The organism is Ruegeria sp. CH6, from assembly GCF_056537005.1.
Genome location: NZ_JBQFQS010000010.1, coordinates 57,672 through 115,342, shown reverse-complemented (window position 1 = coordinate 115,342; position 57,671 = coordinate 57,672). Strand labels below are relative to the sequence as shown.

50 protein-coding genes (1 of these 50 only partly in view) are annotated in these 57,671 nt (G+C 55.3%); 23 read left to right on the top strand and 27 right to left on the bottom strand.

What is annotated here, in order from left to right:
• Positions 1-4 precede the first annotated feature (4 nt).
• The 5 genes from ACR0CW_RS17700 to ACR0CW_RS17680 all read right to left on the bottom strand — a co-directional run bounded on the left by ACR0CW_RS17700 (position 5) and on the right by ACR0CW_RS17680 (position 5,622).
• Positions 5-1,279 (bottom strand): ABC transporter permease, encoded by a 1,275-nt coding sequence (locus ACR0CW_RS17700; protein ID WP_170336088.1) that lies wholly within the window; start codon positions 1,277-1,279, stop codon positions 5-7.
• Between the two features lie 74 nt (positions 1,280-1,353).
• Positions 1,354-2,445 carry an extracellular solute-binding protein gene (locus tag ACR0CW_RS17695; RefSeq protein ID WP_155147750.1) on the bottom strand — a complete coding sequence of 364 codons (1,092 nt, stop codon included), beginning with the start codon at positions 2,443-2,445 and terminating at the stop codon, positions 1,354-1,356.
• Positions 2,446-2,533: 88 nt separating this feature from the next.
• Complete coding sequence (locus ACR0CW_RS17690) at positions 2,534-3,634, bottom strand: ABC transporter ATP-binding protein (protein WP_170336086.1); 1,101 nt, start codon at positions 3,632-3,634, stop codon at positions 2,534-2,536.
• Between the two features lie 138 nt (positions 3,635-3,772).
• Positions 3,773-4,480 carry a maleate cis-trans isomerase family protein gene (locus tag ACR0CW_RS17685; protein WP_480788797.1) on the bottom strand — a complete coding sequence of 236 codons (708 nt, stop codon included), beginning with the start codon at positions 4,478-4,480 and terminating at the stop codon, positions 3,773-3,775.
• Entirely contained in the window at positions 4,477-5,622 is a 1,146-nt protein-coding gene (locus ACR0CW_RS17680; protein WP_480788816.1) for a M24 family metallopeptidase, read from the bottom strand. The genes ACR0CW_RS17685 and ACR0CW_RS17680 overlap by 4 nt, the downstream gene beginning before the upstream one ends.
• A gap of 96 nt (positions 5,623-5,718) precedes the next feature.
• Between ACR0CW_RS17680 and ACR0CW_RS17675 the strand changes: the two genes are divergently transcribed.
• The 15 genes from ACR0CW_RS17675 (at position 5,719) to ACR0CW_RS17605 (ending at position 22,111) form a co-directional block, all read left to right on the top strand.
• Entirely contained in the window at positions 5,719-6,903 is a 1,185-nt protein-coding gene (locus ACR0CW_RS17675) for a M24 family metallopeptidase (RefSeq protein WP_480788796.1), read from the top strand.
• Positions 6,903-8,057, top strand: coding sequence for an acetylornithine deacetylase (gene argE / locus ACR0CW_RS17670; RefSeq protein ID WP_480788795.1), 1,155 nt, complete (start codon positions 6,903-6,905; stop codon positions 8,055-8,057). Before ACR0CW_RS17675 ends, argE begins: the two co-directional genes overlap by 1 nt.
• 188 nt (positions 8,058-8,245) lie before the next feature.
• Positions 8,246-9,502 carry a flavin-containing monooxygenase gene (locus tag ACR0CW_RS17665; protein ID WP_480788794.1) on the top strand — a complete coding sequence of 419 codons (1,257 nt, stop codon included), beginning with the start codon at positions 8,246-8,248 and terminating at the stop codon, positions 9,500-9,502.
• A 23-nt stretch (positions 9,503-9,525) separates the two neighbouring features.
• The gene (locus ACR0CW_RS17660; RefSeq protein WP_480788793.1) at positions 9,526-10,692 is read left to right on the top strand and encodes an aromatic ring-hydroxylating oxygenase subunit alpha; all 1,167 of its coding nucleotides are present in this window, start codon (positions 9,526-9,528) and stop codon (positions 10,690-10,692) included.
• A 1-nt stretch (position 10,693) separates the two neighbouring features.
• Positions 10,694-11,806: an aromatic ring-hydroxylating oxygenase subunit alpha gene (locus tag ACR0CW_RS17655; protein ID WP_196223502.1), complete on the top strand. Its 1,113-nt coding sequence runs from the start codon at positions 10,694-10,696 to the stop codon at positions 11,804-11,806.
• Positions 11,807-11,818: 12 nt separating this feature from the next.
• A complete protein-coding gene (locus ACR0CW_RS17650) occupies positions 11,819-12,238 on the top strand; it encodes a RidA family protein (protein ID WP_480788792.1) in 420 nt (139 codons plus the stop codon).
• The gene (locus ACR0CW_RS17645) at positions 12,235-12,909 is read left to right on the top strand and encodes a DUF1028 domain-containing protein (protein WP_480788791.1); all 675 of its coding nucleotides are present in this window, start codon (positions 12,235-12,237) and stop codon (positions 12,907-12,909) included. The genes ACR0CW_RS17650 and ACR0CW_RS17645 overlap by 4 nt, the downstream gene beginning before the upstream one ends.
• Positions 12,910-12,980: 71 nt before the next feature.
• Complete coding sequence (locus ACR0CW_RS17640) at positions 12,981-13,880, top strand: LysR family transcriptional regulator (RefSeq protein WP_170336072.1); 900 nt, start codon at positions 12,981-12,983, stop codon at positions 13,878-13,880.
• Positions 13,881-14,288: 408 nt separating this feature from the next.
• Entirely contained in the window at positions 14,289-15,641 is a 1,353-nt protein-coding gene (locus ACR0CW_RS17635) for an ABC transporter substrate-binding protein (RefSeq protein ID WP_480788790.1), read from the top strand.
• Positions 15,642-15,703: 62 nt separating this feature from the next.
• Positions 15,704-17,005 (top strand): carbohydrate ABC transporter permease, encoded by a 1,302-nt coding sequence (locus ACR0CW_RS17630; protein ID WP_480788789.1) that lies wholly within the window; start codon positions 15,704-15,706, stop codon positions 17,003-17,005.
• Between the two features lie 9 nt (positions 17,006-17,014).
• On the top strand, positions 17,015-17,842 hold the full coding sequence (locus ACR0CW_RS17625; RefSeq protein ID WP_480742652.1) for a carbohydrate ABC transporter permease: 828 nt from the start codon (positions 17,015-17,017) through the stop codon (positions 17,840-17,842).
• On the top strand, positions 17,842-18,891 hold the full coding sequence (locus ACR0CW_RS17620) for an ABC transporter ATP-binding protein (RefSeq protein WP_480788788.1): 1,050 nt from the start codon (positions 17,842-17,844) through the stop codon (positions 18,889-18,891). The genes ACR0CW_RS17625 and ACR0CW_RS17620 overlap by 1 nt, the downstream gene beginning before the upstream one ends.
• Positions 18,891-20,312: a glycerophosphodiester phosphodiesterase family protein gene (locus ACR0CW_RS17615; RefSeq protein WP_480788787.1), complete on the top strand. Its 1,422-nt coding sequence runs from the start codon at positions 18,891-18,893 to the stop codon at positions 20,310-20,312. The genes ACR0CW_RS17620 and ACR0CW_RS17615 overlap by 1 nt, the downstream gene beginning before the upstream one ends.
• Entirely contained in the window at positions 20,305-21,324 is a 1,020-nt protein-coding gene (locus tag ACR0CW_RS17610; RefSeq protein WP_480788786.1) for a LacI family DNA-binding transcriptional regulator, read from the top strand. Before ACR0CW_RS17615 ends, ACR0CW_RS17610 begins: the two co-directional genes overlap by 8 nt.
• Positions 21,317-22,111: an inositol monophosphatase family protein gene (locus ACR0CW_RS17605; protein ID WP_480788785.1), complete on the top strand. Its 795-nt coding sequence runs from the start codon at positions 21,317-21,319 to the stop codon at positions 22,109-22,111. The genes ACR0CW_RS17610 and ACR0CW_RS17605 overlap by 8 nt, the downstream gene beginning before the upstream one ends.
• 280 nt (positions 22,112-22,391) lie before the next feature.
• Here ACR0CW_RS17605 and ACR0CW_RS17600 read toward each other — a convergent pair whose 3' ends face one another.
• From ACR0CW_RS17600 to ACR0CW_RS17585, 4 genes are all read right to left on the bottom strand, one after another.
• The gene (locus ACR0CW_RS17600; protein WP_480788784.1) at positions 22,392-23,261 is read right to left on the bottom strand and encodes a hypothetical protein; all 870 of its coding nucleotides are present in this window, start codon (positions 23,259-23,261) and stop codon (positions 22,392-22,394) included.
• 152 nt (positions 23,262-23,413) lie between these two features.
• Entirely contained in the window at positions 23,414-24,709 is a 1,296-nt protein-coding gene (locus tag ACR0CW_RS17595) for a gluzincin family metallopeptidase (RefSeq protein ID WP_480788783.1), read from the bottom strand.
• 42 nt (positions 24,710-24,751) lie between these two features.
• Positions 24,752-26,092, bottom strand: coding sequence for a TfuA-like protein (locus tag ACR0CW_RS17590; protein WP_480788782.1), 1,341 nt, complete (start codon positions 26,090-26,092; stop codon positions 24,752-24,754).
• Positions 26,089-27,294 carry a YcaO-like family protein gene (locus tag ACR0CW_RS17585; RefSeq protein WP_480788781.1) on the bottom strand — a complete coding sequence of 402 codons (1,206 nt, stop codon included), beginning with the start codon at positions 27,292-27,294 and terminating at the stop codon, positions 26,089-26,091. Before ACR0CW_RS17585 ends, ACR0CW_RS17590 begins: the two co-directional genes overlap by 4 nt.
• Positions 27,295-27,713: 419 nt before the next feature.
• Here ACR0CW_RS17585 and ACR0CW_RS17580 point away from each other — a divergent pair, with 419 nt between their 5' ends.
• Genes ACR0CW_RS17580 through fdhD form a run of 3 tightly spaced genes read left to right on the top strand, consistent with a single transcriptional unit; the run spans position 27,714 to position 31,128 of the window.
• On the top strand, positions 27,714-30,008 hold the full coding sequence (locus tag ACR0CW_RS17580) for an FdhF/YdeP family oxidoreductase (RefSeq protein ID WP_480788780.1): 2,295 nt from the start codon (positions 27,714-27,716) through the stop codon (positions 30,006-30,008).
• 2 nt (positions 30,009-30,010) lie between these two features.
• Positions 30,011-30,298: a hypothetical protein gene (locus ACR0CW_RS17575; protein ID WP_170336055.1), complete on the top strand. Its 288-nt coding sequence runs from the start codon at positions 30,011-30,013 to the stop codon at positions 30,296-30,298.
• Positions 30,299-30,300: 2 nt separating this feature from the next.
• On the top strand, positions 30,301-31,128 hold the full coding sequence (gene fdhD / locus ACR0CW_RS17570; RefSeq protein ID WP_480788779.1) for a formate dehydrogenase accessory sulfurtransferase FdhD: 828 nt from the start codon (positions 30,301-30,303) through the stop codon (positions 31,126-31,128).
• Positions 31,129-31,142: 14 nt separating this feature from the next.
• Here fdhD and ACR0CW_RS17565 read toward each other — a convergent pair whose 3' ends face one another.
• The 9 genes from ACR0CW_RS17565 to napF all read right to left on the bottom strand — a co-directional run bounded on the left by ACR0CW_RS17565 (position 31,143) and on the right by napF (position 39,556).
• Positions 31,143-32,762 carry a GMC family oxidoreductase gene (locus ACR0CW_RS17565; protein WP_480788778.1) on the bottom strand — a complete coding sequence of 540 codons (1,620 nt, stop codon included), beginning with the start codon at positions 32,760-32,762 and terminating at the stop codon, positions 31,143-31,145.
• 208 nt (positions 32,763-32,970) lie between these two features.
• On the bottom strand, positions 32,971-33,228 hold the full coding sequence (locus ACR0CW_RS17560) for a hypothetical protein (protein ID WP_170336051.1): 258 nt from the start codon (positions 33,226-33,228) through the stop codon (positions 32,971-32,973).
• Between the two features lie 15 nt (positions 33,229-33,243).
• Positions 33,244-33,945 carry a NapC/NirT family cytochrome c gene (locus tag ACR0CW_RS17555; protein WP_170336049.1) on the bottom strand — a complete coding sequence of 234 codons (702 nt, stop codon included), beginning with the start codon at positions 33,943-33,945 and terminating at the stop codon, positions 33,244-33,246.
• Between the two features lie 29 nt (positions 33,946-33,974).
• Positions 33,975-34,418: a nitrate reductase cytochrome c-type subunit gene (locus ACR0CW_RS17550; protein WP_480742638.1), complete on the bottom strand. Its 444-nt coding sequence runs from the start codon at positions 34,416-34,418 to the stop codon at positions 33,975-33,977.
• A gap of 19 nt (positions 34,419-34,437) precedes the next feature.
• On the bottom strand, positions 34,438-35,361 hold the full coding sequence (gene napH, locus ACR0CW_RS17545) for a quinol dehydrogenase ferredoxin subunit NapH (protein ID WP_480788777.1): 924 nt from the start codon (positions 35,359-35,361) through the stop codon (positions 34,438-34,440).
• Positions 35,358-36,227, bottom strand: a complete 870-nt coding sequence (gene napG, locus ACR0CW_RS17540) for a ferredoxin-type protein NapG (protein ID WP_480788776.1) — start codon at positions 36,225-36,227, stop codon at positions 35,358-35,360. Before napG ends, napH begins: the two co-directional genes overlap by 4 nt.
• 29 nt (positions 36,228-36,256) lie before the next feature.
• Entirely contained in the window at positions 36,257-38,758 is a 2,502-nt protein-coding gene (gene napA, locus ACR0CW_RS17535) for a nitrate reductase catalytic subunit NapA (RefSeq protein ID WP_480788775.1), read from the bottom strand.
• Between the two features lie 16 nt (positions 38,759-38,774).
• On the bottom strand, positions 38,775-39,044 hold the full coding sequence (locus tag ACR0CW_RS17530; RefSeq protein ID WP_155147693.1) for a chaperone NapD: 270 nt from the start codon (positions 39,042-39,044) through the stop codon (positions 38,775-38,777).
• Entirely contained in the window at positions 39,038-39,556 is a 519-nt protein-coding gene (napF, locus tag ACR0CW_RS17525) for a ferredoxin-type protein NapF (protein ID WP_480788774.1), read from the bottom strand. The genes ACR0CW_RS17530 and napF overlap by 7 nt, the downstream gene beginning before the upstream one ends.
• A gap of 573 nt (positions 39,557-40,129) precedes the next feature.
• Between napF and ACR0CW_RS17520 the strand changes: the two genes are divergently transcribed.
• On the top strand, positions 40,130-41,410 hold the full coding sequence (locus ACR0CW_RS17520; RefSeq protein WP_480788773.1) for a glycosyltransferase WbsX family protein: 1,281 nt from the start codon (positions 40,130-40,132) through the stop codon (positions 41,408-41,410).
• Between the two features lie 217 nt (positions 41,411-41,627).
• Here ACR0CW_RS17520 and ACR0CW_RS17515 read toward each other — a convergent pair whose 3' ends face one another.
• The 7 genes from ACR0CW_RS17515 to ACR0CW_RS17485 all read right to left on the bottom strand — a co-directional run bounded on the left by ACR0CW_RS17515 (position 41,628) and on the right by ACR0CW_RS17485 (position 50,894).
• Entirely contained in the window at positions 41,628-42,677 is a 1,050-nt protein-coding gene (locus ACR0CW_RS17515) for an AI-2E family transporter (RefSeq protein ID WP_480788772.1), read from the bottom strand.
• Between the two features lie 119 nt (positions 42,678-42,796).
• Positions 42,797-43,582 (bottom strand): TIGR03084 family metal-binding protein, encoded by a 786-nt coding sequence (locus ACR0CW_RS17510; protein ID WP_480788771.1) that lies wholly within the window; start codon positions 43,580-43,582, stop codon positions 42,797-42,799.
• Positions 43,583-43,585: 3 nt separating this feature from the next.
• On the bottom strand, positions 43,586-44,716 hold the full coding sequence (locus ACR0CW_RS17505) for an NAD(P)H-dependent flavin oxidoreductase (protein ID WP_480788770.1): 1,131 nt from the start codon (positions 44,714-44,716) through the stop codon (positions 43,586-43,588).
• Positions 44,717-46,690, bottom strand: a complete 1,974-nt coding sequence (locus tag ACR0CW_RS17500; RefSeq protein WP_480788769.1) for an acetyl/propionyl/methylcrotonyl-CoA carboxylase subunit alpha — start codon at positions 46,688-46,690, stop codon at positions 44,717-44,719. It lies immediately after the preceding gene.
• Positions 46,691-46,693: 3 nt separating this feature from the next.
• Positions 46,694-47,488 carry an enoyl-CoA hydratase/isomerase family protein gene (locus ACR0CW_RS17495; protein WP_155147680.1) on the bottom strand — a complete coding sequence of 265 codons (795 nt, stop codon included), beginning with the start codon at positions 47,486-47,488 and terminating at the stop codon, positions 46,694-46,696.
• A 2-nt stretch (positions 47,489-47,490) separates the two neighbouring features.
• A complete protein-coding gene (locus ACR0CW_RS17490; RefSeq protein WP_480788768.1) occupies positions 47,491-49,110 on the bottom strand; it encodes an acyl-CoA carboxylase subunit beta in 1,620 nt (539 codons plus the stop codon).
• Positions 49,110-50,894, bottom strand: a complete 1,785-nt coding sequence (locus ACR0CW_RS17485; RefSeq protein ID WP_480788767.1) for an acyclic terpene utilization AtuA family protein — start codon at positions 50,892-50,894, stop codon at positions 49,110-49,112. The genes ACR0CW_RS17490 and ACR0CW_RS17485 overlap by 1 nt, the downstream gene beginning before the upstream one ends.
• A 114-nt stretch (positions 50,895-51,008) precedes the next feature.
• Between ACR0CW_RS17485 and ACR0CW_RS17480 the strand changes: the two genes are divergently transcribed.
• Both ACR0CW_RS17480 and ACR0CW_RS17475 read left to right on the top strand, forming a co-directional pair.
• Positions 51,009-51,650, top strand: a complete 642-nt coding sequence (locus tag ACR0CW_RS17480) for a TetR/AcrR family transcriptional regulator (RefSeq protein ID WP_480788766.1) — start codon at positions 51,009-51,011, stop codon at positions 51,648-51,650.
• On the top strand, positions 51,647-52,804 hold the full coding sequence (locus ACR0CW_RS17475; protein WP_480788765.1) for an acyl-CoA dehydrogenase family protein: 1,158 nt from the start codon (positions 51,647-51,649) through the stop codon (positions 52,802-52,804). The genes ACR0CW_RS17480 and ACR0CW_RS17475 overlap by 4 nt, the downstream gene beginning before the upstream one ends.
• Before the next feature lie 8 nt (positions 52,805-52,812).
• Here the strand turns inward: ACR0CW_RS17475 and ACR0CW_RS17470 are convergent, their stop codons facing one another.
• Positions 52,813-53,808, bottom strand: a complete 996-nt coding sequence (locus ACR0CW_RS17470; protein WP_480788764.1) for an AraC family transcriptional regulator — start codon at positions 53,806-53,808, stop codon at positions 52,813-52,815.
• A gap of 98 nt (positions 53,809-53,906) precedes the next feature.
• Between ACR0CW_RS17470 and ACR0CW_RS17465 the strand changes: the two genes are divergently transcribed.
• A complete protein-coding gene (locus tag ACR0CW_RS17465) occupies positions 53,907-55,115 on the top strand; it encodes an acetyl-CoA C-acetyltransferase (protein ID WP_480788763.1) in 1,209 nt (402 codons plus the stop codon).
• Positions 55,116-55,130: 15 nt separating this feature from the next.
• Positions 55,131-57,272 carry a 3-hydroxyacyl-CoA dehydrogenase NAD-binding domain-containing protein gene (locus tag ACR0CW_RS17460; RefSeq protein WP_480788762.1) on the top strand — a complete coding sequence of 714 codons (2,142 nt, stop codon included), beginning with the start codon at positions 55,131-55,133 and terminating at the stop codon, positions 57,270-57,272.
• Positions 57,273-57,385: 113 nt separating this feature from the next.
• Here ACR0CW_RS17460 and ACR0CW_RS17455 read toward each other — a convergent pair whose 3' ends face one another.
• Positions 57,386-57,671 carry the end of a LysR family transcriptional regulator gene (locus ACR0CW_RS17455; protein WP_480788761.1) on the bottom strand. The gene runs 677 nt beyond the window's last position, so the window shows 286 of its 963 coding nt (coding positions 678-963); the start codon falls outside the window, past its right edge — the gene reads right to left on this strand; it ends in the stop codon at positions 57,386-57,388.

The following is a 57,671-nucleotide window of genomic DNA, read 5'->3' as shown; positions in this document are numbered from 1 at the left end:
ATTCTTATCCCAGCTTCACGTTATCAATGCCGACGATCTTGTCGTAGACCCAATAGAGCAGCAGCACGACACCCAGCAGGATTGTTCCCAAGGCCGCGGCAAGTCCCCAGTTCAGCGAGGACGAGATGTGGTAGGCGATCCGGTTCGAGATGAAGACACCCTTGGTTCCGCCGACAATCTCGGGCGTGATGTAGTAACCAATCGCCAGAATGAACACGAGGATCGAACCCGCTCCGATACCCGGAATGGATTGCGGGAAGTAGATGCGCCAGAAGGTGGTCCAGTTCGTGGCCCCCATCGACTTGGCGGCACGGGTGTAGGATGGCGGGATCGTCTGCATCACCGAATACATCGGCAGGATCATGAATGGCAGCAGGATATGCGTCATCGCAACAATCGTACCGATCTGGTTGTTGATGATGATCAGACGTGAATCGTCCGCAACCAGCCCGAGCCAAACAAGCGTGTCGTTGATTACACCTTGTTGCTGCAGCATGACCTTCCAGGCTGAGGTTCGCACCAGAAGGGATGTCCAGAATGGCAATAATACGAGGATCATCAGCAGGTTCGAAACCCGCATAGGCAATGTCGCCAGCAGGTAGCTGATCGGATAGGCCAACAGGATACATGCACCGGTAATCACCAGTGACATGAACAGCGTACGGCCAAAAAGCTTGATCAGAATCTGCTTGTCTTCCGGTTGCGCCTGCGCCCCTTCGGGAGTGCGTCGCATATCGACAGCATTCAGGAAGTAACCATTGGTAATTGGCACCGCGTGGGTCTTGATCACACGCCATGTCTGTGGATCACCCCAGCCTTCGTGAATTTCGATCAGCTGTTCTTTGAACGGTCCGTCGGTTTCGGGATCCAGACGCTTGAGCTTCCGACCGGATTTGCGGAACATCGAAGACATGCCCGTTTCTTCGTAGTTCAGACGCGTTCCCAACCGGGTGTGTTGTTTGTTGTCGATCGCAATGACCATATCACGGACGAACGCATCATAAACGTCTTCGCCCGGTAGCTCGCCACTTGTCTCATCCCAATTATTCAGTGCCTCGACCGTTAACGGGATCGTATCCGAAACGATGCTGTTCTCGACCGAGCGGAACAGCATAGAGGCTATGGGGACAAGAAACGAAAACAGCACGAACAGGAGCAGTGGCGCGACAAGTAAAAGCGCCCGGAGTTTCTGACGCCGCAACGAACGCGCGAGCGATTGCTTGAGCGGCGTTCCGTCCGCTGCCAGCATGGGTCCGGCGGGTTGGCTTGCGTCAGTCATTCGTGCCTCTTGGTTCTGCTTGGGTCAGGCGGCGGCGCACCGCCACCTGACTAATCTTTCAACGCATTCAGCGATTATTGTGCCAGCCACGCCTGGAATTTGGCGTCGATGTCATCACGATAGTCAGCCCAGAACTCGTAGTTGTAGAGGAACGTGTTCTTTGCGTTTTCCGGATCGGTCGGCATATGTGGTGCCATGTCGATACCCAGTTCGGCGTGCTGACCAACCAGCGGTGCAGACGATGCCCGTGCAGGACCGTACGAGATGTACTTGGCCTGATCTGCCAGACGCTGAGTGTCGGTGGCGAACATGATGTAGTCCAGCGCGCGCTGCTTGCGCTCATCGCTCAGACCGGCCGGGATGATCCAGCCATCAAGGTCAAATACCTGAGCGTCCCAAAGCATTGCAACCGGCTGCTTCTGCTCTTCGATCACGCTGAACAGACGACCGTTATAGGTCGAGCCCATGACGACTTCGCCATCAGCCAAAAGCTGCGGTGTGTCAGCACCGGCGGACCACCAGACAACGCTGTCCTTGATGGTGTCGAGCTTGGCAAGAGCCTGATCCTGACCTTCGGCAGTTGCCAGAACGTCATAAACGTCTTCTTTGGCCACGCCGTCACAGAGCAGAGCCCATTCCATGTTGTTGATCGGGCGCTTTTCCAGCGAACGTTTGCCGGGATACGCTTCGAGATCGAATACCGCACAAATGTCGGTCGGAGGATTGTCGCCCACCAAATCTGTACGATAGCCAAAGGTCGTCGAATACACGATCTGCGGGATAAAGCACTCGCTGACCAACAGGTCACCAAAATCTTCCGATGCAGGTGTTCCGTCAGGTGCTGCCGCCAGTTGTGTATCCGGGTCGATTTCCATCGCCAGGCCTTCGTCACACAGACGGATCGCATCTGCAGCCACAACATCAACCACATCCCATGTGATGTTGCCCGCTTCGTTCATCGCGCGCAGTTTTGCCACCGCTTCGGCCGAGCTGTCATCGTTAAGAATTGTGACGCCGGTCTTTTCCGAATAGGGCTCGTGGTAAGCCTTTAGCTGAGATTTCGAATAGGCGCCGCCCCACGAGACGATCGTCATCTCTTCTGCGGAAACGGTGCCTGCGGCCGTCGCAATTGCGGCTGCAGAAAGCAAGATCTTTGTTGGTTTCATAAAGTATCTCCCAGTTATTCCCGTTTGTATTATTGTAGGCTGACGCACGGGTTTTCGTCAGCCTGTCCCTCTGCCTGACCCGGCTGGTCTATGCGTCCAGCGCACGACAATCCTGAGGCAGCCACCCGATCTCTATCTCTTCGCCGGGTTTCAGTTTTACAGCATCCGGGGCATTCCGTGTCTTGACGATGAACTCGTCATTCCCAGCGACCGACATGCGGAAGCGGAACACATCGCCCATATAGATGAACTCTTTCACTATCGCCTTGAGCGTGTGCGCATCGGCGTGCAGTCGGTCTTTGTTGAATTCAACACGCTCAGGCCGGATCGACACTTTGGTGCGCTCGCCCGGCTGGTGCACATTGATCGGAACCGCATCAATTTCCGAGCCATCATCCAGTTGAACAAGGCAGGTATCACCGTCGATCGATTTCACCACGCCTTCCAGCGTGTTGTTCTCACCGATGAACTGCGCAACAAAGCTGTTCTCGGGTTCTTCATAGAGCTGATCGGGCGGGGCAAGCTGCTGGATGCGGCCGTCATCGAAAACCGCCACACGATCCGACATGGTTAGGGCTTCGGTCTGGTCGTGAGTGACGTAAACGGTCGTGATTCCAAGCTCATGCGCAAGACGGGTGATTTCGAACTGCATGTGTTCACGCAGCTGCTTGTCCAGAGCGCCCAGTGGTTCGTCCATCAAAACCAGCTCGGGTTCGAAAACAAGGGCGCGTGCCAGTGCGATCCGCTGTTGCTGTCCACCTGACAACTGAGCGGGACGGCGGCTGCCAAAGGCACCCATCTGCACCATATCCAGAGCGCGCTTTACCTTTTCCTCACGTTCGGACTTGCCCATCTTGCGGACTTCCAGTGGGAACGAAAGGTTTTCGGCCACAGTCATGTGCGGGAACAGGGCGTAGTTTTGAAACACCATGCCGATGCCGCGCTTGTGGGGCGGAATATTGTTGATGGGCCGCCCATCCAACAGGATTTCACCATGGGTGGCTGTTTCAAACCCGGCAAGCATCATAAGGCAGGTGGTTTTCCCGGACCCTGATGGCCCGAGCATCGTCAGAAACTCACCCTTGGGCATAGCCAGATTTAAATCTTTAACGACGAGATTTTCGCCATCATAAGACTTTTGAACGCGTTGAAATTCGACAAACGCGGCGTCGTTACTTGTTTCGGTCACAAGACCCCCTGTCTCGTCAAATGATTATCCAACAGCGTCGGATTTCACTGATCTGTCGACTCAGTTAAGACCAAGCAGGTGCGTCATTGCAACCTTGAATGCAATTTTTGATAATTGAGATATCGTTTTGATAATTCATTAAGCTGCATTCAAGCGCTTCATATGCCAAGCGAGACTTTGATTACTTGAAAGAACCGGCTTTCCGATCCTTTTCTGGATTTCAGGGATGGCCGACAAGGTTCTGAGGTTCGTACAGCTTAGAAATACTGCTTCGACCGAAGAATCGGAGCCCAATTTTACGGCGGCGTCGACCACCGATTGGTTGGATATGCGTACCACTTTTGCCTCTTCGGCCTCGCCAAAGGTTCCGAAAACATCAGTCGACATTCCGCGCTCGGCGAACGCCCGGCGCAACGGTATGTTGACCTCTTCTATGTAGGGCGAGAGCAACGCAAACTTTGAAACCCCAAGATCTGCGGCGCAAGCCGCAGCCGCACGCAGGGGATTGGTGACCTCAGCAGTATTGCAGGTTTGCTTAACCAGTTCCGCCACACGTTCGGACCCAATGACCGAGCTGGCCGAGGTACATCCATATCCGACAACCCGATAAGGTCGCGCATTCGGCAAAAGACTGGCAGCAGCCGGCAGTGCTGTTTCCATTTCAGCCAGGCTATCCGTTGTCACCTCAATACCACTTGGAATGCGGGACACGTGGATTGGATACTTCCGATCCGAGAAATAGGCACTGAATTCTGGCTCAAGAGTTTCATCAGTCTGAAGCACAATCAGGCCCAGAGGTGACGCATTCGGATCGTCTGCATCCAAGGTGTAAGGAATATGTGTCATAGTTCGATCAACTCGGGGCCTATGCGGGGGCTGATATATCTTGGTGCACTGTCAGTGATGACGATGTTCTCTTCGTGGACAAGTATTTTGTCACCCACAGCGATGCCCGGCTCTAGCGTAAGGACCATACCCGGCTCCAGCACTGTGTGATCTGTTGGGATAAGCGACGGCCATTCAGTCAGCGACATACCCAAACCGTGACCCAGCCGCCCCGCATCCGTCCCTTCTGCATCACGGGTCAACACATCATTCATAGCGTGAAACAGATCGGCGGCAGTGGTCCCGGGCCTTGCGATTTCAAATGCAGCGTCCGAAGCTTCGATCAAGCGGGCATGTGCGGATCGGACTTCGGTGGTCGCGGGTCCTATCGACCAGTTGCGATCAAAGTCACTGAAGTACCCATCCCAGACGAGGCCTGTGTCCAGCATTAGCACGTCGCCATTGGACAATGGCACCGGTCGTGCGGGCGAGATTACATCCGAATACCCGCCACGCTCTGCTCCTCCTGCCAGATAAGGCACCCAATCAGCTCCTTCTTCGAGACAGAGGATCTGAAACCCGCGAAACACCTCATCCAGCGGCACACCGGAAGAGGCAATTTCCGGGACACGTGCAAATGCGCGACCTGCAATGTCACAGGCGGTTTCGATCTTGGCAATTTCAGCGGGGGATTTGACCATTCGAAGCTGCCGCAGGATGCCATGGTCACCTGCAATTTGCCGCTGACCAATGTTTCCACGCACACGGTCGAGGTCCGCCAGCGGTATCCGCGCGTGCGTTTCGTGGCCGTCTGGTATCCCGATTTGACCATCTGCCGGTGTCAACTCAATCAGTGTTTCAACCAGCAATGAAACGCCATCATCCTCCAGATCAGGTGCGCTCCATGTTCTGATGTCATCAACCCATGTCTGCCCCATGAGCGCTGCACCGATTGAGGGGATCACTGCTACCGGCTTGCCGCTCGCGGGCAGTACAAGAAACCAAGGGCGCGTCGGGCTTTCCCAGAACCGCGTCAGATACCCGGTAAAGTAACGCACATCCGTCTCAGTTGTCAGCAATAGTGCCGAGAGGCCCTTCTGCTCCATCACCTTTTGAGCACGCTTAGTCCGGGCCTCGAACTCGGCCTGTTCAAATCCTCTCATTTTGATGAACTCCATCCCGTCGACTGCCTGACCCATTGACGTGAGCCGATTGGTGAAGTTGTGTCAACCAAAGTTCGTTGCGAAGCGGAGATTCAGATGGCGCATACTGACCCGGCCTTTACCCAAGCGGAATATGACCGCCGCCTTGCCAAAACCCGGAACGCAATGTCTCAGGCCGGTCTGGATTGCCTCTTCATAGAAGACCCTTCAAACATTTCATGGCTCACTGGCTACGAAGGCTGGTCGTTTTATGTGCATCAGGGCGCGCTGATCTTTCTGGACTCTGATCCGGTTTGGTGGGGGCGCAGTCAGGATGCAAATGGCGCGCGCCGTACCGTTTGGATGACGGATGACCGTATCCACGGTTATGAAGACAGCTTTGTGCAATCGACAACACGCCATCCGATGCAGGATCTTGCGAAACTGATCACCGAATATGGGCATGCTAACGGTCGGATTGGTGTTGAGCTGGACAACTACTATTATTCAGCGAAGGCACATCAGACGCTGCTATCTGAATTGCCTGGTGCGTCACTGATCGATGCAACCGCACTGGTTAACTGGCAACGCGCCGTAAAGTCGGAGGAAGAGATTGCCTTGATGCGCAAGGCCGCGCGTATTTCCGAGCATATCGTTGATGGCGTGCTCGAGCGTGTAGAACCAGGCCTTCGCAAAAATGAACTTGTTGCCCAAATTTATCACGACGCGATCACGGGTGTCGGCGACGATTGGGGGGACTACGCAGCAATTGTGCCCCTGTTACCGTCGGGAACGGATGCTGCAGCACCCCATCTGACGTGGAATGGCGATGTATTCAAATCCGACGAATGTACCTTTTTCGAATTATCAGGATGTTACCGGCGCTATCACGCCCCGTTCTGCCGGTCTGTGTATTTGGGGAGTCCCCCCGATCAACTGAAACGCGCAGAAGCAGCACTGGTAGAAGGATTGGAAGCCGGTCTTGATGCCGCGAGGGCGGGAAATCGAGCAAAGGACATCGCTGCCGCGCTGGCCGCGCCGCTGGAGCGCGCGGGAATAGAACGCGGGGCGCGTTGCGGATATCCGATTGGATTGAGTTATCCGCCCGATTGGGGGGAGCGCACAATCTCGCTGCGCGGCGAAGATGAGACCATCCTCGAACCCGGCATGACCTTTCACTTCATGCCCGGCCTCTGGATGGATGACTGGGGGCTAGAGATCACAGAGTCGATCCTGATTACCGAAAATGGACCTGCTGAGTGCTTTTGCGATCGGCCCCGCAAGATGTTTGTGAAACCATAATGCTGGACCGGTCCATCGATATACTTGGCGATTTGATCGCATTTCCGACAGTTTCGATAGATTCAAATCTGGATCTGATCAAATACTTGTCGGATCGCTTCGAAGCGCTCGGCGCACGTTGTAACTTAACTGCGGACAATAGCGGCACCAAAGCCAATCTTTTTGCGACACTAGGGCCGGACCTGCCAGGCGGTGTCATGTTGTCCGGACACACGGATGTCGTCCCCGTTGCGGATCAGGATTGGACAACCGATCCCTTTGAATTGAACTGTCGCGATGGAAAGCTTTTTGGTCGGGGCACCTGTGACATGAAGGGGTTCATTGCAGCCAGTCTGGCGCTTGCCGAGACGCTTGATGCAAGCGCCTTGAAGCAACCACTGCACTTTGCCTTCACATATGATGAGGAAACGGGCTGTTTGGGCGCGCAAAATTTGATCCGTGATCTCGCGCAGCGAGGAATTGTTCCGGATATCGCGATTGTTGGCGAGCCCACCGAGATGCGCGTCATCGAGGGTCACAAGGGCTGCTATGAGTACACGGCCCGATTTGCCGGGTTGGAGGGGCATGGTTCAGCGCCGGATGCAGGTGTGAACGCCGCCGAATATGCTGCGCGCTATGTGGCGAAATTGCTCGAGTTGCGAGAGGCTCTGAAGGCAAGGACCCCAGAGACCAGCAAGTTTGACCCGCCATGGAGCACTATAAACATCGGCAGAATCTCGGGCGGCGTAGCGCATAATGTTATTGTCGGTAAAGCCGAGGTCGACTGGGAAATGCGACCGGTTCAGGCGAGCGATGCAGATTTCGTGAAAGGGGCACTGACGGATTACGTTGACGGTACACTGGTGCCCGAGATGAAGTCTCTTCATCCAAAGGCAGGTATCGAGCTGGAAATCATAGCAGAAGTTGCTGGTCTCGAGCCCATGGATGACAATGCGGCCCGCGATCTGGTCGCAAAGCTGACAGGGGCAAACGGTGCCGATCTGGTGGCGTTCGGAACCGAGGCAGGGCTGTTTCAGCAATTGGGCTCAAATACGATTGTCTGCGGCCCCGGTTCGATCCGTGAAGCTCATAAGCCTGATGAGTATCTGGAGATCGAGCAGTTGGAACTTTGCTGCCGTATGCTAAGGCGTTTGGGTGAGACGCTGGTCAACTGACTGATCTGCCGAAACCATTCCACCTTGTTTCTGCAATTTTTCAACGCCTTAATTGGTGTCGATCGCCAATAGTTACCGGTTATATTACTTCTTAGCTCTTACCTAATTGAAAAGAAGAAAGACTGTTCTTTTTTGCGCTCTCCGGGAATGGCAGGTTCCCGGAGACCTAGCAAGAAAGGCTCCGAGCGATGGTGGAATATGTTGATACCCTTGTTGTAGGCGCAGGGCAGGCTGGAATCGCGATGAGCGAGCATCTGAGCCGCAACTCGATTTCTCATATCGTTCTTGAAAAGCATCGCGTGGCCGAAGCCTGGAGATCGCGCCGCTGGGATTCGCTGGTGGCAAACGGCCCGGCTTGGCACGATCGTTTTCCAAACATGAAGTTTCAGACCTGTGGGGCGGACGCATTTCCGCCCAAAGAACAAGTTGCAGATTATCTGAACGCTTATGCCGAGATGATCGAGGCCCCCATTCGGACAGGGGTTGAGGTGATCTCGCTTACAAAGAATGTTGGCCGGCCGGGATTCACAGTTGAAACATCGGACGGCGTGATCGAGGCCGAGGCCGTAGTGTCAGCAACGGGCGCATTTCAGCATCCGGTTTTTCCGGATATCGTGCCCGAGAGTGAGGGCATTACGCAGATCCATTCCGCCTCGTACCGCAACCCGCAAGATCTTCCCGAAGGGGCTGTGCTTGTAGTGGGCGCTGGTTCGTCGGGAGGTCAGATTGCAGATGAGTTGCAGCGCGCCGGCCGCAAGACTTTCCTTTGTGTTGGCCCGCATGATCGTCCCCCTCGTGCGTATCGCGGTCGGGACTATTGCTGGTGGCTGGGTGTACTGGGCCTGTGGGACATTCCCGCCAAGGAACCCGGCACCGAACATGTCACGATTTCGGTCAGCGGCGCGCAGGGTGGACAGACCGTAGATTTCCGCCGCCTCGCAGCCGAAGGCATGACGCTGCTGGGCAGGGCTGATCGCTATGAAAACGGCAAGCTGATCATCGACAATGATCTGACGGAAAACATCGCCGCAGGGGATGCGAACTATCTCGATATGCTTGATCAGGCGGATGCCTACGCTGAACGTATGGGTCTGGATTTGCCTCAGGAACCCGAGGCAAGGATCCTGCCGCCTGACCCGGAATGCCTGACCAATCCGTTCCATGAGCTTGATCTCAGGGCAGAAGGTATCACCACCATCATCTGGGCCACGGGCTATCGTCAGGATTTCAGCTGGATGAAAGTGGATGCGTTCGACCAAACAGGTGCGCCGGTGCATCAGCGCGGCGTCTCGACTGAGCCAGGCATCTATTTTCTTGGACTGCCGTGGCAATCGCGGCGCGGGTCTACCTTCATTTGGGGTGTATGGCACGACGCAGCTTATGTCGCAGATCAGATAGCCATCCAGAAAAATTACCGGGACTATTGTCCTGCAGCCGCTGAGTGACTCGGCAGGAAAGGCACCGAAACATGACAGTTATGCATCCCATCGAGAACCCGGTCGAAGCATTGCGGGCCAATGTATCCGTCCCGTTCGAACAGGCCCGGGCAATGCCGCCTTCCGTGTACTACTCTCAAGAGTTTCTGGAGGCCGAACTTGAAAACATCTTCAAGAAAGACTGGTTCTGCGTCGGTCGCGCCAGTTCGTTGTCAGAAGTTGGAGACTATGTAACCTGCGAACTGGCTGATCAACCGATCATCGTACTGCGCGATCGGGATGGTGATTTGAGGGCTTTCTCGAATGTCTGTCGCCACCGAATGTCGACACTTCTGCATGGACGGGGGCAAACCAAATCGATTGTTTGTCCCTATCACGCATGGACTTACAATCTGGATGGTTCACTGCGCGGTGCGCCAGCAATGACCGGAAACAAGGGGTTCTGCAAAAGCGATTATGCTCTGCCGGAAGTGTCGTGTGAGGAATGGCTGGGTTGGGTTTTCATAACCCTCAATCCCGACGCATCCCCGGTGGCCTCGCAACTTAAAGAAGTCGAGGATCTGGTCGCCGGATACGACATGACCAACTATACTGAGACCTTCTTTGAAGAGCATCTGTGGGACACAAACTGGAAGGTGCTCGCAGAAAACTTCATGGAAAGCTATCACTTGCCGGTCTGTCACGCAGGAACCATCGGTGGGCTTTCACGGCTGGATGAAATGATTTGCCCACCGGGGCGGAAAGCTTTCAATTATCACACGATCCTCAAGGATGAATCGCTGCGTATCGCGATGGCGCATCCCAAGAATGACCGCCTGCAGGGAGATGAGCGTCGAACAACCTTTCTATTGGCGATCTATCCGAGCCTACTGATCACACTAACGCCCGGATATTTCTGGTATCTGAGCCTGCACCCGAAGGGGCCGTCACAGGTACAGATCCGTTTCGGCGGGGGCATGTCCGATGATTATGCGGACGATACGGAGGCCCAGCAGAACCTGATCGACCTGAAAACACTGTTGGACGAAGTCAACGTCGAGGACCGTGGCTGCACAGAGAAGGTCTATCGCGGTCTTTGCGCTGATGGGGCCGAGCCCGGACATCTGTCGCATCTGGAGCGGCCGAATTTCGACTTTGCACAATACCTGATGAACCGCATGGATTCCAATTTTCAACCCAGAATAAAGGAGGGGGCCTGAGATGCACACCGAGCTTGCGAAACAGCTGCAAGAGATTGCGGCCCTGCCTGCGGACCGGCCGATGTCGATGCCCGGTGCATTTTACACCTCTGCATCGCAATTCGAACACGAAGCCGCGACTGTCCTGCGTCGTGGCTGGCATTGTCTAGGTCGTGCGGACGAGGTGCCTGAACCCGGTGATTTCTTTACCGTTCAGTTGTTGAACGAACCCTTGATCGTCGTGCGCAAAGCAGACGGAGATATCGCGGTTTTGGCCAATGTATGCCGGCATCGGGGTATGCCACTGGCCGAGGGCAGTGGATCGGCTAAACGGTTCATTTGCTCTTATCACGCCTGGGCGTATGACCTTGATGGATCTCTGATGCGGGCTGCACGTATGAAGAATGCAGGTTTCGATGCCTCGAACTGTGGTCTGCACCGGCACAATATGCATTTGTGGAACGGGTTTATCTACGTAAGCCTGGACCCGCACGCACAGCCCTTTGAATATCCGGAGCTTGATGCATTGCTGGCCCCCTACGAAAGCGAGACGTTCCGTGTTGCCCATGTGGGAGAAGAGATCTGGAATACCAACTGGAAATGTCTCGTCGAGAATTTCATGGAAGGTTACCACTTGTCGGTCGTACACCCGGAAACGTTGCATGGTTACACCCCGACAGGTCTGGCACGGAAACTCTACGGAGGTGACGGCTTTACCTCATATGCCGCAAACTACCCCAAAGACATCCCTTCACGCGGCTTCGGCGCAGAAGGGCTGTCCGAGGATGAGCGTTTGCGGTCAACATTGTTTTCAGTGTTCCCAACGCAAGTTGCCAGCCAGGCGGCAAGTCTTCTTGTATCGCTGAGTATTTTTCCGCTGAACGCTGAACAGATACGAGTCAAATGGACCCTGTCGGTTTACGGCGACGATCTGGATGAAGAAACAATCTCTAAGCGGGTTTCGCTATGGGAAGAGGTCAATCGTGAAGATCGGGAAAAGCTTGAAAGAATGCAAGTTGCCCTGAATTCTGAACACGCCTGTTCCGGGCCCCTGGCAGAAGACAACTACGAAGGCACTATTCGGGACTTCCAGCTTTGGCTTGCCAAACAGGATCGCGTTCAGGCCGTGGCATAGCGGAGGCACCAGATGGCCCATACCCGAATTCGGAAATTCAACACGTCCGATACTTATCCTGAACAGAATCTGGACAATGACCTCTGTCAGGCCGTTGTGACCGAGGCCAGTGGCAAGATCGTCTGGTTGCGGGGTCAATGCCCACAGAACCTGGACGACGCAGTAAACATCGACAGCCATGACCCGGTTGAGCAAACTCACAAGGTGATGCAGAACATTCGCCAGCTTATTGAAGAAGCAGGCGGAGACATGAGCCACCTCGTGAAAGTCGTGGTCTACATAACCGATGTCCGTCATCGCGAGGCGGTGTACCGCACCATGGGCGAGTACATCAAAGGCGTGCATCCGGTCTCGACCGGTCTGGTGGTTCAGGCGTTGGCCAGACCCGAATGGCTGGTCGAAATTGACGGGACTGCGGTGATCCCCGCATGACCTTTTCCCTTGTGGCCCGCTGCGCTGAAACCGGCATGTTCGGTTTGGCTATATCATCGTCCTCTCCGGCTGTGGCAGCACGCTGCTCTTTTGCACGCGCTGGTGTCGGGGCAGTAGCGTCTCAGAACGTGACGGACCCGACGCTGGGTCCACTCACGCTTGATCTGATGCAAAATGGCCTGTCCGCTCCCGAAGCGATCGACCAGATCGGTCGGCAGGGAAATTTCATGGACTATCGACAGGTATTGGCCATCGACACACAAGGACGCACGGCCATCCATTCAGGTGCCAACAGTCTGGGCATCTGGACCCAAGCCGAAGGTCGCGATGTAGCCTCTGGTGGCAATCTGCTGGCCAACGAAGGAGTTCCCGAGGCCATCGTGGCCGGATTTGTCGAATCTACCGGCCATATTGGTGATCGTCTGATTGCCGCAATGCGGGCGGGACTGAGCGCTGGAGGAGAAGCGGGGCCAGTACACTCTGCCGGTCTCAAGATCGTCGACCGCCTTTCCTGGCCCATTGCTGATTTGCGCTGTGACTGGACCGAAGACTGTCCGATTGAAAACATCGCAACAGCGTGGGCTGTATACGCACCGCAGATTGATGCCTATGTCCAGCGCGCGCTCGACCCGCGCGAGGCGCCATCTTACGGGGTGCCGGGTGACGATTGACCGGTTGCAAAGGTGACTGGACGTCGGGTGGCCCTTGCTCCACCATGAGCAGGCCACTTGAAAGCTTGTACATGCCGATCAGATTCACGTTACGCCAGTTGGAGTATTTTGTTGCAGCCGGTGAGTGCGGCAGCATCGCCGCTGCGAGTCAAAAGCTTAACGTATCTTCGCCTTCGATCTCATCTGCGATAACACAACTGGAAACCGAGTTGGGTATCCCGCTATTCGTGCGCCAGCGGGCGCAGGGTTTGAAAATGACCGAAGCGGGCAGAACCCTTACCGGGCAGGCACTGCTCATTCTCAATCAGGCGACGGAACTGACGCGGATGGCCGCGACTGTCTCGAACACAGTTCAGGGTCCTTTGCGGTTGGGTTGCCTTGTATCATTTGCCCAGATTGTGGTTTCAGGCCTGCGCCGCAGCTTTGAAGCGCAATACCCGGATGTACATATGAGTCAGGTTGAACTGACTCAGAACGAAATATTCGCGGCCCTGCGACGCGCTGAAGTCGATCTGGCCCTCAGCTATGATCTGAACCTTCCACCTGATCTTGAGTTTCATCTGGTAAAGGAGTTGCCGCCATTCGCGTTACTGGCGCCGGAACACCCGCTTGCCATCTGTGACAGCGTGACCGTTCATGATCTTGCAGCCTATCCGATGGTCCTGCTCGATTTGCCCATCAGCTCTGACTACTTCCTGTCGTTTTTCACCCGCGCAGGGCTGCGACCGGTGATCAGTGAGCGAACACGCGATATGGCCGTAATGCGAAGTCTGGTTGCCAATGGATTCGGGTATTCCATTGCAAATTTCCTTCCTCTGAACGATCTCGCACCAGATGGTAAGCCACTGAAATTCGTACCGATCGTCGGAGGGGTACCCCCGATTGCCATGGGTGTTCTGGGTGTGCCGGGCGCGACCAGCAGCAGCACCCACGCGGCTTTTGTCGAGCATTGTCGTGCAGAACTGATTTGAAGCGAAGTCACTGAACTAGGCTCTGGGACATTCTGACCGGGCAATCAAGTTCTGAGTATCAAACCCGATTCTCGAATCAATCGGACCTGAATATCTTCAAGCGACAAAGCCTTAGCATTTTGGTCCGTTCTGCACCCCAAAACGACCAAGTGCACGAAGGTCTGCATTCAAAAATGATAAATTTGTTGACTATTTTGCACACGTGTTCAATTGTCGATTCCGCTGGAGGAGAGAGTCGGCGCTAATTTGTTCCGACTGAAAATAACCCAATTATCACTATTCGACAGAGGAACCCTATCCTCGGTAACAAACCTGGGCTCGTGTCACACTGGCTACATAAATAAATGATAGGGCAACTCATGCACACGTGTGCGATATTTGCGCTCACTAACCAAACAGGGGTTCCGCATGACCACAACCAAGATTAAACGCACCACAGCAGCATTGTTGCTGAGCACAATCGCCCTACCCGCTCTGGCCGAAGACGTGACGATCACAGTCTGGGCCGGGGGCTCGAACGATGCAGATGCATATCGTATTGATGCCATTGAAATTGCCGCTGATATGCTGGAGCGTGAAGCTGCGATCGAAGGTCGCGAGCTGAACATTACCGTCGAAGGTAAACGTGATTTTGGAGGCTGGGAAGAGTTCAAGCAGGGTGTAACCCTTGCGGCCGAAGCTGGCACCGCGCCGAACATTGTGGTCACCAGCCACCTCGATATCGCACCCTGGAGCCAGGCCGGTTACATCGTTCCCGCCGAGGACTATTTGGATTTCGACGCGTGGCCACTGAACGACATCTACCCCAACCTGCTTGAGATCGCTGCCTATAATGGCATTCAATGGGGCTTGCCGCAGGACGCAGAAAGCCGCCCGTTCTTCTTCTGGAAGGACACCATGCGCGGTATCGGTTACTCCGAAGAAGACATCACTGCCCTGCCTGACAAAATCGCATCGGGTGAATACACTCTTCAAAACGTCTTGGAAGATGCGAAGAAAGCAGTCGATGCTGGCCTCGTGGAAGAGGGTTACGGATTTTATCCACGGCCATCAAACGGTCCGGACTATGCTCAGTTCTACCAGTCTTTTGGTGGGCAGTTGCAGGATCCTGAGACAGGCAAGCTGGTCCTGGACAAGGCCGCGATGGAAGCATTTTACCAGTTCTTCGCCGATGCGGTTGATGCAGGGATCACGCGTAAAAACCACCTGGGTACTGACTGGGGCCAGTGGTACAGCGAAGTGGCTAATGGAAAAGCCGCGACGTGGCATGGCGGTACCTGGCACTACGCCCGCTATACCGGCAAGGAAGGCAACGAGGACTTCTTTGGTACCATCGAGTTTTCTCTGATCCCGGCAGGCAACGAAAACGGCCGCGCCAACACCATCACTCACCCACTGGTCTATCTGGTGACAGATCAGGAAAACGACGATCACGAGGACATCGCCGCACAACTGGTCAAAATCGCTTCGGAACCACGCCTGAACTCGCTGCACGCGATCAAGTCGGCGCATCTGGGCATCGGTCAACAGCAGTCGAACATCGAGCTTTACGCCAATGACCGCTGGGCCTCGGAAGCGACAGAACGCCTGCTGGTCAGCGCCAACGCACAGCCGAACAATCTGGATTACGGCGCGTTTTCAGAAGCCATGTTCAAGGGGCTCGAGGCGGCCTGGACGGGTGTGAAAACGCCAGCAGATGCGGTTGCCGAGTTGGAATCCGAGTTGAACGCGAAATTGGGCGACAACCTGATCGTCCGCTAAGTTTCCTCCCACTGGCTGGGGCGGGGTAGCCTGCCCCGGCCAACTTTTTCTCGGAGATTGCAATGCCCCGCTTCAATGCGCTTGGGTTCGGATTTCTTGCGCCCGCGATGATCGTGGTAACGCTGTTCTTTCTGGCCCCGGTCATCCTGACGGTGTTCTTCGCCTTTACCAACATGTCCACATCAACGGGCATTACAGGCGGTGAATACCTGTTGACTCAATCCGATCTGCGCGAGGTGAAAGCCAGCGGTGTGTCGGAGGAAACCTATGACAAGCTGGAAAATGCCGGTTATGTCGTCGACGAAACCGGTCTGGCCCTATTGGCCGAAGCGCGCGATCAGGCAACCGCAGATGAACTAGCAGATCTGCACGCTGGGGCACAGTTTTCATCGCGTCGGGATATGGAGCGTGCGCTCAAGGACTTGCGTGCAAATCGGATCCGTTCAACCCGAGATCGCAAGGCGCTGGCCGAGCTTTTCACTTCGAGCGTGATGGATGAACGGTTTCAGACCGAAGAAGAGTTTCGCGCAGCCCTGACTGCAGCCAGCATCCCCGAGGCAGATCAAAACATCTTGGTCAAAGTCGCCTATACTGGCTGGGTCTGGACCACAGAGAACATGAAGCTGCTGTTCTCGCTGGACAATTCCTGGCGCTACGCAATGAACACATTGTTCTATGTTGTGTTTACATTGACATTTAACGTGGGCTTCGGCCTGTTTCTGGCGATCTCGACTTTCTATCTGCCTTCGGGCATCGCCAACACCTTTCGCACCATCTGGTTTCTTCCGCGTATCCTGCCGCCGGTTTTGTATGTGCTGATGTGGTACTGGCTGACATGGGACACTGGAATCATTTCGTCCTTCATGAGTTGGTTCGGCGTCGCTCCCCGAAACTGGATGCTGGATACAGCGACAAATGCCTGGATCGTGGTTATCCTGATCAATGGATTTGTAGGCGCCTCTCTGGGGATGATCCTGTTCTCATCAGCGATCCGGACGATCCCTGCATCGATGCTCTATGCCTCTGAGGTGGATGGGGCCAATCGGTGGCAACAGATCCGCTATATCATCCTGCCGCAACTACGCTGGCCGATCCTGTTCACGTCATCTTACCAGACACTCTCACTGCTGACTTCGTTTGAGTACATTCTACTGGCCACCGATGGTGGGCCGGGTGGCGCGACCGAAGTTTGGGCTCTGGCCGCCTATCACACCGCTCTGAACAACTATGGCGGAAACCTGCAATACGGTCTCGGCGCGGCCTATGCGCTGGTGCTGGTGGTTATCGGCATCGTGACCAGCGCGCTGTACCTGCGGTTCTTCAACTTCAAAGACCTCGTGGCAAAACCACGGATCGAGCAATAGGGGCCTGTCATGACATCGAACTTTCGCTCGCTGCCGGTTATTGCGCTGCTAACGATCCTGTCGCTGCCACTGGTGATCATGTACGCCTTTACATTGGTGGACTCGATCACCGATGCAGAGCCCGGCAGTCTGATACCTTCGGAATTCACTTTTCACCACTGGCGGTTTCTTTGGGATGACACCACGGGGCGCGGATCAGTGTGGATCGCAACGATCAACACCTTCATCTTTGCTGGTTCCACGGCGGCCATCGTCTGTGCCACATCGCTGACCTCGGCCTATGCGCTGTCGCGTCTGAACTTTCCCGCACGGCGGTTCTTTCTGGCGGGTGTTATCATCCTGCACGCTTTTCCGACGATCACGCTGATCATCGCGATCTTCCTGATCCTGCAGTTTCTTGGCCTTTTCGATACGCTGATCGGCGTCATCATGGTCAAGGCCGCGCTGGAACTGCCCTTCGGCATCTGGGTCATGAAAGGTTTCTACGACACCGTCCCGTGGGAGATTGAGATGGCCGGTGTACAGGATGGCGCCAGCCGCTTCATGGTCTGGCGCAAGCTGGTACTGCCGCAGGTACAGCCGGGCCTGTCTGCGCTGCTGATCTTTTCGTTCCTGTCGGGGTGGAGCGAATTCATCCTGCCGCTGGTGCTGGCACCGGGCAGCGATGCGCAGGTTCTGTCGACCTACCTGGCGTACTTCCTGCTGGATGACAGTTTGGAAGTTGACTTCAACCTCTTTAAATCGGTGGGCCTGTTCTACGCACTGCCGGTGATCCTGATCTATCTGGTTTTCCAGAAAAAACTCATGAACATCTACGGCGGGGGCTCGAAAGGCTGATGCAACTTAGGCTCGAAAACTTCACCAAAACCTTCGACGGCCTTACCGTCATCGATAAGCTGAACCTTACGGTAGAGAGCGGTGAGATGATGGCGCTGCTGGGTCCATCTGGCTGCGGCAAGTCCACCACGCTGTTTACCATCTGCGGTATCCACCGGATGAATGGTGGTACGCTGCACTTCGGGGATCGCGATGTCTCGGACCTGCCCTCACAAAAGCGCAACGTAGGCGTGGTGTTCCAGAACTATGCGCTTTACCCGCATATGAGCATTCGCGAGAATATTGCTTTCCCATTGCGCGTGCAGAAGCTGGATAACGCGACGATCACACGCAAGGTGGGTGAGATTGCGGAGCTTGTGCATATCCCCGAATTGCTGGATCGCCGCCCGGCGCAACTGTCGGGTGGCCAACAGCAGCGCGTAGCCCTTGCCCGCGCGCTTGTGCGGCAGCCGGATGTGCTGTTGCTGGACGAACCGCTGGCCAACCTTGACGCCAAGCTGCGGCTTGAGATGCGCTCGGAAATCCGCCGGATTCAACTAGAGACCGGCATCACCGCGATCCTCGTGACCCATGATCAGGTCGAGGCGATGTCGATGTGTGACCGCATCGCGCTGATGAAGGATGGTAAAATCGTACAGCTGAGCGAACCGGACCAGATGTACAACGATCCGGTTGATACCTTTGTGGCCGGGTTCCTTGGCAACCCGCCGATTTCATTCCTAGACGCTACTGTTGCTGATGGCCAGTTCCGCATTGGCGACAGCGGTATTGCTATTGCCGAGACACTAAGGCCGAAGGTCAATGGACAGGTGCAACTTGGCATCAGGCCAGAGTATTTCGGCCCGCAATTCGGATCTGACCTGACGGGCAAGATCAGCTTCGTTGAAACGCAAGGGCGCGAAGATCTTTATAACGTGACCTTGTCCAACGGGTCGGTTCTGCGGTCGATCCAACCTGCTGGACCGCGCCTTAAACTGGGTGAGACCGTGAACTGGGGTATCGCCTCGGATCACGCATTGGCCTTTACACCCGAAGGAACGCGCATCTGATGTCGGACTGGTTGACCCCCTCCCGTCCCTTGTCGATCGCGCATCGCGGGGCCAGTGCCTATGCGCAGGAAAACACCCTGCCTGCATTTGCACTGGCCGCCGATCTGGGTGCAGACATGTGGGAGGTGGATCTGCACCTGACAGCAGATAATCAAATCATCGCTTTCCACGATTTTTCATTGGCAGACGGGCGCGCCCTTCGTCACCTGACATATGCAGAAATTCGGGCAGCAGTTCGTCAGGATGAAGCCCCTCTGTTTTCTCAGATCATCGAACTGGCACAGGACCGCTGCTGCGGTATCTATGCGGACATCAAGGCGCCGGATGCGGCTGTACCGACATTAGAGTTGCTTCAGTCCGTTGGGATGAAACGCGCCATTCTTGGTGCTTTTGATCCAACTGCGGTGCAAGCTCTGCGCGCTGCAGATTGCCCCTACCCTGTTGCTGTCCTGATACCAATCGGGATCGATCCATTCGAGATCGCAACCGAGGCAGATATCCTTCATCTATGCTGGGAGAAGCTGGATCGCCCACAGGATCTGCTGGATGATGCCTTTTTTGACCGCTGCCGCAATACCCGACAGAAGGTCGTTCTTTGGCACGAAGAAGATCCGGTCCGAATGGCTGAACTGCGCAACAAGCCGGTATTGGGAATCTGTTCGGATCGTCCCGAATTGGTCAATCCGATTAAGTTTCGCGACGGATTGCAAGTTGTGTGTCACCGAGGCGCCAACAAAATCGCACCTGAAAACACCCTTGCCGCTGCGCACGCATGCTTCGCTGCTGGGTTTAGCCATGTCGAGATCGACGTCCATGTGACAGCCGACGATCAACTGGTGGTCCTGCACGACCCCACACTGGATCGCACCACTAACGGGACTGGACCAGTATGCGACCGGACCCTGGCAGAGCTACAATCGCTGAGCGCCGGGGATTGGTTTTCGCAGTTCTACGCCGAGGAAAAGATACCCATGCTTGATGAAGTGTTGGAGTTGGCCAAATCCTATGACGGCCATCTCTATATCGAGCTGAAATCGGCACCGGCGAATTTGGTCTGGGATCGCGTAACAGCTCACGACATGCAGGATCGGGTGTTTTTCTGGTCCTTCGTGACGCAATCCTTGCACGACATGCGTGCGATTTCCTCCGAAGCGAACCTGATGATGCGCCGACAGGATTTTCCCAGCCTGAATGAGGCTCTTAATTGTCTGGCTCCAAAACTGATCGAATACACGATATCGGACGACTGGTCTGAATTTCCTAAGCTGCGCCAGCTCGGGATGCCCTTCATGATCGCTTACGGTGGCGACGAGAGCGAAACACTCGAGAAAATCGCAGACGCGAAGGCTGACTTGGTCAATCTTGATCAACCGTTTAGTTTTGCAGAGATTTGTCGCAAAAAGGGGTTGATCAGTGACTGACGAACCCAGAAAATCTGTTACCTCATTTGACGTTGCCCGCCGGGCGGGCGTTTCACGCTCGATGGTCTCAAGGGCGTTTACCGAAGGCGGGGCTATTTCGGACAAATCCCGCCAAAAGGTTTTAAAAGCTGCTGAGGAGTTGGGTTATCGCGTCAACTTTCTGGCGCGCGGTCTGCAAACGCGACAGTCCAATCTGGTTGGCATCGTCGCTTCATCTCTGGATACTCCGTTCCGATCTCGGCAGGTCAAAATTGCCGCGCAAGAGTTCATCAGCCACGGTTATCGCCCGATTTTGCTGACCGTGGACGCCCATGAAAGTGTCGAACAACTCATGTCGGTGCTGCTCAACTACAATGTTGCTGGCGTAATGGTGACATCAGCGACGCCGTCTTCAAAGATCATTCAGGAATGTCGCCGCCTGCGCATGCCCCTTGTCTTGATCAATCGTGGCACGAACCAAGACATCGCGGACACGGTTCAAATCGACGTACAACAAGCCGGAGAATTGGCATACACGATGCTCACCCGATCGGGTGCGGGTCGCTTGGCCGTGGTTCACCCTCAGGCATCGTCATATTCAGTGACCGGACGCGCCCGCGCATTCATTGAGAAATGTCATGCCGAAGGCATCGAGGTGACGGAGTTCATATCCTCCAGCCAAAGCTATGCAGCAGGATACGACGTAGCAGGAAACCTGGGTCTTTCGCTGGATCAGATCGATGGTGTGTTCTGCTCGACTGATCTGTTGGCCCTGGGCGTTCTGGACCGGCTTCGCGCGGACTGGAACACCCGGTTTCCCGAAGACCTGCAGGTGGTTGGTTGCGACGACATCGAACAGGCCAATTGGGGTGCCTATCAGCTATCGACGATGCGGCAGGACGCTGAGGAACAAGTGCTTGCCGCTGTCACCCAGATGCTGGATCGCATCGAAAACCCTGACGCACCAATTCAAAACTATAATCAAAAACTGACACCGATTTTTCGGCAGACAACAATGAACAGGCATGACTGAGAAATTTGAAACCAAACTGGATTTTGCCAGATTTTTAGCCGTTGAAGCCGGTACTTTGGCTCGCGAGCTCTATAAAAACAAAGATCAGGATTTTGTTTCCGTCAAAGGTTTGCAGGATTTTGTGACAATTGCAGATTGCAAAGTCGAACAACGCATTCGCGCCTTGATCAAGGAATACTACCCATCGGACGCGGTCTTAGGCGAAGAAGAAGGCCAATCCGGGCAAAGTGAGGCGATCTGGGTGGTCGATCCGATTGATGGCACGGCAAACTACATGAGAGGTTTGCCGGATTGGGCTGTCTCGATTGCTTACTGCGAAAACGAAGAGATCATGATTGGCGCAATTTATGCGCCTGACCGAGATGAGTTGTGCTGGGCTGCCAAAGATCAGGGCGCTTTCTGCAATGGGGTTGCCATTGAGGTTTCGAACTGCAGCCAACCCGACCAGGCAGTATTGTTGTTGGGTCGTTCATCTCGCAAACCGCTTCAGGAATATTTGGACATCGTGCAGCACACAGTTGATGCGAACATGGAGTATCGCCGCAATGGTTCGGCTGCCGTGAGTCTGATGTGGGTCGCTCAAGGCCGTGCTGAGGGATATTACGAGGCTCATCTGAATGCTTGGGACGCACTGGCCGGTGTGCTGATCATTCGTGAGGCGGGCGGGTTGGTGCGCTCTCAACCGGTTGCGGAGACGCTTATGAATGGCAGCGAGATTCTGGCAATTGTTCCTGGACTAGAGCGGATCACGGTCGACACCATCAAGCATCAGGATTTTGTTGCATAAGCCCTGCCTCTTTGAAACGGAGTACCTCTAAGGAGTATCGCGCCACAAGATGTCTAGTCGCACCATCGCTATGTGCAGCCGAGAGATTTTCTGCTGATCGAAATAGCGAAACCACACAGACACGCAAGTCGGCTACCGCATTCGATGGTGAGCGCAGTGTTAGGTCCCATGACTTGATGGGGTGTTCCAGCAAACAGCGTTTGAGAGGCGTTTTAGGGGCGGATAATGTGCCGCCCCTATTTGACAGCGCTACAACGGCAAGCGCAGCGCCATATGCAAGTTAATCTTCGGAGCCTCGAGCTCTTGCGCCACTGACCCGTGCACCGCTGACGCGAGCGCCGCTAACTCGGGCACCACTGACCCGTGCACCACTGACGCGGGCGCCGCTGACACCAGGCCCATCACCTCCGAAGCAGACATCCAACAGGACCTGTTCGAACTGGCCGGTCATCACATCCATACGAACGGTGAAATCAGCTTTGTTGTAGTTCCAGACCCGAATGTCATCTGCAAACTGAAAATCGGCAGCGGCAATCCCGGTAAGGTTGGGGTTGTTTGGCGCACGCGATGCCAGATTGCCCGGCGCATTGTCGTCAGACCCCTCTTTGTTGACGAAATCTCCATCGCCATGCACGAGGAAAATGGTGGGCTCAGGCAATTCGTAATATGCGCCCTCGAATGCGAAGCCGTAAATTCTGGCCAGTTGTCCGCCATCAAGGAACTGATCGCCAAGGAAATTGTTCACACCTTTGCCCCGACGGCGTTTACCTTTGAATTCGAACTTCTGATGTTCCGCTGCTGCGGTGACATCATCGGTCTGTTGCCAGAACGTGCGCTTGTGCTTTGATCCTTTTTTGACAAAAACAAAGTCGCCTTTCGGCTCTAACCTCCGGTTGCCCAGAACGAGAGATCCGCCTGAGTCCTGAACCCGGTAAACTCCTGAGACATCAACATCATTGATCTGAACCAGAACTTTGTTACCAACCTCAACGGTCACATCGTCAATCACACCACTTGTGATGGTGGGCAGTGAGGTGACGCCATCGTCAATAATGGCAACACGGACCCGTGTGTCTTTCTTGAGTTTGAGATCATCTACAGCGCGGCCAAACAAAAGCACTTCTGAAAAACTGAGCAACGACTCAGACATATCACTTTCTCCCAATTACGGGATTGGCGAAGTCCGAGACTGCGCCCCCCCCTCTTTGAGGCCCGATCAATTCGGACCAAATGTTTCATAAGAATTCACCCGCGTATTAAATGCCACAAAATGCGCGCAAAACAAAGCAATTTACGTTCGGGTCAATTTGGTATTTTTGTTCTTACAGAGTTTGCATGACTATTTTCATCAGCTTCAGGCAGTCGGGGACCCGCTGTTGTTAAACCAATTTCACGCATTCTGAAGTTGCCTTCGATGATATTTCGGAACGCGCCACCGGTGATTTCCTGATCAACTGCAAGCAGGGCTTTTTCGACTCCGAAATAGCTCAGCAAATCAGCGTCAAGCTTCTCCCAGGTGTCGGCCAGATAGGTGCCAAGATAGTCGCGCGCCTCCAACAAGGCGATGCGAAACCCTTCAGGATTTTGCTCATAGCGCGCATCAAAGATATTTTGCATCACCTCGTTGTAGTCTGGGGAATCTTCGAGTTTGTCCGACAGATCCTCTTCCTCGGCTGAGATCAGTCCATGCAGCAGCAAGCGCTCATGATAGATATCTACGAAGATATCAAACATTGCGCCGGTCAAAGGCTCGGAAAGGTCGTGTTCACTTGACCAGCCGCCTGCGAATTCGGACAGGACCCTGTCATTGGCGGCGGTTCGGATCTGGGCGTTCTCGGACAGTTCCGCAAATCGGTTTAAGCGGTTGAACGTGTAGAGATTTCCACGGGTGTTTCTCAGCAGATCGTCCACGACAGACCCAAAATGCAGGGACGCCAGCAAGGCAACCATGTCCGCCGCCGATTCATGGAACCCATAATATTCTCCGGATGCATCTTCGGTCGACGGCATCCCAATGACGCTATAGATGATCGCATGCCCAATCTCATGAGCGACAACATCAAAGTTCAGGCTATAGGGGCGGTATTCATTGCCATGTTCATGTGTGCCTCCGGTTTCTAGGAAGCCCCACCCGATATGAGCATTGTCGAGACTGGGAAGTAGTGACAGCTCCAAACGATCGAAATCGCGGGCAAAGTGCCATGGGATCGGTCGCCCGAAATAACCCTCCCAGACATCCATCGTGAAGTGTGCTGAGCCGAATAGGTGAGCCGCCTCGAACCCGGGATCGCCGGGTTGGACATGGATGAAATTTCCGTCCTCGTCCGGAGAGGGGGGCGGCTGTATATAACCATCCCAAGGAGGCAGGTACATTTGCGGGCCATGCGGTCCCTTGACGTTCGCACCGTATGGAGTCGTCTTGCCGACCGGATCGACTGTGTACATGCGTGGGCCCGCAGGGCCGGGACCAATCGAACCGGGTGGAGCAGAGATCTCCACCAATTCCGGCACAGCATTGGATTCAAGAAAGGGCGATTGCGGATACAGCAGGAACCGGGTACCCGGCGCTTCGTCCTCCATCTGTTCGGGCCAGTTCATAAATTCCCTTCCCGCGTCGCGCAGGTGCCATTCAGTTACCGCCTATTCGGCAGGTTTCTTTTGGTCCGAGTCGACATCCATTTGGCAAAACAAAAATTCAGCTTCAATCAAGTCATAAAACGCTTCGCGGCCTGAGAGACCAACCGAAGCTGCGTATGATTCAAGATCATCAGGGACCTCTCGGTCAAGATGTGTTTCAAAATACCACATCAGCATCCGCAATCGATCGGCCCCTGCGTGAGAGCTTCCTGACTGTACACGAGAGCCATATTCTGCTTTGCGCATTGCTCGGTCTCGCAAGTCTGAGTAACCACCCGACCGGCGCAGTTCGACCAGCAGCGTGGCACCAAGCTTGTCGGTGCGTTCAGAAATCATCCAGTCAACGCGGGAGGCATCGGCCAGCATTCCCTCGTAGCCGTCTGCGGTCAGATCGTTCATTTCGAGCCAGCGCATCAGATCTGCGTGCTGGGACAAGCCCTCATTGGTCCGATGGGCCGACATTTGCTTAACCAGTGCATCGCGATCCGGTTGTTGATCGCGCCTTTTCGCCTCGTCACGGGCCAGAAGGCTGAGAGTGGCGCGATCTCGCAAAGTTGCGAAGAGATCGGGTTGCAACCGAATTTCGTTCAATACGGCATCATTGACAGCGCAATCAGAACTTGGCTCAGCATCAATACGCGCGCGCAGGCTCTGCCACATTAGCGAGCGCTCAGTTCGAACTGCGAATGGACCGCTAGAAGCGCCGTCCTCCAGATGTTGAGACATCCGAACCAGCATCGCGCGCGCGTCATCGCCTTTGGCATCCACACGACCAACAGGCAGCCAATCGATATACTCGATCATCCCAGGCAATTCTCGCTTCGAATGCACGATATCTTTCCAGATACGGTCACGATAGTTCAGGGCCTTTGCTACGCGCAGCACTTCTGTCGCGGTCTCGTGCGGTAGCACGCCTTCGTCGCATGCGCGCTCAACTGTCGCCCGGATCGACACCATCGGCTCGCTCAATGACATGAACCCAAGCTCGGCCGGACCGTGCACCACTGCGACTTCATCATCATCAGTCAGTGTGCCGTTGTAATACTCTTCATAGATGCGACCGATCCCGATCATTCCGAAATCAGCAAGTTCCGCAGCACGCAAGGCGCCCATGCTGGCGCTGCCAAATACTGGAATGCCCTGCTCCATCGCCCAGAGGATTTCTTTGTGCCAGACCGAAGGTACCCCTTCAAAGAAGCCATCAATGATCCCAATCGCGCGCGGGTTTTCCCGAGCGACACGATATACATCGCCCTGCCTTACTGGTGGCAAAACTGTTGCGTCCAGAAGCTCGGAAATCGCATCAGCCGTTAAGGTCGGGCCTGCAAACACAAATACGGTCATATGGCCTGCCCCATCACGCGCTGCGCCCGAGGACCGGGTATATAATCAGGTTCGTCATGCGGTGCTTCCAAGCCTGGTACAACAGCCCGGATAACCGCGATGTCGTATTTCGGTCGGGACAGGTCCACAGTCACAACCTGAGAGATCCCAACAGCTTTCAGGCGCGTTAACAACAGGTTGAGGTCATCTTCGAATGAAGAGGTCACATGGGTCGGGCAATCACGGAACGACTTTGCAGGTTGGGCCTGATCAATCAGCTCGCGAACGTAGCGGCATCGATCGTTCTGTGCGGCATCCGTAAACTCCTCGGGGTCCAGATCATCGCGCGCACCGGAGATATAAGTCAGTCGGGTTTGCGCCGCTTCTGTCAGTGCACGCAACAATGCAATCGCGCGATCAGGATGGCAGCCGTCGCCAATGCCGATATGTCCCGATTTGCCATCAGCTTCGCAGATCACACAACGGAAACTGGCGATGCCTATGTCGGATGTTGTATCCCAAATCCCCAACTCCAGATCCGCAGCCACAATCTGTTCCATCGCCTGAATACATCGTTGGTCGTCAACGCTATTGGAATCCAGACGCTCAGTCGCTGGTTGATGATGCCATAAGGTGGTCGCATCGCGTTCAATCAGTTCGCATATGGCGTGGCAGCTCGCCTCGATTTTGCAGTTCCCCGAAGCCAGCCCATTGGTTGTTCTGGGAAAGGCTGCCTGCCCTCCCATCGGGGCCGAAGTGTAGTCCGTATCGACCATTTCGAGTGGAACCCAGCACGGACGGTCAGCACTCAGGTCTTCGCCCTCAACCCAGACCGTGTTGCGATCTGGATCGAACCGACCACCAGACACACGAGGTAGAGCATAAGCATCAACCACATGCTCTTTTTCAACAAGATCGTTATATCGGGCAAGGCGTTGCGGCAGATCCACCTGCTCTGCGTGCCATGACTCAATGGCTTCCATGACGCCCGAGGCTTCGGCCGCGCGCAGAGACAAACCCTTGCCGAGCGACACCGCAACCGAGCGCGAGTTTGGTCTTGCAACCATCACAGTGGGTAATCCAACCCGATCCAGCCCGGTCAGATTTGCGATACGAGTGATCCCCATCTCTTTGAGAAAGGGCCTGACGATTTCGAGGGTTTGTTCCGGGTCGCGTAATCGGTGCGTATCAAGCACATAGTGCTTTCGTGAAGTTTCTGGCATTTGCCGGCCTTACAAATTCATAGCATTACGGCCTTCGTGGTGCGCCTTAAACGCGTGTCGGGCCAAATAAATTTGCGCAAGGATGCGAGATGGAATTGGATTGGTCAACAGTGGTGAGTACCCGTCAGTTTCAACCTTAAGGCCTCATTACAATCTGTAGGTGCCACGTTAGCAATCAAGTTTGATTATTGTAACTTCCGAAATTTAATATGAATAGTTTATCAAAAACCCGATCTTGCAATTGACAGGTATACCATTCCGTCGCATCTAACTGATGGAAAGCCACTTGGACCGGGCGTGAATCTGCACGTCAAAACAAGCAGCTGCAACAAATCAACAACTTCGTATCGGCTCCGCCAAGGCGAGAGGTATTGCGTCATGCCTTCCTTGTCATCGCGCGTGATCAAACAGGTTCGAGAATGGCAAAAAAAGACTGCACCGGGAAAAGTTCGAAAGCTGCTGGCGGTTGGGGGGCCCTCAAAAGCGTGGGGCGCCAGCTGATGGGCAGTGGGAAACCTTTGTCAGGTGCCAAAACAATGCTCAAGGCCAACCAGCCCGATGGATTTGATTGCCCTGGTTGCGCCTGGGGCGACCCCGAGCATGGGTCATCTTTTGAATTCTGTGAAAATGGCGTCAAAGCAGTGGCTTGGGAGGCTACCAAGGCCCGTGTCACACCCGAATTCTTTGCCAGCCACACAGTTACAGAGCTGCGAAGCTGGACCGATTATGATTTGGAGCATCAGGGTCGTTTGACACATCCGGTTCGCTACAACCCTGCGACCGACAAGTACGAGCAGGTAGACTGGGAAACTGCATTTGCTGAAATCGGTGCAGCGCTGAACGCATTGGACGATCCGAACCGTACTGAATTCTACACGTCAGGACGGGCAAGCAATGAGGCCGCCTTTCTATACCAAATGTTCGTGCGCCTTTACGGCACAAACAACTTCCCGGATTGCTCGAACATGTGTCATGAGGCGAGCGGTGTCGCGCTGACCGAGGCAATCGGGATCGGTAAAGGTACGGTCCTGTTGGAAGACTTTGAAAAGGCGGACGCTATCTTTGTGGTGGGCCAGAACCCGGGAACCAACCATCCAAGGATGCTCGCTGACCTGCGCAAGGCCACCCTGCGCGGAGCGCGGGTTGTTGTCTTCAACACCCTCAAGGAAAAAGGCCTGCACCGATTTGCCGATCCTCAGAACAAGCTTGAGATGATCCGGGGTCGCTCCGAAGCAACCTCAACTGATTACTATCGGCCACGGCTTGGTGGCGACATGGCAATCTTCCGCGGCATGGCCAAGACTGTTTTTGCTACTGACGAAGTTGCTTTGGCCGAAGGGCGTGCGTCTGTTCTGGATTATGACTTCATTATCGAACATGCCCACGGATTTGACGCCTACCGCGCCCTGGTCGAAAGCACGTCATGGGAAACCATTGAGGAACAATCTGGTCTGAGCCGTTCCCAGATCGAAGAAGCCGCAGGAATTTACATGTCCTCGGATAAGGTGATCACCACCTGGGCCATGGGGGTGACGCAGCACAAGCATTCGGTTCAGACGATCCGCGAGATTGCCAGCTTTATGTTCTTGCGCGGCAATATTGGACGACCGGGGGCGGGTTTGTGCCCGGTACGTGGCCATTCGAATGTACAAGGTGACCGCACAGTTGGAATCAATGAAAAGGCCCCTGCCCCGTTGCTGGACGCGATGGAGCGTGAATTGGGTGTTCCCATGCCACGTGACCCGGGTCATAACGTATTGCATGCCATTGGCGCGATGCTGAACGGTCAGGCCAAGGCGTTTGTGGGATTGGGCGGCAACTTTGCCCGCGCCACGCCTGATAGCCAACTGATTGCACAGGCTTTGGGCAATCTGGATTTGACCGTCAATGTGGCCACCAAGCTGAACCACGGTCATTTGTTGCCGGGTAAAGCCTCTTTCATCCTTCCCTGTCTTGGACGGACTGAGATTGATCGCAACTCACAAGGTGCGCGCCAGATCGTGACGGTCGAGGATTCGATGTCGATGGTGCATGGTTCCGGTGGGATCAATCTGCCAGCTTCGAAAGAACTAAGGTCCGAGGTCGGGATCGTCGCTGGTATCGCCAAGGCAACCGTGGGCAGCGATGTGGTCGATTGGGAAGCGCTTGCAGATGACAACGACAAGATTCGTGACCTGATCGCGCGTGTCTTGCCCGCTTTTGGCAACTACAATGTAGCTGTCCGCAAGCCGCGCGGTTTCCACCTGTACAACAGTGCTGCTGCGCGGGATTGGAAGACCCCAACGGGGCGAGCAAACTTCTCGGACGCTGATCTGCCGGATCAGACCGAGTGGCAACGGGCCAAAAGCGACGATCAGACATTCGTGTTGCAGACTTTCCGCTCACACGACCAGTACAACACGACGGTCTATGGAATGGATGATCGTTACAGGGGCGTTTATGGTGAGCGTCAGGTGGTGTTCATGCATCCTAAGGATGTCGCGCTGCTGGGAGCTAAAGCTGGTGATCGGGTGGATGTCATCGGTTGTCATGATGACGGAGTCGATCGTGTCGCCGAAAACTTCCGCCTTGTTCCTTACGACATCCCAAGGGGTTGCGTTGCTGGCTACTATCCGGAATTGAACGTTCTGGTTCCCTATCAGGCGTTTGGAGACAAGAGCTTCACCCCTGCCTCCAAGTCCGTCATGGTCCGTTTTCGGCTGCTGGAGAAATAGGGATGGAAGACGTGATGATGAAAACCGTCACCAATCTTATGGCAAAAAGCCCAGAACACCTGAGCCCGATCGGAGCCGGAGTTCTGGTCGCCGCGCATTTTGGAGTTTCCAGCGACAGCCGTAGCTGTGCGTCCAAACTTGGCGTCGCGCACGCGCTAGTCCTGCGTGAGTGCGTGATGCTTGCTGAAGAGCACCAGCTGATAAGTCTTGAGAACCGAGAAGAGCGTTCACAGCGCTTGTTCTATTCTCTGACCGCGCAAGGACATGATCTACTGGCGAAGGTGCACTGAAGATGACGGTGCCATTCCGTGACAGCCCCAAAATGCAATATGAAGCCTCTGTGCGGATGTCTTCATCCAGTATCGGGACTGGTGTTGAGATATCGCGTGAACTGGCACAGGAGACACCGGTTGCTCTGGTGTTTAACGGCACGACGACAGCAGTGATGATGGCCTCGCCTTCCGACATACAAGACTTTGCATATGGATTTGCGCTGACCGAAGGATTCATCTCTGATCCCGACGAGATTGTGGATTTCGAGCAGGTTGCTCATGAGGCAGGTATAGAAGCTCGCTATTGGCTAAAAGACGATGCGTCCGAAAAACTGCGAAGACGTCGCAGGGCGTCAATGGGGCCGATCGGCTGCGGGCTGTGCGGGATCGACAGCTTGGAACAGGCCGTTCGGAATATTGCACCAGTTTCGGGCATCCAATTGCAGATCGATGCGGCAGATATTGCATCGGCAACAGATCAGCTTCGGGATCATCAGGCGTTGCATGATCGTACCAGATCAGCCCATGCTGCAGGGTTTCTCGTTCCTGGGAAAGGCATCGTGATGGCTCGCGAAGACATAGGTCGGCACAACGCTGTGGATAAACTGCTGGGTGCGCTGATCCGCAGTGACACAGATCCAGAACAGGGTGCCGTTGTTGTCACCTCGCGTGTGTCTGTCGAGCTGATCCAGAAGACCACTGCTCTTGGATGTTCCATGCTAATCGCCGTATCGGCTCCGACAGCGTTTGCAGTCAAGCTTGCGCAACAATCGGGGATGACGCTGGTCGCAAATGCGAAGAGAGCTGATTGTGAAGTGTTCACCCACGCTCACCGAGTAAGAGCGTAATCCAGAAATACCTACTAAGGTATGGCTGTTTTACCGATCATCCCGGCCAGTTTTTCCGCGATCATAATAACGGGCGAAGCGGTGTTACCTGAGACTATTTTTGGCATCACGGAAGCATCTGCCACACGAACCCCTTCTAAGCCGTGTACGCGCAACTGCGGATCAACGACGGCCATTGGATCCGTTCCCATCTTGCAGGTGCCTACCGGATGAAAGATCGTGGTGGCGATGTCACCGACCGCCTCGACTAGCTCTGCATCGCTTTGAAACTTGGGACCGGGCAGGATCTCTTCAGGCTGATACGGCTCAAGCGCCTTTGCTGTCATGATCTTACGTGCCTGCTTGACCGATTTGACCGCAATAGCTTGATCCCGAGAGGCTGAGAGGTAGTTGAGCCGGATATCAGGTTGAATATCACAATCCTGGGTCGTGATATGGCTGCTGCCGATACTGTCCGGACGCAGATTACAGACCGAAACAGTGATTGCCGGGAACGGATGCAGCGGATCACCCAGCTTGTCGGTTGACAATGGCTGAATGTGGTATTCAAGATCAGGCGTTTCCATGGAAGGGTCCGATTTGGTGAACATGCCAAACTGGCTCGGGGCCATAGACATCGGCCCTGACTGCGTCAGCCCGTATTGCAGCGCTATCCGAGCCTTTCCCAACAGGCTATTGGCGATTGTGTTCAGTGTCTTGGCATTCTGCACTCGAAACACGGTACGTATCTGCAGGTGGTCCTGAAGATTTTCGCCAACTCCGGCGCTTTCATGCCGGACTGGGATGCCCAGATCGGTCAACAGATCGCCTCGCCCAATACCGGACATTTCGAGTATTTTGGGCGAATTGATCGACCCGGCTGCCAGAAGCACTTCACCATTGGTCATCGCATCAAGAACTTTGCCCCTGTGACGAAAGCGAACGCCTCGGACAGTTTTACCGTCAAGGATCAGATGCTCGGTCATCGCTTCGGTCAGGACGCGCAGGTTCGGACGCTTCATCGCTGGTCGCAGAAAGCCCTTAGCAGTATTCCAACGCACGCCATTGTTCTGGTTGACCTCGAAGAATCCCGATCCTTCGTTGTTGCCATCATTGAAGTCATCACGTGGGAGAATGCCAAACTCTTTTGCGCCGTCCTGTACTGCCTGCAGGATATCCCAGCTCAGTTTTTGTTTCTGGACTTTCCATTCACCACCACTGCGATGCATCTCGCTGTCACCGGCATGGTGATCTTCGGACTTCAGGAAATAAGGCAGTACATCATCCCAGCCCCAGCCTGTGTTCCCAAGTTGCCGCCAGTGGTCATAATCCGCCGCCTGCCCGCGCATATAGATCATGCCATTGACTGAACTGCAGCCGCCCAACACTTTGCCGCGTGGATAGGTCAATGAGCGGCCGTTCAGGCCGGCCTCGGGCGCGGTCTTCATCATCCAGTCGGTACGGGGATTTCCGATGCAATAAAGATAGCCGACCGGGATATGCACCCAGTGATAATTGTCGGACTTTCCCGCCTCCAGCAGCAGGACACGGGTTTTGGGGTCTTCTGTGAGCCGATTCGCCAGTACGCATCCGGCTGTACCCGCACCCACGACAATATAATCATAGTCGCCATCTAGGCGCGCTGCATCCTTCATATGACGTCTCAGTATCTTCTTTTCAGGCTCATGATCTGTGCCCGAAACTGGCAAAGCCTGATCATAGGGATTTGTGTTGGTCAGTGCGGTTTGTCTGCGCTGCCTTCAGACTAAACAGCAGGTTTACTGAATACGCCAGCCCCTAAGGTTTGGCGTATAAACAATTTTTCCCAAAGCGGAGAATTCTGAGACCAGCCCGACAAGGTGATCAGGCAGAAGCACCCTTGAGACGAATGGCGCAACCCAAGCTGCCTGCGATGACGCCAACGATAATTGCAATCACCAGCTCCATCGTTTCGATCTGGTCGAATCTCCAACCTGAGAAGACAAGCGTTTCGACAACACCAACCAGCCCACCCATCAGCGCGCCCAACCACAGGCGTCGTGTCATCATGCCAAGTGCCAGCCCGAGGATGCCGGGAAGGCTCAGGATATTGCCGCCGATTGTTCCAAGTATTTCAAGCATCTTATCACCTGTTTCCTATTCCGAGCGACTGTCGAGGAAAGACTGAATTGCAGTGCCATCTACCGAGGCTTCAGCACGTATTGCATTCGGGTCATCGAAGCTCAGCGATCCGACCACATTCTGGTACTCTTCAAGGTAACCGGGTGGCAGGCTGTGAGCGATACCCTGGTGGCAATCGATGCAGGTCATGTTGTTGTCAATTGCACGCTGATGTTCGGACGCGGCGCGTGTCTCCTGAAGGGTAAAGTCCATGTAATCGAAGTTGTGGCAGTTCCGGCATTCGCGGCTGTCAGAGGCTTTCATCTTCTTCCAAACAGCGGCTGCCATCTGCAAACGGTGATCCTCGTACTTTTCGGGCGTACTGATCGTGCCTGCCAGTTCGTGGTAGACATCTTTGACCGCCATAATCTTGGCTTTGATCTTGTGGTTCCATTCTTTCGGAACGTGGCAATCGGAACAGATGGCCCGCACGCCTGAATGGTTGTTGTAGTGGATCGTTTCGCGGTACTCGCCAAGATTGGTTTCCATCGTGTGGCACGACACACAGAATTCTTCGGTATTGGTCAGTTCCAGTGTCCAGTGGAACCCACCCCAGAACAGGATACCGCCCAGAAAGCCTGCAATCAGCAGAAAGCCGGTGCTGAACAGGGCTGCGGGTGTCCAGAACCAAGTCCAGATGCGGCGAAGCCAGCCATGATTTTCAGGAGAGTCTGCCATTTCGGTGCTCCTTTCAGACGTGCGCTAGGTTAGTTGCCGGAAGAAGGCTGAAAGACGTTGTCAATCAGCGCTGGCGCATCTGCCTGAGGCACATGGCATTGATTGCAGAAGTACCGTGTACCTGCGACCCGATCCAATTCGACACCGTCACGATCCAGATAATGGGTCATGGACAAGGTGGGGGCATTTCGCTCACCTGCTTTGGTCCAGTCATGACAGGACAGGCACTGGTTGGTCCGCAGGTCAATTTGGTATTGTTCCACCTTGTGCGGGATCAACGGCGGCTGTTGGCGATAGTTACGCTGCATCCGCCCTTCAACATTGCGGTGAACCTGGTCGAGGGCGACGGGTTCGTCGATTTCTGCACCGCGCAGAGAATCCACCTGCGAACCGGTAGATTGCGCAAGAGCGATACCCGCAGCGGCAGTCAGTGCCGCGGCAGCGAGGGCGCTGAATATGGCGTTCTTGTTCATGAGAAACTCCGTTGATTGCTCAGGCGGCGCGACTGGCCCCGGATTTCGATAAAGGTTTCGAACGGGCCACGCGTCCTGGCGCTGGGGCAGTGTCGAAACGGTGAGAGAATTTGAAAACGTCAACCGCGCAGACGTCGATGCAACGTCCGCAATTGGTACAGTCCGGTGACAGAATCAGGGGTGTTTCAGCGGTCTTTCCACGCAACGCTGGTGAGATCACATGCATCTCGGGGCAGACCGCAAAGCAATCCATGCAATCGTCACAAGCCGCTCGGTTGACCGCGCTGACACGTAACAACGCCTTCTGGCCTAAAAGACCGTAGAATGCGCCTACGGGGCAGATATGGCCGCACCAGCCTCGGCGCGAGACAAAGACATCGAAAACAAAGACAGCCAGCACAAAAGTCCAGGCGAAACCAATCCCGAAGATGAGACCCCGATGCAACATCGAGATCGGATTGATGACTTCCCACGCGATTGTTCCGGTTGCCGCGGAAACCAGCAACACGGTTCCCAAAATCCAGTAGCGGGTGGTTCGTTTCGGCTGCCAACCTTTTTGCATGCCCAGTTTGTCGTGCACCCAGTGTGCGCCGTCTGTAACCGGATTGATCGGGCACACCCAGCTACAGTAAACCCGACCACCGATTAACGCATAGACACCACCAACAATCAGCGCACCGATGAGGGCAGTCATCTCTGGCCAATGCCGAGCAAACACTCCTTGCAATAGAACGAAGGGGTCAGTCAGCGGCAGCGTGTCAAAGGTTAAAGAACCGGTGAGATTGCCCTTGACCCACCAGATGCCGAACCAAGGACCTAACAGGAAAAGTCCGAGAAACGTAAGTTGGGCAAGGCGGCGCAAGATGAGGTACTTGTGCGCCCCCATCCAGCCCTTGGCTTCAATAGCCTCCTGTCCAACTGGCAGATGCACAGCACCACTCATTGTCCAACACTCCCCGCATCGGGCAGCGAGAAGCTGGGGGTGAAGCCGCCTTCCATTGAGGGGTCGGGCAGTGCTTCTGTCCCGTTTATGTATCCGCCGGGTGCGGCGAGGTTGTCAGTTCCGGGTCCGGGCAGTCTGTCCGGCAGGTCAATCAACTCGTCGACCAAAGGATCGCGGTCTTCCCATCCAAGTTTGTAGTGATCAGCTGCCTCGGCCATGGCAATTCGGCGCGGCAGGACCTTGATTGCGGATTCTCCGGGCAGAACACAGGATTTTTCGCATTTTCCACAGCCTGTACAGGCGTCCGAATGGACCACCGGCATGAAAATGGCGTGATGGCCCGAGCGTTCGTTATGGCGACGCTCAAGTGTAATGGCTTCGTCGATAACCGGACAGACCCGATAGCAAACGTCACAGCGCAGCCCCAAAGCGTTCAGGCATCTTTCCTGATCAATCAGAACGGCCAGCCCCATGTCGGCGTCATCGATATTGGTTAGCGATGGATCGAGAGCACCGGTCGGACAAGCGACAACGCAGGGAATATCCTCGCACATTTCACAAGGCACTTCGCGGGCCGTGAAATACGGCGTGCCGGTGGCCGGTCCATCAACTCCCAGTTCCGCCAGCTTCAAGGTGTCATAGGGGCAATCGCGGACACACAGACCACACCGAATGCAGGCGGCCAGAAACTTGTCTTCATCCAATGCCCCGGGTGGCCGTATCGCCTGCGCCGGCAGGGCGCGGGCATCCAGCGTCAGGTAGGCAAGAAAACTGCCCGCCACTGCACAACCCGCCGTGACCCGCGCTGTATCCTGAAGGAAACGGCGCCGGTTCACGGGACTTGATGTTGTGACGTTAGCGGGCATCTGGCTTGCTTACATTCTAAATGGTTGTGTCAGGCGCGTTCGACCTTGCAGGCACATTTCTTGAAGTCCGTCTCTTTCGAGATCGGGCAAGTTGCGTCCAACGTCAGCTTGTTGGTCAGCTGGCCTTCATCGAACCATGGGAAGAACACCACGCCTTTGGGCATCTTGTTACGCCCGCGGGTCTCAACCCGCGACAGCACATCACCGCGTCGCGTTGATACGTTGATCTCTTGCCCACGCCGCAGACCGCGCTCTTTCGCGTCTTCGGGGTGCATGAAGACTACTGCAGCAGGGAACGAACGGTGCAGTTCCGGGACACGACGGGTCATCGAACCCGAATGCCAGTGTTCCAGGACGCGACCTGTAACCAGCCACAGATCATATTCTTCATCCGGAACCTCCGGCGCCGGTTCGTACGGCGCGAAGATGATGCTCGCTTTGCCGTCCGGCTTGCCGTAGAATTTTACCCCTTCACCTTCTTTCACATAGGGGTCGTACCCTTCGCGGAAGCGGTAGAGAGTCTCCTTGCCGTCAACCACGGGCCAGCGCATCCCGCGTGCCTGGTGGTAAACGTCGAAATCAGCCAGATCATGCGCCTTGCCGCGTCCAAACGAGGCGTATTCCTCAAACAGACCCTTCTGGACATAAAACCCGAAATGATTGGCTTCCTGATTGTTGAAGCCTTCGGCGGTATCCGACAGCGGGTATTTGTTGACCTTGCCGTTTTCGTAAAGAATTTCGTACAGGGTCTTTCCACGGTATTCGGGCATCTGGGCGATCAGCTCTTCGGGCCAAACATCCTCGACCTTAAAGCGTTTCGAAAACTCCATCACCTGCCAGACATCTGAACGCGCCTCACCCGGGGCATCGACTTGCTGGCGCCAGAACTGGGTGCGGCGTTCAGCGTTGCCATAGGCACCTTCTTTTTCGACCCACATTGCCGTGGGCAGGATCAGGTCGGCTGCCAGCGCGGTAACCGTGGGATAAGGATCAGAGACCGTGATGAAGTTATCCGGGTTGCGATAGCCCGGCCATCCTTCTTCATTGATGTTAGGAGCGGCCTGCATGTTGTTGGTGCACTGAACCCAGTGACAATTCAGATCGCCGTCCTTCAACCTGCGGTGTTGTTCCACCGCGTGGTAGCCGGGTTTGGGCGGGATAGTCCCTGCAGGCAGCAGCCACTTTTCTTCCGCGATCTCGCGGTGCTTTTCGTTGGCCACGACCATGTCTGCAGGCAGGCGGTGCGCAAAGGTGCCCACCTCGCGAGCTGTGCCACATGCCGATGGCTGACCGGTCAGCGAGAACGGTGAGTTGCCTGGCTCCGAGATCTTACCCATCAGCAGATGCACATTGTACATAAGCGAGTTCACCCACGATCCGCGGGTGTGTTGGTTAAAGCCCATGGTCCACAGGCTCATGATCTTGCGGTCCGGGTCGGCGTATTGCTGAGCCAGACTCTCCAGCTGCGCAGCGGGCACGCCAGACAGCTCGGACACGTATTCCAGCGTATAAGGTGCTACATATTCCTTGTAGGCTTCGAAATCGATCTGTTCGAGTTTGCCGTGCTTGCCTTCGTGGGCTGGATTGGCCGCTGCCTGTTCCAGTTCATGCTCGGGGCGCAGACCATAGCCGATGTCGGTAGCCGTTTTCGTGAAGTTGACGTTCTTGTTGACAAAATCCCAGTTCACCGCATCGTTCTGAATGATGTAGTTGGCGATGTAGTTGAGGATTGCCAGATCGGTTTGTGGCACAAAAATCATGCCGTTGTCGGCCAGTTCGAATGAGCGGTGTTCGAAAGTCGAAAGCACATGCACTTCGGCACCCGGTTTGGTCAGACGGGTGTCAGTCAGCCGCGACCAGAGTATTGGGTGCATCTCGGCCATGTTCGAACCCCACAGCACGAACGTGTCGGCATGTTCGAAATCGTCATAGCAGCCCATCGGCTCGTCGATGCCGAATGTGCGCATGAAGCCGGCCACAGCTGATGCCATGCAATGGCGAGCGTTCGGGTCGATATTGTTTGAACGCAGACCAGCCTTCATGAATTTTGCGGCTGCGTACCCCTCCCAGACGGTCCATTGCCCTGAACCAAACATCGAAACCGCGGTTGGGCCCTTTTCTTTGATGGAGGCTTTCCATTTCTCGGCCATCACGTCGAAGGCTTCGTCCCAACTGACCGGTTCGAACTCACCATTCTTGTCGTAGGCTCCGTTTGACTTGCGCAGTAACGGAGTGGTCAAGCGGTCGGAGCCGTACATGATCTTGGACAAGAAATAGCCCTTGATGCAGTTCAGGCCGCGGTTCACCGGCGCTTCGGGGTCGCCCTGGGTGGCCACAACGCGACCGTCTTTTACACCGACAAGAACCGAGCAACCTGTGCCGCAGAAGCGACAGGCTGCTTTGTCCCAGCGAATGTCTGGGGCCCCGATCTGAGCAGAGGCACTCTGAGGCAGGGTGATACCGGCGGCCGAAGCCGTTGCAGCGGCAGCGGTCGCCTTAAGGAACGAGCGGCGGGACGTTGGCAGAGTCATGGCTATTTTCTCCCGTTCAGGCAGAGGGTTGCGAATGAGCTTCGTTCTCGGCCGGAAGCTCTTCGAAATGGTGGTAAGTCAGGGTGACAGTCAGCACGCCGGGGATCTGGTGCATATCCATAATCTGATCAGATGCCCGCGTTGTTTCGGTGTCTTCGACGGTGACAACAATGCGCCCGTTTTCACAGGCGTGAACCTCACAGCCTTCGGCCGCATTTATGGATTTGATCACGCTGTCAGTCGTTTCGGGCATCGCGTGGACAAGGCAGCCGCAAATGTTCAGCATGTCTGTGCCTCCGTTGTTTGAAGCATTTGGACCATTTGGATGGCACCTACCGGGCAAGGCGCGACGCAGCCGCCACAACCCGTGCAGGAGGTTTCATCGATTTGTGGCTCGGCTCGGCCCTGCGTCATCAATCGGAACCGGATGGCTGACTCATCGCAGTGGTCCTCGCAACTGCGACACTGCACACCATTCTTGGCGAGGCAGGTGTCGGTGGTATCCGCACGCCAGTGCCAGGGTTGAGATTCCTCCAACGCGCCTGTCTGGCAAGCATCGATGCAATCACCGCAGAAAGTGCAAGCGCCTTTGTTGAAATCGACGACCGGCGATCCGTCCGGGGCCGATAAGATGATGCCTTCCGGGCAGGCCCGTACACAGTCACCACAGTTTGAGCAGATCTCAGAAAAGCGAGAATCCTCAACCGCCCCAAATGGCCTTAGGGCGGGTCGGTTGATTTCTGCGGGCGACGAGAATCTTCCCCGCAAAAAACTGCGTCGAGTGGCTTGGGGCGTCATGATGCGCGCGTCCTAGCTTACAAAGTTACTTTCCTTGCGTTCAGCAGCCTATTTGTTTTTCTGGATCCCAGACTTGATTTATATCATGTTTGACCAGTTAGTCTTGGAATTATATTATTCATATATGTTATGTACTTACCAAGTGTTGCGAGCGCGATCAACGAAAGGCACCGCCATCGAAACGATGGAACTACATCCTGGATCGCCGTGTGAGAAATGCGGTTTTGGAGTTTCACCACAACCTTGGTTGGTGTCTTTCCTGAAGCCCTGATGACAACATCTATCCTGAGGTCAAAGCAGAAGCTTGAACCCTGATTTGGCCCCAACATGAACAATGTTGCCAGAAGTCTTCCACTGGTAATTCGTACCTTGGTGGATTGACCCAGACGCATCGTTGCAGCGGCTACCGCCTCTGGAATTAGGGATTGCGGAATAAGGCCATATTATTTAGCAGCAAACTCTATAGCATCATTTGAGCATGACAGAAGCATTCCTATAAGCGATTGGCATGCTTACAGCGGAAGGACCACTTCCTCGCAGTCAGCGTCAAACGCCGTAGAATGAGAAATTTGCATGTCGATCAAAGATACCCTGCTATTCTACCTGCTTTCAGCTGCTTCCAAATGCAGCCCTCCTCTATCCTCACGAACGGCAAGGCGATTTCGCAATTCGGCTAAGAAGCGTGATCCGAAACGGGGCTGGAATACTCAAGGCCAATCACAGCGGCAAAGTTTCGAAGCAATCGGTCGGTCTGACGAGTTTGTGCCCTTCAACCCACCTGCAGCGGCTGAGCCGGCCGTCAAAGCAATCGCACATTACTTGCCCCAATTTCATCCATTCAAGGAAAACGATGAATGGTGGGGTAAAGGTTTTACAGAATGGACCAACGTCGGAAAGGCGGTCCCAAACTATCCGGGCCACTATCAGCCGCATTGTCCAATTCACCTGGGGTATTATGATCTGCGATTGCCTGAGATCATGGTCGAGCAGGCACAGATGGCCAAAGCCTATGGGATAGGCGGATTTTCATACTATTTCTATTGGTTTGGCGGAAAGACCCTGTTGGAGCATCCGCTGGAGCAGATGCTTGCCAACCCCGAGGTTGACATGCCCTTTTGTTTGACATGGGCAAACGAAAACTGGACCCGTCGTTGGGATGGGCGAGAACATGACATATTGATCGGGCAAAATCACTCCATCGAAGATTCCGTGAATCTGCTGCGGCATGTGCGCAAATACATGGAAGATCCGCGCTATATTCGGATAGACGGAAAACCCGTATTTATTGTTTATCGCGCCAATATCATTCCCGATATCCGGGAAACAACGAAAGCCTGGCGAGAAGAAGCACAGCGTTGGAGTGAGCAGGGTCTCTATCTTGTCGCCGCACAGACCTTCGATATCGGAGACCCCGAAAAACTGGGCTTTGATGCCGCGATGGAGTTTCCGCCTCAACAGGTACAGCGTACTGATATCACCGACGAAATGGGCGTCTACAATCCTGAATTTACAGGTATGATCATGGATTACGAAGCGGTGGTGGAAGCCCAAATCCAAAAACCGGAACCGGATTACAAGCTGTTCCGATCTTCTACGCTGTCATGGGATAATACCGCACGCAATCAGGATGCACCCCGTATCATGGGTCGATTTTCCATCGACGCATACAAGCGCTGGACGGCACAGTTGTGCAATCAGGTTCTGGCACGGGACAAATACAGCGCTGACGAAAAAATCGTTTTCATCAATGCTTGGAATGAGTGGGCCGAGGGAACTCACCTGGAACCGGATCAGCGTTACGGGTTTGCCTATCTTCAGGCGACCTATGATGCGCTACCGAAAAAGGACGGATAGGGCCCCGTTCGGGGTTGGAGCAGAGCTATTTCTGTGCAACCGGTTCCCTGCAAATAATACAGGGTCAACTGCGCCGGCATCCCTGCGCTCTGGAAGCAATACGTTGCTAAGAAAAAGGATGCTCGACATATCGAGAGCTAACTGGTGTTCGCAGGCATCGTTCCAGTGATACCGTGAACCACAATGCATGGAAACTGGGGGCTCAAAGCATCCACTCTCAATCGATTTCTCCGTTTTCGGACATGAGGATCGCGATTGGGCGTGTTGACTGGATCTGAGACAGGATGATCATCACGACCGCGGTCAGAGGTGCGGCCAGGATTGTGCCTGCCAGTCCCCACATGGCGGTCCAGATTGCCAGCGAGAACAAAACCATGAACCCGCTCAGGTTCACGGAATTGCCAACCAGCCGTGGCTCCAGCACGTTGCCGACAAACAGCTGTGCCGCCATCAGCGCCACAAATGCAATCCCGGCATGCCAGAGGTCAGTGAACTGCACCAGGCTCAGCATGACCGGAAACAGCACGCCCAGGATGGATCCGAGGTATGGAATATAGTTCAAAAGCCCGATCAGGATGGCCCAGAACAACGCAAACTCGATCCCCAAAAGAAGCATGATCACGAATGAGATCGTCGCCAGGATGACATTGATCAGTGTTTTAGCGCTCAGATAGCTGCCGATTTTCTGGTTGATCTGGCCAACTATTTTCAGCGACCGGCCCGCGGTTTCCGCGTTGCCAAAAGCTTGCTGTACCTTTGCTGGCATACCGTCCAGATCGGTCAGGATGAACACCATGTAGAGGATCGCCATGAACAGGATTGTGCCAAAACCCTGCACGGTGGTCAGTGCCCCTTGCAGGAAACCCATGACATCAAATTTGTCCGAAATGGTTTTCTCGATCGTGGACCAGTCCGGCAGTTTCTCGACACCCAGAGAACCCATGATGGTTTCGACTAACGTGTTCAGGTTGCTTTGATAGCGCGGCATGTTCTCAGCAACTGCCTGGGCGTTTGCCTCAATGAACATGGCCATCAGGAAAACGATCAGGAATATCGTCAGCAGGGCAAGCAGGCGCCGCAACCGTCGCGGTATACCACGCAACCCGGGAACGCGACCAACCGCCGAAGCGGTGGAATCCAGAACATAGATGCCGATGATGCCCAGAAGCACCGGTAGCAGGACACTTTTCCCAAGAACCAACAGCCAGCCCACCAACACTGTGATGATCAGGCCAGCGGCCAGTTTTGTCACATCAAACTGTAGCATATCCGTATTCTCTGTCCGCTTCTGCGTTCGTGTCTGACGCGTTAACAACGTATCGTCAACTTGAGCCCACTAAACCGTGCGACTCCAACAATCACGGCCAGCCAACAACGATTCTGGCGTTAGGATCGGTGACGCGTACCCACAGCAGGGGGTTTTTCCACCCCACCCGCAAAACACTGAGCGATCGACATCCACTCCGTCGCTATTGCACCTTCCACTTTCAGGGAAGTATCCCCGATGTTGCGTGTCTGAGCCGAGACCTGGGCAAACTCTACGGCAGAGCCTGTAATCCTGTTTTCACCCGGCTCACCAAACTCCCAAACTGCCCCTGATGGGGCGGTCAACTCCAATCGCGGCATTGCATCGGGAACGGACCGACCATTGACCTTATAGGCCCAACCAAAAGTGTTCACACACAACACAACGACGTTCCTGATACGATCATGCTCGCTGCGCACAAGACCCAGAATGTCGAACACTTCCTGACCGTGTGCCCAAGTCTCCATCTGCCGGGCAGTAATTGAGGAACGAACCGACATATCCGGACCCGCCCATTTCACCCTATGCTTGGGATCGAGATCCACCCAACGTGCACCAATGTCGGTATAAAGCGACCGCCAGGCCGCGCGCAATTCTGCCCCGCGTTCTGAGATCACCTCATTCTCTGCCGCGCGCAGGCCTTCAACCTTGGCCTTGGCGAACAATGCCCCAATTCGGGCGGTAAAGGCGTCAGGATCGTTAAGGGACAGGTCGGCCATTTGGTTCCAATAGTGCAGATGCACGAGCACATCGTTCAGCGTCCATCCCTTGAATTGGGTTACAGTTTCCCATTGATCGCCTGATACATCTGCCAAAACCGCATGCAAAGCGTCGCTTTCCTCCAGAAAATCCATTGCCTGTTGCACTGCTTAGCCCTCCAACGTTGAATTCAGACGGTCGATAGCGGCCAGATAATCCTGCTTGAATTCCTGAACGACTGCCGTAGCCGAGGTTACCTGGTTCATCAGACCGACCCCCTGTCCGATCCAGTAAGTCGAGAGCTTCTCCGCCCCCTCATGTCCGGACTGCGCCAGTTTCTCGACCTTGCGCAAAGCCGGTTCTGAAACCAGCGACTGATAGGGCATCGCAAGTGGATCCGGCCCATCAGCCTCCCACGCATCCGTCCAAGCGGATTTGAGTTGGCGGGAATGCTTGCCGGTGCGTGAACGGCTCCGCACGGTGTCGGCTGATGTCGCTGCCAGCATCTTGTCCTTGATCTGCTGTGGAGGTTCGCCCTCGGCTGTTGTCAACCAGACCGATCCGCACCAGGCGCCCGCAGCGCCCATTGCAATTCCTGCGGCCATCTGCGCGCCATTCACAATACCCCCCGCCGCCAGCACAGGGGTGCCGTTCGCCACCGAGACGACCTCGGGCACCAAAACCATGGTCGACACTTCCCCGCAATGACCACCAGCTTCACCACCGGCAGCTACAAGGATATCAACACCTGCAGCCACCTGCAGTTCTGCATGCTTTTTCGAACCAACCAGAGCGGCAACCGGTACACCAGCAGCCTGTGCGCGCTCCATCATGATTGGCGGAGGCGTCCCCAGTGCATTGGCGATCAGCTTGATCGGATATGAAAACACGATGTCCAGAATGGCTTCGGCACCGGTGGCGTTCATGTTGTCGGAAAGGTGCATCATATCGAGGCGGGCGTCGTCCAAACCGTCAAGGCCAACGCCGTGATCGTTTAGCAGGGTATTGGCGAACTGCTTGTGTGTCTCCGGCAGAGCGGCAAGCAGATCTTGCCCGCTGAGGGCCGGATCGCCCTGTTTCTGCATCGACGTCGGAACGATCAGATCCACACCATAAGGTTTGCCGCCGCAATGTGCGTCGATCCAATCCAATTCAGTCCTCAACTTGTCCGGTGGCGTCAAGACCGCCCCGAAAACGCCCATGCCTCCCGAGCGCGATACTGCCGCCACAACATCCCGGCAATGGCTGAACGCAAACAGCGGGAACTCGATCCCAAGTCGACGGCACAGATCGGAATTCATCTAGGTCTCCTCAATCTCGATCATCACATCGCCCGAGGTTAGCTGCTGACCCGTTTCGACGTGGACCGCGGTGATCACACCGTCTACGGCCGCCGTGATTTGATGCTGCATTTTCATCGCTTCCAGAACAGCCAGCCGGTCGCCCTTGGCCACGTTCTGGCCAGCTTCCGCGTTCACTTCGATTAGCACACCCGGCATAGGAGCGATTACGCGGCACCCGGCTGTGGTTGCTTCGTCAACAGCACCGGGGCGCAGACGTCGAAACTTCAGGCGCTCAGCACCGATGGCGAACTGGACCAAGTCGCGTGTCAGATGGGCCACAACATCTACGGTCTGGTCATTGATGCGCGCTCGGATATTGGAGTCCGAGCGGTCTACGACAGCAACATCGAACTTGTCTTCTCCAACCCAAACAATCCAGCCTTCCGGATGCGCACAGCCACGAGTGCTAAATTCATCCTCACCACACACCAGTTTTACCCTGAACGGCAAAAGGGCGGCGCTGGACCAACCGAGCTGATCGCATGAGACGTAACCCGCCGCATCCTTAGCACGCGCTTGGTCGGCTTCGAGCATCAGGGCAAGTGCCAAAGCGGCGTCGCGCCCGCTGGTCTGATAAGCGGGGAAACCCTCGGGATAGATGCGATCAAGGAAGGTTGTTGTCGCATCGCCGCTGGTGAAAGCACCCTGCCCCAGCACATCCACAAGGAATGCCGAATTCGTCACCGTGCCCAGTAACACGGATTCCTTTACCGCCCTGATCAGCCGTGCTCGCGCGGTTTCGCGGGTGGGTCCATGCGCGATGATTTTGGCCAGCATCGGGTCGTAGAACGGAGACACTTCCTGCCCGGTTTCAATGCCTGCGTCCACGCGCACTCCGGGTCCGGTCGCAGGCTGCCAGATTTCAATCGGACCCGTTGCCGGCAGATAGCCGTTGACCGGATCCTCGGCATATAGGCGCACTTCCATCGCATGGCCATTCAGGGTCACATCCTCTTGCGAAACCGGAAGAGCTTCGCCCTGAGCAACCGCGATCTGTATTGCCACAAGATCAAGACCGGTGACCATTTCAGTCACCGGATGTTCCACCTGCAGACGGGTGTTCATTTCAAGAAAATAAAATGCCCCCGAAGCATCCAGCAGGAATTCAACAGTGCCTGCTCCGCGATAGTTCACCGCGCGCGCAGCCTCAATGGCGACCGCGCCCATCTTTGCCCGCAATTCAGATGTCATCCCCGGGCAAGGAGCCTCTTCGACAACCTTCTGGTGACGGCGCTGAACCGAACAGTCCCGTTCGCCCAGATGGATCACATTTCCATGTGTGTCGGCAAAGACCTGTATTTCTACGTGGCGGGCGTCGGTAATCGCCTTTTCTAGGATCAGTTCACCAGAACCAAACGCATTTTCTGCCTCGGATCGCGCCAACGCGATTGCATCGGGCAAAGTACCAGCGTCGTGAACCAGCCGCATCCCGCGCCCGCCGCCGCCAGCTGCTGCCTTGACCATGATGGGAAATCCAATCTTGTCCGCGGCTTTGACCAAAACGGCTTCGGACTGATCCTCGCCCTCATATCCCGGTACGCAAGGCACGCCTGCAGAGAGCATTAGCCGTTTGGCGTCAGCCTTGTCACCCATCAACCTGATTGCTTCGGGGTCGGGACCGACAAAGATCAGTCCAGCGGCCTCAACCGATCTGGCAAACTCTGCGTTTTCAGACAGAAAGCCATATCCCGGATGGATCGCCCCAGCCCCCGTTTTTTCGGCAGCTGCGATGATCTTATCGCCCTTCAAATAACTTTCGCCAACGGGTCCGTCTCCGATCCAAATCGCCTCATCAGCAAGTTCAACATGCGGCGCCGTGGCGTCCGCGGTCGTATAAACAGCCACTGTCCGAAGACCGAGCGATCGCGCGGTCCGGATGATGCGTGCGGCAATTTCCCCGCGATTGGCGATCAGAAGTGTATCGAATACCATTGCTCAACCCCCTGCCCAATTGGGTTTGCGTTTGTCCAAAAAGGCCGAAATGCCTTCTTTCGCCTCGTCCGACAGCAATCGTTCGGCGAAACTCTTTGCTGCCATCTGTCGCTGCTGTTCCCGGGTTTGAAACGGCATCTCAATCAATTGCCGTTTTATCGCGGCCATGGCTTGCGGCGCTGTCGATCGGGTCATTGCCTGAATTTCTTCAATCGCGTTGTCCATCTCCTCAGGGGCGACAACCCGATCCACCAATCCCAGGCGTTTAGCCTCTTGCAAATTAACCGTAGCGCCTGTCAGCATTAGTCGCCGCGCAGCGGGCATGCCCAGCCGGGTCACTACAAATGGTGCGATCTGCGCAGGGGTCAGTCCGATGCGTGTTTCGGACAGGCTGAACCGTGTACCTTCGCTTGCGACAATCATATCCCCGGTGCAGGTCAGTCCGAGTCCACCAGCCATTGCAGCGCCTTCAACAGCCATGACACTGAACTGTGGCAGAGCGGCCACCGCGTCGAACAGATCGGCAGCCCGCAGACTCAGGCGGACTATGTCATCTTGCGATGCCGAGCCGTCAAAGCTGGATTTGAAGGACTTCAGATCGCCGCCGGCACAAAAAATTCCTCCGCGCCCGCGAAATGTTACGCCTTGTATCGGTGCGTTTGGCAGCGCCGCGCACAAGTCGAGCAGGGCATCCACCCGCGCATTTGTCAGGGGGTTCCGGCGTTCAGGCTCGTTGAACCAGACGGTCAGCCAACTACCATCCTGTTCCAGCTCAAGATGTTGAGATTGTGGCAGCATGATCAGAACCTGTGGACGCCGTAGGTGCTGGGTTTGACTTTTCGCGCACGCGCCTCAATGCAGGTTTCAAGACAGAATCCCAGTACGCGCCGCGTATCGCGTGGATCGATGACACCGTGGTCGATACAGCGGCCTGAGGTGTAAAACGCGTTCTCCTGTTTGGTGAAATGTGCCGTGATTGCTGCCTTCTGCGCCGCCAGTTGGTTTTCGTCCGGCTCGATCCCTTTTCGTTTGAACCCTGCCCGAGCGACCATCTCCATCGTACCGGCAGCCTGCTCACCCCCCATCACTCCGGTAGAAGCGTTTGGCCATGCAAACAGGAAATCCGGATCATAAGCGTATCCGCACATCCCATAGTTGCCCGCCCCAAAACTGGCGCCGATGTACAGTGTGATTTTGGGCACATCTACCGAGGTCACGGCCTGGATCATCTTGGCCCCGTGTTTGATCATGCCACCCTGCTCGTATTGGGTGCCAACCATGAAGCCAGTTATATTGTTCAGGAAAATCAACGGAATGTCTGCCTGGCCACAAAGCTGGATGAACTGAGCGGCCTTGTTCGCACCGGCTGGGTCCAGCGGGCCATTGTTACCGAGGATGCCTACGGCGATACCGTTGATCGCAGCTTGCAAACAGACGGTTGCCGGACCGTAGCCCGGTTTAAAGTCTTCAAAATCCGAACCGTCCACGATACGTGCCACGACTTCGCGAACATCATAGGGAATGCGATAATCGGTTGGGACGACACCGGCGATCTCATCCGGGTCGTATTTGGGCGGCTCTACCGTTTTAATGCGCCTCAGAGGCAGAGACTTGTTCCAATCCAGCCGCGCCATCACGTCTCGCGCCAATTCGACCCCGTGCGCGTCATCTTCAGCCAGATACTCTACAAGCCCTGAGGTGGTGGCGTGCATCTCGCTCCCGCCCAGATCGCGATCATTAGCCTTCTCGCCGGTAGCTGCATAAACCAGCGCCGCACCAGCCAGAGCCGCCATACCGTTCTGCTTTACGCCCACCACATAATCGGCGAGCCCCGGCATATAAGCCCCGCCCGCGGTTGAAGGTCCGTGCAACACAGCAACATTGGGAAGGCCAGCAGCAGAATGACGGGCCAGATTGCGGAACAGTTTTCCGCCGTTGGCCCAGAACTCGACCTTGTACTCCATCAGGTTCGCACCGGCGCTTTCGACCAGATGCACAAATGGCAAGTTCTGTTTATGCGCCATATCCTGCGCGCTCAGGAATGCCACGCCTGACATCTCGACCATCGCGCCAGCTTTGATCCCGGCGTCGTCGACTATAATCATGCATCGGACACCGGAAATGAAACCGATCCCGATAATGAGCGATGCGCCCGGCACTGATTTCTCTGGATCGTTGCTGTCGACGCAATACCCCGCCAATCCGTGCAACTGCAAAAATGGCATCCCCGGATCCAACAGATGTGCAAGGCGATCGCGTGGGGTGATCTGACCACGGGCTTCCATCCGTTCGCGGCGTTGCTCGGACAAGGCCACGGGCCGCGCCTCAAGCGCGCGCATCTCATCGACCAGAGCCAGCATGTCGGCTCGGTTCTTTGCATAGGTTTCAGAGTCGCGGACGACCTGGCTTACAAAGCCCATCAGATACCTCCTTGCTCGGAATTGGCGATCAGCCGCGCCGGAATTCTGACCGGTGTGGCCAGCAGAAGCTGGGCGAAGCTTTTTCCTTGTGCATCGTTGCGCAGAGACGCGATGCCGCCTCCACCCAAAACTTCGTGCAGCAGAATGTTCATGGAATGTGTGCCGGGCAGATAAAATCGTTCAACTTCGCCGGACAGATAATCAGAGAAAACGGCTGACACTTTTTCCTCTGTCAGCGCAGACCAGATATAAGGCATGTAGGCTGCGTGTCTTGCGATGATACCGATATTGGCCTTGTCACCTTTGTCCCCCGAACGCGCCCAGGCCAACTCCTCCAACGGACAAGACACCCAATCCATCACGTCCGCTTCTGCGGGTTCAGGAACTTCTCCTTTGATAAGTTTTGGTTCATTCGTAGTGATTTCAGATTGTTGATAGGGGATGTTTTTCCCTTCCAGGGTCACACGGTAGGAAAGCGTGACCGCGGGAACTAAAAATGAAAACAAGGCAACGACCGGCGAAGGTTTGGGGCGTCCTCCCCCGGTGAATATGTGCAGACCCGGCGGAGCAGCGAGAGCTGCTCCGGTCATTTCGCGCAAAAACAGGCCCGCTGCTCGAGCATCATCGTGTTTTACGGCCGCCTTGAATGAAATTTCTTCGTAGTCACTGTCACCGGGCCGCCCGCCATATGCTTCGAATGACACTTCCCGGTAGTCGGGGGCGCCCAAGCGATTCAGTATGGCGCGGGCACGATCAAGCCCGGCTTGAGCGAAAACTTCGGCCTTTTGGCGGGCCTCGCGACCGTTGATTAGGAAAGTCATACCAACACGATAGCCATCAACCCAAGTCGCCGACACTTTGAGTTGTCCAGTTGGTGCGCGCCCTCTGGCACCCGTCACCGCCACCCGGTCAGGCCCCGCCTGTTCCATCCTGACTTCTGAGAAATCGCAAACCACATCCGGCAGTATATACGCACGCGGATCACCGATCTCATACAGCATCTGCTCGCAAACAGTTGCCGGTGTTACGCATCCGTTGGTGCCCTCGGGCTTGGTCAGGACCATCGAACCATCTGCACTGATCTCGGCAACCGGATATCCGATCTGCGCGATATCGCCGGCCAGTTTCCAGTCGGTGAAATTTCCACCTGTGGCCTGAGGGCCGCATTCCAACAGATGTCCCGCCAACGATCCTGCTGCCAGCAGATCATGATTACCCTGGCCCCACCCAAAGTGATGCATACAGGCCGCCAGCGTCAGGGCACTGTCAACACATCGCCCTGTAACGACGATATCCGCCCCAGCTTTCAACGCGGCCACTATCGGGCCGGCACCGATATAGGCGTTGATGGACGCGATCTTTTCGACTGCGGGCATCGGAGTTCCGGAAAACATCTCGGTACGATCCGCAAACTCCGCCGCACGCGGCAGCAAATCATCACCTTCGACTACCGCTACCTTCAGGTTAAGCCCAAGCTCAGCAATTTCAGCGCGCAAGGCGTTGGCGCAGGCCATCGGGTTGACACCACCCGCGTTCGAAAGAACTTTTACGCCCAGTTCGTCGATCCGGCTCAGGTTTTGGGCCATGACCTCGGAAACAAAGTCCACAGCATATCCCTTTTCCGAATCCTTCAGGCGAGCACGCGCCATGATCGACATGGTGATTTCTGCCAGATAGTCATAGACCAGAAAGTCCAGATCCGGATCGCGCAACAACTGCCGTGTGGCGTGGGGCGCATCACCCCAAAACCCGCTTGCCCCTCCGATCCGCAGAGAATGCTTCACGTAACGTCTCTCCCGCCTGTCGGTGACTCCGCACTTTACAGACCGACTGTTCTGTTTTTATGATTTGTCGATTACATCGGTCAACAGTGATCTGCCAACACGACGCCACGGAACATGACGGAAACAACATCCAAAAAGCCCAAGGCTCAGGATCAACGATCTCGGGATATGCAGGCTAGAATCTGCAACGCTACGGTCGCTTGTCTGGATCAACTTGGCTATGCCGAGACAACTTTCGCCAAGGTCCAAGCCAAGGCGGACATCTCGCGCGGGGCCATCACGCATCACTTCCCGACCAAGCAAGCACTTGTTGCCGCGACTGCAATGCGGCTTTTGGACAATGCGCAGAGCCCGATCTGGAAGCAGGGCAGCACTCCCCCGCCTGTCTATGATCTGATCATGTCCTCCTGGAGCAACATCGTAAACTCTTCGGGCGGTCGTGCGATCGTCGAGATTCTGGTTGCATGCCGAACTGATGCGGACCTGTTCGGGCTGCTCGAACAGAGCCTGAAGGACTGGGACAAATCCAACCTGAACCTCATCGCCAGTCAGTACGCCAGCGTTTCAGGTGACCGAGACGACACCGAATTGCTGTGGAGCATTTCCCGGAATTTCTTACGCGGTCTTTTGTTGCACGAAAAATTCGTTTCATCACCAGAATATCTGACGAAGATGATGGGACGGTTTGCGCGAATGATGGAAATCCAGCTTCGCGTTGTTTCCCCGGACAACGCCAAGATTGAGGAAGTAGAATGACAATGTCATCCCCCTTCATGACGCCCGAACGGGCGGCTTTTCGGCGCGATTTCGGGCGTTTTGTTGATGCAGAGATCAAGCCTCACATAGAACAATGGGAAGCGGATCGCGGAGTTCCTTGGGAGTTGCATGCTGCAATCGCGGAGTTTGGCGTCTTTGGTTTTGGAATCGATGAAGAATATGGCGGCTTGGGTTTCGACAATACGTTCATGCGTCATGACTACAGCGAAATTCTGTTTGGATGTGGCGCGTCAGGTATCGGCGCGGCGGTAGGTGGTCGTACGATCTCGATCAGCCCGATTGCACAATTCGCATCTGAAGAGTTCAAGAAAACGGTCCTGCCGGAGATTATCGGCGGGCGAATGATGTCTGCCCTTGGCATAACAGAGCCCGGCGCAGGATCGGACGTGGCCAATATCAAAACCCGGGCCGAGTTCAAAGGCGGGAAATGGATCCTGAACGGCGAAAAAACCTACATCACCGGTGGGATGGATGCCGAATGGTTTGTGATTGGCGCCCGCACCGGGGGTCCGGGACTAGCCGGGATTTCCTTGTTCCTTGTTCCTTTCGATGCACCGGGCTTCAGCCGCACCCCGCTGGGTGGCAAAATGGGTTGGCATAGTTCGCAGCAGGCGACATTGCATTTCGACGATTGCGAACTTGATGTGGACGCGCTTTTGGGGCCTGAAAATAAAGGCTTTATCGCGATCATGAACAATTTCAATTTTGAACGGTTGGGGCTGACATCTGCTTCACTGGGCATGATGAAACTGTGTTACGACAGCGCGCTTGCGTGGGCACGCGAACGCGAGACCTTTGGAAAACGGCTGATTGAGCACCAGGTGGTCGGCCACAAATTTGCGGAAATGTCTGCCCGGATCGATATGAACGAGGCATATATCGAGCGCATCTGTTGGACGATTGAGCAAGGCTTGATGCCCGTTGCAGAACTAGCCAAGGCCAAGGTACAGGCGACAAAATCGCTGGAATTTGTCGCCTCCGAGGCGATGCAGGTTTTTGGCGGTGCGGCCTACATGCTGGGCAACCCGGTCGAACGTGTCTGGCGCGAGATCAAAATCATGGCAATAGGCGGCGGTTCGGAAGAGATCATGCGCGATCTGGCGGTGCGACAGATGGGCCTAGCAGGCCAATAGTTGTAAGTTCAGAGGTCTGAGACGCGATAAGCGCGCGGTGTCAGACCAGTCCATCCCCTGAAGGCACGAATAAAAGAGCTGGCCTCACTAAACCCGGCGCGCGCCGCAATAACTTCGATGGACAGATCCGTTGTTGTCAGCAAACGTACAGCCAGATCGCGCCGGACCTGCTTACGCAGGTCCGAATAATCCACGCCTTCAAGCTTCAGACTCCGACGCAACCTGTGGCTGGGCATGTTCAGGTTGCGACCGACCTCGTCCATATCCGCAAGTCTGCCTTCACGGGTCAGAATTGCATCAATGGTTAGTGCGGCCTCAAGCGCCAGGCCTGTGGTGCCGTCCACCGGTAAAAAAGCGTCCAGAGGCGTACGCCGGGCATATGCCATGGCCTGTTCTTCCGTGCGTACAAGCGGCAATTTCATCAGGTTTCGCGGGATTGCCAGACCGCTGCTAGATTGCTCGAACCGTACCGGCGCCTGCATGAACATCGCCCGATAGATCGGCGCATGGGGCGGGCTGGGATAGTCGAACCAGGCCCGGTTGACGGCGCCTTTATTGCCCGCCAGCCAACTGAGCATTCGATTGACCAGTACCATGATCATTTCAACCGCAAGCTCGTTGAGCACCACTCGCCCGGGTATGCGCACCATCTCGAATATGGCGCTCTCACCCTCTTCGCGAAACGTGTAGCGGAATGAATTGTCTATAATGTCCATGAATTGGACTGTTCGACGATAAGCATCACCCAAGGTCTCGGCGTGACTTGCGTGAGCGGCAAGTATGGCCGTGCTTCCAATGCGCTGCCGCCGTTCCTGCAACCCCCCTAGTTCATCATCGAGTGTCAGCGTGACTGTGCGGACCAGTTTGACAAAGTCTGGATGAGATATTGGACGCGCCGCACTATCTAATCCGGCATGTCTTAGAATAGCCGCGGGATCGCCCCCGCGCCGCGTCACACCCTGTAGTAGATTAACAGCAAAAACCGCCGGAATGAGAACCGCCATTCATGTAAGATAATGTCTATTTTTTTGTATCACCAGATCATTGTTGCCTGCCTATCTGGCTGTCACGCTGCGCGCTGAATAGAGTTTGGAGGTCCCTAATGGCGAACGCCGCCTATATCTACGATGCCATCCGCACGCCGCGTTCGCGTGGCAAGGCCAGCGGAACACTGCATGAGGTCAAACCCGTCCAACTGGCCGCAGGACTGTTGCGCGAATTGCAGAGCCGTCACGATCTGGATACCAGTCGCGTTGGTGATGTGGTGCTGGGTTGTGTCTCACCCGTGGGCGATCAGGGCAGCGATATCGCCAAAGGCGCAGTGCAAGCTGCACATTGGGACGAATCCGTGTCGGGCGTACAGTTGGACCGCTTCTGCGGGTCCGGGCTGGAGGCGGTGAATACGGCAGCCGCTAAGATCATCGCCGGGCAAGAGGACCTGATGGTCGCAGGTGGCGTGGAATCCATGAGCCGCGTACCCATGGGGTCATCCGGTGGTGCGATGTATCTGGACCCTGACATGATCATGGATCAGCGGGCCGTCCCGCAGGGCATAGGTGCCGATCTGATCGCTACCATCGACGGCTACAGCCGAGAGGACGTTGATGCTTTTGCAGTAGAAAGCCAGCGCCGCGCTGCCCACGCACGTGACAGTGGTTGGTTCGACAAATCCGTGGTTCCGGTTCGCGATGAAGGTGGCCTGATCATCTTGGAGCGGGATGATTTCATCAAACCCGACACCGACATGCAGAAGCTGGGCGCCCTGAACCCGTCCTTCGCGGCCATGGGCAGCTATGGCTATGACGACATGGCCCTGTCAAAATACCCCGAAGTAGCGCGCATCAATCACGTTCATACACCCGGCAACTCTTCGGGCATCGTGGACGGATCCGCTTCGGTTCTGATCGGGTCGGAACAGGCAGGCAAGGATCTGGGGTTGGAGCCGCGCGGTCGCATCGTGCAGGCCACAATGGTGTCTACAGACCCGGTCATCATGCTGGCGGGTCCCGGGCCGGCTGCAAAAAAATGTCTGGATAAGACCGGACTGACGGTAAACGATATCGACCTGTGGGAAATTAACGAAGCCTTCGCCTCGGTCGCCATGCGTTACATGAAAGATTTGGGTATCGATCATGAGATCACCAATGTGAACGGTGGCGCAATCGCCATGGGCCACCCTCTGGGAGCAACCGGCGCGATGCTGGTTTCGACCATGTTGGATGAGCTGGAGCGGCGTGACGCCAAACGCGCAATGCTGTCGCTGTGCATTGGTGGTGGCATGGGTATCTCGACCCTGATCGAACGCGTGTAAGGAAGGATCAGATCTATGGCATTTGCATATGAAAAAGACGCCAATGGCATCGTGACTGTCACCATGGACATGGACGGTCCCGTAAATGCGATGAACGACGCCTTTCTGCCGCAGTTCCGCGAAGCCGTGGATAAGATCGAAGCCGAGGACAATCTGAAGGGTGTCATCTGGACGTCGGCCAAGGAAACGTTTTTTGCCGGTGGCGATTTAAACATGCTGAAATCCATCAGTCCGGATGGGGTCGAAGCCCTGTTTGAGAACGTGGAAGGCACCAAAGCTGTCATGCGCCGGCTGGAGAAATTGCCGGTCCCTGTCGTCGCTGCAATCAATGGTGCGGCGCTTGGCGGTGGCTATGAAATCTGCCTGGCTTGCAATTATCGCATCGCTGCGGAGAACCCTAAAACCAAGATCGGTCTGCCTGAGGTCACGCTGGGCCTGCTGCCCGGTGGTGGTGGCACGGTGCGCCTGACCTGGCTGTTGGGCCTTGAAGCCGCGATGCCTTTCCTATTGGAAGGTCGTCAGGTGAATCCACAAAAGGCATTGGCCGCGGGACTGATCCATGAGGTCGTTGCCCCGGATCAGCTGCTGGACCGCGCAAAGGAGTACATCCTGTCGGTTCAGGGAGACGAAGCAGCAGTGACACAGCCCTGGGACACAAAAGGCTACAAAATCCCCGGCGGCCCGTCGGCATCCCCCAAGAATGCGCCGCGCATCGCAGGCGCTGCGGCTATGTTGTTCAGAAAAACCAAAGGATTGATGCCCGCGCCAACGCGCATTCTGGACATAATGACCGAGGCCGCGGGTCGTATCGATTTCGATACAGCTCAGCGCTACGAAAGCCGCCGCTTTGCTTCGCTGACACCGCTGGCTCCGACCAAGAACATGATCGAGACACTGTTCTTTGGCATGAACAAGGTTAATGGCGGAGCGTCACGCCCGCAGGATGTCCCACGCTCAAAAGTGGAACGCCTCGGCATTCTGGGTGCTGGTATGATGGGTCAGGGCATCACCTATTCGGCGGCGATGGCAGGTATTCCAGTTGTACTTAAGGATATGACGCTTGAGGCTGCGGAACGTGGCAAGGCCTACACCGAAATGCTGTTAAACAAGCGTGTCGATAAAGGGCGCATGACGCCGGAGAAGCGGGATGCGGTGCTGGCGCTGATCACGCCGACCGACAAGGCCGAAGAAGTCAAAGGATGCGATCTGATCATCGAAGCGGTTTTCGAAAAGATCGACATCAAGAATGCAGTATTGGCCGAACACGAGGAACTGCTGGCCGAAGGCGGTTTCTGGGGATCAAACACCTCGACGTTACCTATCACGCGTTTGGCGGGAGAGGCGGGTAAGCCGGAAAACTTCGTTGGGCTGCACTTTTTCTCGCCCGTCGACAAGATGCCGTTGCTTGAGATCATCGCAGGCGACATGACCTCGGACGAGACTCTGGCGCGGGCCTTTGACTTTGCACGCCAAATCAAAAAGACGCCGATTATCGTAGGCGACAAGACCGGGTTCTACACCTCGCGTACCATTGGCACAAAGATGCTTGAGGCCGCACAACTGGTGGCGGAGGGGCAGGATCCGTTGCGCGTCGACAACCTGTCGCGCCTGACGGGTATGCCAACCGGAATGCTCTCTTTGCTGGATGAGGTACAGTTGAAGCTTGTAGATGACATTTACAACACGCAAGTACAGATGGGCCTTCAGGATCCGACAGAAGAGGTGACACCTGACGCCCGCAAATTGGTCCGTGAACTGGTTGCTGAGCATGACAGACCCGGCCGAGCGGCTGGCAAGGGGTTCTATGACTATTCTGCCGATGGCAAGGAAATCTGGTCAGGCTTAGCAGCGTGGCGCAAAGAGGGGTCAGACCTGCCTGATCAGGACATTCAGGACCGCATCATGTTCCGGGCTATCCTGGAAACCCTGCGCTGTCTGGAAGAAGGCGTGCTGCGTTCAGTCGCGGACGGCAATGTTGGTTCGATCCTGGGCATCGGCGCCCCTGTTCATACCGGGGGATACATCCAATTCGTCAACACCTACGGGCTGGGCCGGTTCGTGGCCCGGTGTGAAGAACTGTCCTCTAAATACGGCGACCGCTTTGCACCACCTGATATCCTGAAGAAACACGCAGCAGATCAAGTGGAGTTCTGCTAGTATTAAATCATCAGACAACAAAGGGGGCGGGGTGCTGACAATGCGCCTCGCCCTTCTTTGCGTGCATAGTTTAGATCAATATCCGATACTCCATGGTGAGACCGATGCACCAGTTAAGAACGATCTACACTCTGGGATCCGATCTTCCCGACATATTCTGCAATATGATGTGTCAGCTTTTGTTTGGACAACGCGGCGATTGCTTTCGGTAAGTTCTGCAGTTCCCCCTTTCGGGCGACAACAGTCAGCGTACGTGAAAGACCAACCACCGGCAACTCAAGCAGGCGAAGCTGCATGTTCTCGACCATCCCGTCAATCAACAGGGTTGGCGTCAAAAGGCTGAAACCTTGCCCTGCAGCCACGCAGGAGGTCACCATGCTCGAGCGATCGGCCTGAATC

What these genes read in the sequence shown, in the direction of transcription:
- ACR0CW_RS17585 (WP_480788781.1), bottom strand. Translation starts at nt 27,294, where the DNA reads ATGCCAGAAACTTCACGAAAGCACTATGTGCTTGATACGCACCGATTA.
- ACR0CW_RS17605 (WP_480788785.1), top strand. Translation starts at nt 21,317, where the DNA reads ATGACTGAGAAATTTGAAACCAAACTGGATTTTGCCAGATTTTTAGCC.
- ACR0CW_RS17685 (WP_480788797.1), bottom strand. Translation starts at nt 4,480, where the DNA reads ATGACACATATTCCTTACACCTTGGATGCAGACGATCCGAATGCGTCA.
- ACR0CW_RS17465 (WP_480788763.1), top strand. Translation starts at nt 53,907, where the DNA reads ATGGCGAACGCCGCCTATATCTACGATGCCATCCGCACGCCGCGTTCG.
- ACR0CW_RS17495 (WP_155147680.1), bottom strand. Translation starts at nt 47,488, where the DNA reads ATGCTGCCACAATCTCAACATCTTGAGCTGGAACAGGATGGTAGTTGG.
- ACR0CW_RS17475 (WP_480788765.1), top strand. Translation starts at nt 51,647, where the DNA reads ATGACAATGTCATCCCCCTTCATGACGCCCGAACGGGCGGCTTTTCGG.
- napH (WP_480788777.1), bottom strand. Translation starts at nt 35,361, where the DNA reads ATGAGTGGTGCTGTGCATCTGCCAGTTGGACAGGAGGCTATTGAAGCC.
- ACR0CW_RS17460 (WP_480788762.1), top strand. Translation starts at nt 55,131, where the DNA reads ATGGCATTTGCATATGAAAAAGACGCCAATGGCATCGTGACTGTCACC.
- ACR0CW_RS17580 (WP_480788780.1), top strand. Translation starts at nt 27,714, where the DNA reads ATGGCAAAAAAAGACTGCACCGGGAAAAGTTCGAAAGCTGCTGGCGGT.
- ACR0CW_RS17565 (WP_480788778.1), bottom strand. Translation starts at nt 32,762, where the DNA reads ATGAAGGATGCAGCGCGCCTAGATGGCGACTATGATTATATTGTCGTG.
- ACR0CW_RS17560 (WP_170336051.1), bottom strand. Translation starts at nt 33,228, where the DNA reads ATGCTTGAAATACTTGGAACAATCGGCGGCAATATCCTGAGCCTTCCC.
- ACR0CW_RS17620 (WP_480788788.1), top strand. Translation starts at nt 17,842, where the DNA reads ATGCAACTTAGGCTCGAAAACTTCACCAAAACCTTCGACGGCCTTACC.
- ACR0CW_RS17520 (WP_480788773.1), top strand. Translation starts at nt 40,130, where the DNA reads ATGTCGATCAAAGATACCCTGCTATTCTACCTGCTTTCAGCTGCTTCC.
- argE (WP_480788795.1), top strand. Translation starts at nt 6,903, where the DNA reads ATGCTGGACCGGTCCATCGATATACTTGGCGATTTGATCGCATTTCCG.
- napA (WP_480788775.1), bottom strand. Translation starts at nt 38,758, where the DNA reads ATGACTCTGCCAACGTCCCGCCGCTCGTTCCTTAAGGCGACCGCTGCC.
- ACR0CW_RS17575 (WP_170336055.1), top strand. Translation starts at nt 30,011, where the DNA reads ATGGAAGACGTGATGATGAAAACCGTCACCAATCTTATGGCAAAAAGC.
- fdhD (WP_480788779.1), top strand. Translation starts at nt 30,301, where the DNA reads ATGACGGTGCCATTCCGTGACAGCCCCAAAATGCAATATGAAGCCTCT.
- ACR0CW_RS17500 (WP_480788769.1), bottom strand. Translation starts at nt 46,690, where the DNA reads ATGGTATTCGATACACTTCTGATCGCCAATCGCGGGGAAATTGCCGCA.
- ACR0CW_RS17650 (WP_480788792.1), top strand. Translation starts at nt 11,819, where the DNA reads ATGGCCCATACCCGAATTCGGAAATTCAACACGTCCGATACTTATCCT.
- napG (WP_480788776.1), bottom strand. Translation starts at nt 36,227, where the DNA reads ATGCCCGCTAACGTCACAACATCAAGTCCCGTGAACCGGCGCCGTTTC.
- ACR0CW_RS17595 (WP_480788783.1), bottom strand. Translation starts at nt 24,709, where the DNA reads ATGAACTGGCCCGAACAGATGGAGGACGAAGCGCCGGGTACCCGGTTC.
- ACR0CW_RS17615 (WP_480788787.1), top strand. Translation starts at nt 18,891, where the DNA reads ATGTCGGACTGGTTGACCCCCTCCCGTCCCTTGTCGATCGCGCATCGC.
- ACR0CW_RS17630 (WP_480788789.1), top strand. Translation starts at nt 15,704, where the DNA reads ATGCCCCGCTTCAATGCGCTTGGGTTCGGATTTCTTGCGCCCGCGATG.
- ACR0CW_RS17695 (WP_155147750.1), bottom strand. Translation starts at nt 2,445, where the DNA reads ATGAAACCAACAAAGATCTTGCTTTCTGCAGCCGCAATTGCGACGGCC.
- ACR0CW_RS17470 (WP_480788764.1), bottom strand. Translation starts at nt 53,808, where the DNA reads ATGGCGGTTCTCATTCCGGCGGTTTTTGCTGTTAATCTACTACAGGGT.
- ACR0CW_RS17645 (WP_480788791.1), top strand. Translation starts at nt 12,235, where the DNA reads ATGACCTTTTCCCTTGTGGCCCGCTGCGCTGAAACCGGCATGTTCGGT.
- ACR0CW_RS17590 (WP_480788782.1), bottom strand. Translation starts at nt 26,092, where the DNA reads ATGACCGTATTTGTGTTTGCAGGCCCGACCTTAACGGCTGATGCGATT.
- ACR0CW_RS17505 (WP_480788770.1), bottom strand. Translation starts at nt 44,716, where the DNA reads ATGAATTCCGATCTGTGCCGTCGACTTGGGATCGAGTTCCCGCTGTTT.
- ACR0CW_RS17655 (WP_196223502.1), top strand. Translation starts at nt 10,694, where the DNA reads ATGCACACCGAGCTTGCGAAACAGCTGCAAGAGATTGCGGCCCTGCCT.
- ACR0CW_RS17665 (WP_480788794.1), top strand. Translation starts at nt 8,246, where the DNA reads ATGGTGGAATATGTTGATACCCTTGTTGTAGGCGCAGGGCAGGCTGGA.
- ACR0CW_RS17675 (WP_480788796.1), top strand. Translation starts at nt 5,719, where the DNA reads ATGGCGCATACTGACCCGGCCTTTACCCAAGCGGAATATGACCGCCGC.
- napF (WP_480788774.1), bottom strand. Translation starts at nt 39,556, where the DNA reads ATGACGCCCCAAGCCACTCGACGCAGTTTTTTGCGGGGAAGATTCTCG.
- ACR0CW_RS17530 (WP_155147693.1), bottom strand. Translation starts at nt 39,044, where the DNA reads ATGCTGAACATTTGCGGCTGCCTTGTCCACGCGATGCCCGAAACGACT.
- ACR0CW_RS17700 (WP_170336088.1), bottom strand. Translation starts at nt 1,279, where the DNA reads ATGACTGACGCAAGCCAACCCGCCGGACCCATGCTGGCAGCGGACGGA.
- ACR0CW_RS17550 (WP_480742638.1), bottom strand. Translation starts at nt 34,418, where the DNA reads ATGAACAAGAACGCCATATTCAGCGCCCTCGCTGCCGCGGCACTGACT.
- ACR0CW_RS17515 (WP_480788772.1), bottom strand. Translation starts at nt 42,677, where the DNA reads ATGCTACAGTTTGATGTGACAAAACTGGCCGCTGGCCTGATCATCACA.
- ACR0CW_RS17680 (WP_480788816.1), bottom strand. Translation starts at nt 5,622, where the DNA reads ATGAGAGGATTTGAACAGGCCGAGTTCGAGGCCCGGACTAAGCGTGCT.
- ACR0CW_RS17490 (WP_480788768.1), bottom strand. Translation starts at nt 49,110, where the DNA reads ATGGGCTTTGTAAGCCAGGTCGTCCGCGACTCTGAAACCTATGCAAAG.
- ACR0CW_RS17555 (WP_170336049.1), bottom strand. Translation starts at nt 33,945, where the DNA reads ATGGCAGACTCTCCTGAAAATCATGGCTGGCTTCGCCGCATCTGGACT.
- ACR0CW_RS17660 (WP_480788793.1), top strand. Translation starts at nt 9,526, where the DNA reads ATGACAGTTATGCATCCCATCGAGAACCCGGTCGAAGCATTGCGGGCC.
- ACR0CW_RS17635 (WP_480788790.1), top strand. Translation starts at nt 14,289, where the DNA reads ATGACCACAACCAAGATTAAACGCACCACAGCAGCATTGTTGCTGAGC.
- ACR0CW_RS17480 (WP_480788766.1), top strand. Translation starts at nt 51,009, where the DNA reads ATGACGGAAACAACATCCAAAAAGCCCAAGGCTCAGGATCAACGATCT.
- ACR0CW_RS17640 (WP_170336072.1), top strand. Translation starts at nt 12,981, where the DNA reads ATGCCGATCAGATTCACGTTACGCCAGTTGGAGTATTTTGTTGCAGCC.
- ACR0CW_RS17625 (WP_480742652.1), top strand. Translation starts at nt 17,015, where the DNA reads ATGACATCGAACTTTCGCTCGCTGCCGGTTATTGCGCTGCTAACGATC.
- ACR0CW_RS17600 (WP_480788784.1), bottom strand. Translation starts at nt 23,261, where the DNA reads ATGTCTGAGTCGTTGCTCAGTTTTTCAGAAGTGCTTTTGTTTGGCCGC.